At 52.2% G+C, this 57,671-nt stretch carries 44 protein-coding genes, 1 tRNA gene, 3 rRNA genes and 3 pseudogenes (2 of these 51 cut by a window edge); 19 read left to right on the top strand and 32 right to left on the bottom strand.

The window, feature by feature from the left end; genetic code table 11:
• The 3 genes in view from arnA to arnB are tightly spaced (each overlapping or abutting the next) and all read right to left on the bottom strand, a layout consistent with a single transcriptional unit that may run on beyond the window.
• Positions 1-1,286: the 5' portion of a bifunctional UDP-4-amino-4-deoxy-L-arabinose formyltransferase/UDP-glucuronic acid oxidase ArnA gene (gene arnA / locus O1Q98_RS11745; RefSeq protein WP_035338850.1), read on the bottom strand. The gene continues 706 nt to the left of window position 1, outside the view; 1,286 of the gene's 1,992 nt are visible here — the first part of the coding sequence; it begins with the start codon at positions 1,284-1,286; the stop codon falls past the left edge of the window.
• Entirely contained in the window at positions 1,283-2,266 is a 984-nt protein-coding gene (arnC, locus tag O1Q98_RS11740) for an undecaprenyl-phosphate 4-deoxy-4-formamido-L-arabinose transferase (protein WP_125261259.1), read from the bottom strand. The genes arnA and arnC overlap by 4 nt, the downstream gene beginning before the upstream one ends.
• The gene (gene arnB / locus O1Q98_RS11735) at positions 2,266-3,408 is read right to left on the bottom strand and encodes a UDP-4-amino-4-deoxy-L-arabinose aminotransferase (RefSeq protein ID WP_125261258.1); all 1,143 of its coding nucleotides are present in this window, start codon (positions 3,406-3,408) and stop codon (positions 2,266-2,268) included. The genes arnC and arnB overlap by 1 nt, the downstream gene beginning before the upstream one ends.
• Positions 3,409-5,021: 1,613 nt before the next feature.
• Between arnB and aegA the strand changes: the two genes are divergently transcribed.
• The 3 genes from aegA to O1Q98_RS11720 all read left to right on the top strand — a co-directional run bounded on the left by aegA (position 5,022) and on the right by O1Q98_RS11720 (position 8,664).
• A complete protein-coding gene (gene aegA, locus O1Q98_RS11730) occupies positions 5,022-7,085 on the top strand; it encodes a formate-dependent uric acid utilization protein AegA (RefSeq protein ID WP_125261257.1) in 2,064 nt (687 codons plus the stop codon).
• 3 nt (positions 7,086-7,088) lie between these two features.
• Positions 7,089-7,613 (top strand): 4Fe-4S dicluster domain-containing protein, encoded by a 525-nt coding sequence (locus tag O1Q98_RS11725; protein ID WP_125261256.1) that lies wholly within the window; start codon positions 7,089-7,091, stop codon positions 7,611-7,613.
• 310 nt (positions 7,614-7,923) lie between these two features.
• On the top strand, positions 7,924-8,664 hold the full coding sequence (locus O1Q98_RS11720) for a 4'-phosphopantetheinyl transferase family protein (protein ID WP_125261255.1): 741 nt from the start codon (positions 7,924-7,926) through the stop codon (positions 8,662-8,664).
• Between the two features lie 62 nt (positions 8,665-8,726).
• On the opposite strand, the gene O1Q98_RS11715 is transcribed toward O1Q98_RS11720, so the two are convergent.
• Positions 8,727-10,064 carry an NCS2 family permease gene (locus O1Q98_RS11715; RefSeq protein WP_125261254.1) on the bottom strand — a complete coding sequence of 446 codons (1,338 nt, stop codon included), beginning with the start codon at positions 10,062-10,064 and terminating at the stop codon, positions 8,727-8,729.
• A gap of 284 nt (positions 10,065-10,348) precedes the next feature.
• Here O1Q98_RS11715 and yieH point away from each other — a divergent pair, with 284 nt between their 5' ends.
• Positions 10,349-11,014: a 6-phosphogluconate phosphatase gene (gene yieH, locus O1Q98_RS11710; protein ID WP_125261253.1), complete on the top strand. Its 666-nt coding sequence runs from the start codon at positions 10,349-10,351 to the stop codon at positions 11,012-11,014.
• Positions 11,015-11,030: 16 nt separating this feature from the next.
• Here yieH and O1Q98_RS11705 read toward each other — a convergent pair whose 3' ends face one another.
• From O1Q98_RS11705 to glmU, 11 genes are all read right to left on the bottom strand, one after another.
• Positions 11,031-11,855, bottom strand: a complete 825-nt coding sequence (locus tag O1Q98_RS11705; protein WP_125261252.1) for an amino acid ABC transporter permease — start codon at positions 11,853-11,855, stop codon at positions 11,031-11,033.
• A 1-nt stretch (position 11,856) separates the two neighbouring features.
• Positions 11,857-12,603 carry an amino acid ABC transporter permease gene (locus tag O1Q98_RS11700; RefSeq protein WP_125261251.1) on the bottom strand — a complete coding sequence of 249 codons (747 nt, stop codon included), beginning with the start codon at positions 12,601-12,603 and terminating at the stop codon, positions 11,857-11,859.
• 160 nt (positions 12,604-12,763) lie between these two features.
• Positions 12,764-13,600 (bottom strand): ABC transporter substrate-binding protein, encoded by an 837-nt coding sequence (locus O1Q98_RS11695; RefSeq protein WP_125261250.1) that lies wholly within the window; start codon positions 13,598-13,600, stop codon positions 12,764-12,766.
• Positions 13,601-13,858: 258 nt separating this feature from the next.
• Positions 13,859-14,590 (bottom strand): phosphate signaling complex protein PhoU, encoded by a 732-nt coding sequence (gene phoU, locus O1Q98_RS11690; protein WP_125261249.1) that lies wholly within the window; start codon positions 14,588-14,590, stop codon positions 13,859-13,861.
• 13 nt (positions 14,591-14,603) lie between these two features.
• Positions 14,604-15,380, bottom strand: a complete 777-nt coding sequence (gene pstB, locus O1Q98_RS11685; RefSeq protein ID WP_125261248.1) for a phosphate ABC transporter ATP-binding protein PstB — start codon at positions 15,378-15,380, stop codon at positions 14,604-14,606.
• A 65-nt stretch (positions 15,381-15,445) separates the two neighbouring features.
• Positions 15,446-16,333 (bottom strand): phosphate ABC transporter permease PstA, encoded by an 888-nt coding sequence (gene pstA, locus O1Q98_RS11680; protein WP_125261247.1) that lies wholly within the window; start codon positions 16,331-16,333, stop codon positions 15,446-15,448.
• A complete protein-coding gene (pstC, locus tag O1Q98_RS11675) occupies positions 16,333-17,322 on the bottom strand; it encodes a phosphate ABC transporter permease PstC (protein WP_125261246.1) in 990 nt (329 codons plus the stop codon). Before pstC ends, pstA begins: the two co-directional genes overlap by 1 nt.
• A gap of 147 nt (positions 17,323-17,469) precedes the next feature.
• Complete coding sequence (gene pstS, locus O1Q98_RS11670) at positions 17,470-18,510, bottom strand: phosphate ABC transporter substrate-binding protein PstS (protein ID WP_125261245.1); 1,041 nt, start codon at positions 18,508-18,510, stop codon at positions 17,470-17,472.
• A gap of 279 nt (positions 18,511-18,789) precedes the next feature.
• Entirely contained in the window at positions 18,790-19,833 is a 1,044-nt protein-coding gene (locus O1Q98_RS11665; RefSeq protein WP_125261244.1) for an acyltransferase family protein, read from the bottom strand.
• Positions 19,834-19,983: 150 nt separating this feature from the next.
• Complete coding sequence (gene glmS / locus O1Q98_RS11660; protein WP_035345376.1) at positions 19,984-21,816, bottom strand: glutamine--fructose-6-phosphate transaminase (isomerizing); 1,833 nt, start codon at positions 21,814-21,816, stop codon at positions 19,984-19,986.
• Between the two features lie 218 nt (positions 21,817-22,034).
• Entirely contained in the window at positions 22,035-23,405 is a 1,371-nt protein-coding gene (gene glmU, locus O1Q98_RS11655) for a bifunctional UDP-N-acetylglucosamine diphosphorylase/glucosamine-1-phosphate N-acetyltransferase GlmU (protein WP_125261243.1), read from the bottom strand.
• 333 nt (positions 23,406-23,738) lie between these two features.
• Here glmU and pelX point away from each other — a divergent pair, with 333 nt between their 5' ends.
• Positions 23,739-25,943 carry a pectate disaccharide-lyase PelX gene (gene pelX, locus O1Q98_RS11650; RefSeq protein WP_125261242.1) on the top strand — a complete coding sequence of 735 codons (2,205 nt, stop codon included), beginning with the start codon at positions 23,739-23,741 and terminating at the stop codon, positions 25,941-25,943.
• Positions 25,944-26,095: 152 nt separating this feature from the next.
• Here the strand turns inward: pelX and O1Q98_RS11645 are convergent, their stop codons facing one another.
• The 15 genes and pseudogenes from O1Q98_RS11645 to ravA all read right to left on the bottom strand — a co-directional run bounded on the left by O1Q98_RS11645 (position 26,096) and on the right by ravA (position 40,693).
• Entirely contained in the window at positions 26,096-26,518 is a 423-nt protein-coding gene (locus O1Q98_RS11645; RefSeq protein WP_035345368.1) for a F0F1 ATP synthase subunit epsilon, read from the bottom strand.
• A gap of 20 nt (positions 26,519-26,538) precedes the next feature.
• The gene (gene atpD, locus O1Q98_RS11640) at positions 26,539-27,921 is read right to left on the bottom strand and encodes a F0F1 ATP synthase subunit beta (protein WP_125261241.1); all 1,383 of its coding nucleotides are present in this window, start codon (positions 27,919-27,921) and stop codon (positions 26,539-26,541) included.
• A 48-nt stretch (positions 27,922-27,969) separates the two neighbouring features.
• Entirely contained in the window at positions 27,970-28,833 is an 864-nt protein-coding gene (atpG, locus tag O1Q98_RS11635; protein ID WP_125261240.1) for a F0F1 ATP synthase subunit gamma, read from the bottom strand.
• Positions 28,834-28,885: 52 nt separating this feature from the next.
• The gene (gene atpA, locus O1Q98_RS11630) at positions 28,886-30,427 is read right to left on the bottom strand and encodes a F0F1 ATP synthase subunit alpha (protein WP_125261239.1); all 1,542 of its coding nucleotides are present in this window, start codon (positions 30,425-30,427) and stop codon (positions 28,886-28,888) included.
• 12 nt (positions 30,428-30,439) lie between these two features.
• A complete protein-coding gene (atpH, locus tag O1Q98_RS11625; protein ID WP_125261238.1) occupies positions 30,440-30,973 on the bottom strand; it encodes a F0F1 ATP synthase subunit delta in 534 nt (177 codons plus the stop codon).
• Positions 30,974-30,987: 14 nt separating this feature from the next.
• Positions 30,988-31,458, bottom strand: a complete 471-nt coding sequence (gene atpF, locus O1Q98_RS11620) for a F0F1 ATP synthase subunit B (RefSeq protein ID WP_125261237.1) — start codon at positions 31,456-31,458, stop codon at positions 30,988-30,990.
• A 64-nt stretch (positions 31,459-31,522) separates the two neighbouring features.
• A complete protein-coding gene (atpE, locus tag O1Q98_RS11615; protein ID WP_004093904.1) occupies positions 31,523-31,762 on the bottom strand; it encodes a F0F1 ATP synthase subunit C in 240 nt (79 codons plus the stop codon).
• Between the two features lie 48 nt (positions 31,763-31,810).
• Complete coding sequence (gene atpB, locus O1Q98_RS11610) at positions 31,811-32,602, bottom strand: F0F1 ATP synthase subunit A (RefSeq protein WP_125261236.1); 792 nt, start codon at positions 32,600-32,602, stop codon at positions 31,811-31,813.
• Positions 32,603-32,624: 22 nt separating this feature from the next.
• A complete protein-coding gene (gene atpI / locus O1Q98_RS11605) occupies positions 32,625-33,008 on the bottom strand; it encodes a F0F1 ATP synthase subunit I (protein WP_125261235.1) in 384 nt (127 codons plus the stop codon).
• A 624-nt stretch (positions 33,009-33,632) separates the two neighbouring features.
• Positions 33,633-34,214, bottom strand: coding sequence for a 16S rRNA (guanine(527)-N(7))-methyltransferase RsmG (gene rsmG / locus O1Q98_RS11600; RefSeq protein ID WP_416232436.1), 582 nt, complete (start codon positions 34,212-34,214; stop codon positions 33,633-33,635).
• 114 nt (positions 34,215-34,328) lie between these two features.
• A pseudogene (gene mnmG, locus O1Q98_RS11595) lies at positions 34,329-36,219 on the bottom strand (tRNA uridine-5-carboxymethylaminomethyl(34) synthesis enzyme MnmG).
• Positions 36,220-36,593: 374 nt separating this feature from the next.
• A complete protein-coding gene (gene mioC / locus O1Q98_RS11590; RefSeq protein ID WP_125261232.1) occupies positions 36,594-37,040 on the bottom strand; it encodes an FMN-binding protein MioC in 447 nt (148 codons plus the stop codon).
• A 91-nt stretch (positions 37,041-37,131) separates the two neighbouring features.
• Positions 37,132-37,593, bottom strand: coding sequence for a transcriptional regulator AsnC (gene asnC, locus O1Q98_RS11585; protein WP_125261231.1), 462 nt, complete (start codon positions 37,591-37,593; stop codon positions 37,132-37,134).
• A gap of 110 nt (positions 37,594-37,703) precedes the next feature.
• Positions 37,704-39,191, bottom strand: a complete 1,488-nt coding sequence (gene viaA, locus O1Q98_RS11580; protein ID WP_125261230.1) for an ATPase RavA stimulator ViaA — start codon at positions 39,189-39,191, stop codon at positions 37,704-37,706.
• Between the two features lie 5 nt (positions 39,192-39,196).
• The gene (gene ravA, locus O1Q98_RS11575; RefSeq protein ID WP_125261229.1) at positions 39,197-40,693 is read right to left on the bottom strand and encodes an ATPase RavA; all 1,497 of its coding nucleotides are present in this window, start codon (positions 40,691-40,693) and stop codon (positions 39,197-39,199) included.
• Between the two features lie 260 nt (positions 40,694-40,953).
• Between ravA and kup the strand changes: the two are divergent.
• From kup to rrf, 11 genes and pseudogenes are all read left to right on the top strand, one after another.
• A pseudogene (kup, locus tag O1Q98_RS11570) lies at positions 40,954-42,823 on the top strand (low affinity potassium transporter Kup).
• 227 nt (positions 42,824-43,050) lie between these two features.
• Positions 43,051-43,470: a D-ribose pyranase gene (gene rbsD / locus O1Q98_RS11565; protein WP_125261227.1), complete on the top strand. Its 420-nt coding sequence runs from the start codon at positions 43,051-43,053 to the stop codon at positions 43,468-43,470.
• Between the two features lie 7 nt (positions 43,471-43,477).
• A complete protein-coding gene (gene rbsA / locus O1Q98_RS11560) occupies positions 43,478-44,983 on the top strand; it encodes a ribose ABC transporter ATP-binding protein RbsA (protein ID WP_125261226.1) in 1,506 nt (501 codons plus the stop codon).
• A gap of 7 nt (positions 44,984-44,990) precedes the next feature.
• Positions 44,991-45,959 (top strand): ribose ABC transporter permease, encoded by a 969-nt coding sequence (gene rbsC / locus O1Q98_RS11555; RefSeq protein WP_125261225.1) that lies wholly within the window; start codon positions 44,991-44,993, stop codon positions 45,957-45,959.
• 26 nt (positions 45,960-45,985) lie between these two features.
• Entirely contained in the window at positions 45,986-46,876 is an 891-nt protein-coding gene (rbsB, locus tag O1Q98_RS11550; protein WP_125261224.1) for a ribose ABC transporter substrate-binding protein RbsB, read from the top strand.
• A gap of 77 nt (positions 46,877-46,953) precedes the next feature.
• Positions 46,954-47,880 (top strand): ribokinase, encoded by a 927-nt coding sequence (gene rbsK / locus O1Q98_RS11545; protein ID WP_125261223.1) that lies wholly within the window; start codon positions 46,954-46,956, stop codon positions 47,878-47,880.
• A gap of 3 nt (positions 47,881-47,883) precedes the next feature.
• Positions 47,884-48,888, top strand: coding sequence for a ribose operon transcriptional repressor RbsR (gene rbsR, locus O1Q98_RS11540; protein ID WP_205744295.1), 1,005 nt, complete (start codon positions 47,884-47,886; stop codon positions 48,886-48,888).
• Between the two features lie 431 nt (positions 48,889-49,319).
• Positions 49,320-50,859, top strand: a 16S ribosomal RNA gene (locus O1Q98_RS11535).
• A gap of 85 nt (positions 50,860-50,944) precedes the next feature.
• A tRNA-Glu gene (locus tag O1Q98_RS11530) sits at positions 50,945-51,020 on the top strand.
• A 203-nt stretch (positions 51,021-51,223) separates the two neighbouring features.
• Positions 51,224-54,129, top strand: a 23S ribosomal RNA gene (locus tag O1Q98_RS11525).
• 120 nt (positions 54,130-54,249) lie between these two features.
• A 5S ribosomal RNA gene (gene rrf, locus O1Q98_RS11520) occupies positions 54,250-54,365 on the top strand.
• The 16S, 23S and 5S rRNA genes sit together here with 1 tRNA gene alongside, the layout of an rRNA operon.
• A gap of 306 nt (positions 54,366-54,671) precedes the next feature.
• Here rrf and mobB read toward each other — a convergent pair.
• Positions 54,672-55,193, bottom strand: a complete 522-nt coding sequence (gene mobB / locus O1Q98_RS11515; RefSeq protein WP_125261211.1) for a molybdopterin-guanine dinucleotide biosynthesis protein MobB — start codon at positions 55,191-55,193, stop codon at positions 54,672-54,674.
• A complete protein-coding gene (gene mobA / locus O1Q98_RS11510; RefSeq protein ID WP_125261210.1) occupies positions 55,186-55,761 on the bottom strand; it encodes a molybdenum cofactor guanylyltransferase MobA in 576 nt (191 codons plus the stop codon). Before mobA ends, mobB begins: the two co-directional genes overlap by 8 nt.
• 109 nt (positions 55,762-55,870) lie before the next feature.
• Here mobA and O1Q98_RS11505 point away from each other — a divergent pair, with 109 nt between their 5' ends.
• The 3 genes and pseudogenes from O1Q98_RS11505 to dsbA form a co-directional block, all read left to right on the top strand.
• On the top strand, positions 55,871-56,140 hold the full coding sequence (locus O1Q98_RS11505; RefSeq protein WP_035345303.1) for a YihD family protein: 270 nt from the start codon (positions 55,871-55,873) through the stop codon (positions 56,138-56,140).
• A gap of 44 nt (positions 56,141-56,184) precedes the next feature.
• The gene (locus tag O1Q98_RS11500) at positions 56,185-57,171 is read left to right on the top strand and encodes a serine/threonine protein kinase (protein WP_205744291.1); all 987 of its coding nucleotides are present in this window, start codon (positions 56,185-56,187) and stop codon (positions 57,169-57,171) included.
• A gap of 22 nt (positions 57,172-57,193) precedes the next feature.
• Positions 57,194-57,671, top strand: a pseudogene (gene dsbA, locus O1Q98_RS11495) (thiol:disulfide interchange protein DsbA) (it continues 147 nt past the right edge of the window).

Genomic DNA, 57,671 nt, shown 5'->3' with positions numbered 1-57,671 from the left:
AAAATGATGCGTTTTTTGTACTTCACGCAATCACGGATGGTTTTCAGGTTCTCTTCGAAATCCAGCTCGAACACGCGCAGCGGGTTACGGGTGTACTCAATCGGCGTAGCGATGGCCACCAGCGGCAGCACCACATCACATTTTTTGATGTGGTATTCAATCCACTCAGAGTGAATGCTGATATCGCCTTCCACGAAGTGGAAACGCGGGTTGCCGAGGAAGCGCTCAATGGCATCGGAACTGATGTCCAGCCCGAACACTTCGTAGTTATCTTCCTGCAACAAACGCTCGGTCAGGTGGTTGCCGATAAAACCATTCACGCCAAGAATCAAGACGCGGGTGCGGCGCTTCACGCTCACCATCGGTGAATTATTGAGGATGGCACCCGTCACCAGGCCAAGGCTTTGAGCCAGTTGTGAACCTTGCAGATAAATACCGTTATCGCCCTGCCCGGTCACGATTTCCAGCGCATCGCTACCACAGGCGACCACCAGCGGCGAGGTACTGAGCACCGTACCCGGTTTCGCCGCCGGGAAATCGGTACGGATTTTGGTCTGCCAGATAATAAATTTGGTGGTACCGACGAAGCTGAACGCGCCCGGCCACGGTTCCGTCACCGCGCGCACCAGGTTAAACAGCGCACGCGCCGGTTTCTGCCACTCAATGCGGCCATCTTCCGGGGTACGGCGGCCAACATAGGTGGCCTGGCTTTCATCCTGCGCGGTTTCCTGTGCGTTACCGGCTTTAATGGCCGGCAGCGCGGTTTCCAGCACGTTGCGGGCGGCATCACGCAATTTATGGTGCAGACTGAGCGCGGTATCCGCATCGTCAATTGCCACGCTGTGCTGGGCAACAATGTTACCGGCGTCGGCACGCGCCACCATGCGGTGCAACGTCACGCCGGTTTCGGTTTCACCGTTAACCAATACCCAGTTCAGCGGCGCGCGGCCACGGTAGCGCGGCAGCAGCGAGCCATGCAGGTTGAATGCACCGCGCGGCGCGCTTTGCAAAATGGCATCGCTCAACAGGTTGCGATAATAGAACGAGAAAATCACGTCCGGCGACATCGCCGCAATACGCTCAACCCACAGCGGGTGGTTGACGTCTTCGGGCGCAAAAACCGGAATCCCCAGCTCCGCCGCAGTACGGGCAACCGATCCAAAGAACTGATTTTCCGCTGGATTATCTGCGTGGGTAAACACCGCTTCTACGGTATAACCCGCTGCCACTAACGCGCGGAGTCCCACGCAGCCGAGATCATGATAGGCAAAAACAACTGCTTTCATTCTTCATTGTCCTGTTCAGAAAATCGTGGATCGTTGCCAACAATACGTTGAATAAAATAGCGGGGACGGGCGCGGACATCGTTATAGATGCGTCCGATATATTCGCCCAACAGCCCCATACCGACGAACTGTGCGCCGATAAAGGTAAACAGCACGGCAAACAGCGTGAATACGCCATCCGCCGCCCACGCCGCGCCAAAAAACAGCCGCAGCAGGATAAGCAACAGCGCCAGCGTAAAACCGGAGATGGCGATGATGCTGCCCACCACGCTCAATAAACGCAGCGGCGTGGTGGTCAGGCACGTCACCAGGTCATACATCAGGTTAATCAGCTTCATGAAGCTGTATTTAGAGTCGCCAAATTCACGCTCTGAATGGCGCACCAGTATCTCGGTGGTGCGACGGGCAAAGGTATTGGCGAGAATAGGAATGAAAGTGCTGCGTTCATGGCAATGCAACATGGCATCGATAATGTGGCGGCGATAAGCGCGCAGCATACAGCCGTAATCGTTCATCGCCTTGCCGGTCGTGTGCTGAATCAGGCGATTGATCATGCGCGAGGCGGTTTTACGAAAGACACTGTCTTGCCGGTTCTCACGAATGGTGCCCACCACATCAAAGCCTTGGTCGGCGGTCTCCACCAGCCGGGGGATCTCTTCCGGCGGATTTTGCAAATCAGCATCCAGCGTGATGATAAGATCGCCCGAAACATGGCTAAAGCCAGCCATAATCGCCGAATGCTGCCCGTAATTACGATTGAGGATCACCGCAATCACGCGGCTACCCGGCACTTGCGCAGCTTCAGTCAGCAATTCGGCAGAATTGTCGCTGCTGCCGTCATCCACCAGCAGAATCTCATATTCACGGTTGAGCTTCTCGCACGCATCGGTGGTGCGCCGAATTAACTCCGGCAGGCTCTCCTGCTCGTTAAACACAGGAATAACCACAGAGACTTTTTTAATAGCGTCCATCTCAAGCATCAGCGTTTCCCCGCCAATTCGGTTAATGCCTCGACGACCCTGTCTACATCCTCATCGCGCATATCCGGGAACAGCGGCAAAGAGCAGATGCGCGCGGAGTTCCAGTCAGAATTCGGCAAATGCACATCAGGGAAACGCTCGCGGTAATACTTCTGGGTATGGGCGGCGCGGAAATGCAGGCCAGTGCCGATATTGCGCTCTTTTAACGCCTGCATCAGCCCATCGCGGTCAATGCCGCAGCGCGCTTCATCCACCCGGATAATGAACAGATGCCAGGCGTGCTGATGTGGCCAGTCAGGCAGTGACAATGGCTCAAACGGCAAATCAGCCAGTTTTTGTAAATAACGCTGTGCCAGCTCGGCGCGGCGCGCATTGTTAGCCGCCAGTTTATCGAGCTGCACCAGCGCAATCGCCGCACTGATATCCGGCAGGTTGTACTTAAAGCCCGGCGACACCACTTCAGCCTGCGGTGCGCGCCCTTGCACCATACGGTCAAATGCATCCACCGCCAGGCCGTGGAATTTCAGGCTGCGAATGCGGCTTGCTAAGGCATCGTCATCCGTCACCACCAGGCCGCCTTCGGCACAGGTCATGTTTTTGATGGCGTGGAAGGAGAAAATCGCCGTGCCTTCATGCCCAATATGGCGACCACGGTAATACGTCCCAGCGGCGTGAGCCGCATCTTCAATCACCGCAATACCATGACGACGACCAATCTCGCGGATGGCATCCATATCCGCCGGAGCCCCCGCATAATGCACCGGAATGATGGCTTTAGTGCGCGGCGTAATCGCAGCTTCAATCGCCTGCGGCGTGACCATCAGATTATCGCGGTCTACATCAATCATGACCGGCTCGGCACCCAACAGCACAATCATATTCAGGGTGGACACCCAGGTCAGCGAAGGCGTAATCACCTCATCGCCAGCGCCGATACCCAGCGCCATGAGCGTAACATGCATGCCTCCGGTGGCAGAGCTGAACGAAATGGCATGTTTTGCGCCGGTGAGGGCGGCAAACTGTTGTTCCAGTTCCTGATTCTTGGGACCTGTGGTAATCCATCCAGAACGAAGAACCTGCCCGACCGCAGCGAGTTCTTCCTCACCTAATGCAGGGCGTGAGAAAGGTAGAAAATCAGCCATGTAAAAATTCACTCTCAGGTTAATTCTATGATTACTGGCGCGACAGGGGGGAACGCCAAAGGCACGCCACCCGCTATCAGGATTCGAGTCAGGGGGTAAATGCGTTAAGAGGAAACCACGTCTTGAATCCTTATGAAGAATCAGTAGAAAAGCGATTAATGACAGCAAGATGACCGCCAAATGGCAAAAGGCCATCAACCCACCGCAGCATGACCATCGCTCAGGCGAATACCGCGCCAGACTGCGCCTGTCAGAACGCACTCCACCCTATTTTCATCCGGTCACGTAACGCTCACCATCAGATTTATGTCATCAACCATCGAGAAACCGGCGGCTTTCACCCGGCCCGCCTTCGTCCTGCGTGCAAGCACGCTGGCTACGCCAATAAACCCGTTGAAATAAGCGCTAAGTGGTGATCATAACGAACATTTCTTAGCTGAATATTAAGAGCCTGATCATCAAACACTGACTCGCCAGGCTATACCCAAATCCCTTGGACATCGCCCACTCACATCAATTCCCTCTTTTGTTCGCTCGTCGCCTGTGCAAAGAGGTCTCTGCAAGCCATGTCGCCGACAAAAGAGTAGCAAGCGATGTTTAAACCCATCGTCAATATAAATAGCGTTGACACACTACCACCAATGGCGCGCTCATTTCATATATATCCGTCATACTTCGTGTTACATCGGCATAATGTTTCCACGTCGCACCGGTGCGACATAATGTTTGCAACATTATTCGTAACACGCCGACACCGATTTTCAACAACCACTCACACGCTTGCGCCAACGGCGTATGGCGAAATAGGTCGATAAACGAAAAAAGAATTTCGTGACAAAAATCACATTAAAATCAACACACAAGCAGCCATTAGATTTCACGAAATATTATTTAATGCATTATTAATACCTTTTACTCTTTAATTCATAAAAATTACTTATCGTGCTATTAAAAAATCATTGCCGCTAAACTGATTACGTTTTCTTACCCTTTTCGCCGTCATTTTTTTGTATTTTCCTTTTACTATCATTAACAAAGAATAGTAAAAAATTGCCATCTGACAACATTGCCACGCTATTTCAGCCCGATGGAAATGAAACTAATCATCACTTGCAATATCGATGCTGCAATATCGACGCCAGACGATAATTAGCGCATTCCGGCAGCAGGTGTGAATAGGCAAAGCGCGGCTAACCGCTCATGCGCAGTTCATCACACCGCATTTTTGATAAACGCACGAAAAACTCTGGTTATTTTTACCCCACATTCTCTGTTCTATATCAAGATTTCACCGCTCCTGAGCCGTTAGGATGCATTTTAGGTCGTGTTGGGATGCCCTGTGAAACACGCCTTAAAAAACCGAGGGGATCGCTATTTTTTCTCCTGACGAGACAGGTAACAGCCCCTTTCAGCATCACTTTCCGAGTGACCCGCTAACGCTGGTTCCGCTAGCGCCGAGATTGCCTGTGAACAGGACATCGGTAGAGCCTGCCAGCCATCGCAACAGACACCCGCAGCCACGCTGGTAAACCACTTACCTGAGAAGGCCTCGGCATGCCTGACGGCGCTCGGCAACTCATCTATATACCCAGTTGTACGTGTCGGGAGAGGATATGAATCAGTTTGTTATCGCCAATGCGAAGGATTGTATCGGCTGTAAAGCCTGCGAAATTGCCTGCGTGATATCCCATAATGACGGATGTTACCCACAAAACAGGCAAGATTTTCGTCCACGAATCAAGGTATTTGACAAGGCAGAGCAGCATACTGCGGTAACATGCCGTCACTGCGAAGACGCCCCCTGTGCCAGCGTATGTCCGACACAGGCGCTGGTAAAACACCAAGGCGGCGTGCAGCTACAGGCTGAAAAGTGCATTGGTTGTAAAACCTGCGTACTGGCATGTCCATTTGGTGCCATTAGCGTTGAACCTCAGACGCAATACAATACGCCACGGCAACACACCCTGGCTGACAGCATGCTGGCGCACAAATGCGACCTGTGTATCGACCGGCCACAAGGCCAGGCCTGCGTTGAAGCCTGCCCGACCAACGCGCTGCGGTTTGTGAACGAGGCTGCGCTGGAAGAACAGCGACGCGCCAAGCAACTGCGCACGGCGCAAGCCGGTTTGCCCGGTACTATGCGGGGAACGCCGACACTGGCTGGCCTGTCATGCCACCCGCTGGACACCCATAAAAACTGGCCGCGCCGTGACGCCGTGAAAAAACCGCTCACTCAGCGAAAAACCACCTTTGACGAGATTTACCACGGCTTTAGCCCTGAGCAAACCCACGATCAGGCCAGTCGCTGCCTGCACTGCGGGCAACACGCCATCTGTGAATGGACATGCCCGCTACACAACAATATTCCCGCGTTATTAGATCTGGTGCAGCAAGGGCGCATTCTTGATGCCGTTGAATTGTCACACCGAACCAGCAGCCTGCCGGAGATTTGTGGCCGGGTTTGCCCGCAAGACCGGCTGTGCGAAGGTGCATGTACGCTAGGAAAAGGCTTTGGTGCCGTCACCATCGGCAATATTGAGCGCTACATCACCGATACAGCGATTGCGATGGGCTGGAAGCCTGATTTAAGCCATGTCGCGGCCACCGGCAAGCGGGCGGCGATTGTCGGCGCAGGCCCGGCAGGTTTGGCGTGCGCCGATGTGCTGGCGCGTCACGGTGTTCAGGCGGTGGTATTTGACCGTCACCCGGAAATTGGCGGGTTGCTGACGTTCGGCATCCCGGCGTTCAAACTGGATAAATCGGTACTGACCTACCGCCGCGACATGTTCAGCGCCATGGGTATCGAGTTTCGCCTCAATACCGAAGTGGGGCGTGATATCAGCATGACGCAGCTACTGGAGGAGTTCGATACCGTGTTTCTTGGCGTCGGCACCTACCGCTCAATGAAAGCCAACCTTGAGCATGAAGACGCCCCCGGCGTTTATGACGCGCTGCCGTTTCTGATTGCCAACACCAAACACGTTATGGGGCTCCCCGCCCTGCCAGATGAGCCCTATGTCTCAATGGAAGGAAAACGGGTCGTGGTGCTCGGCGGCGGCGATACGGCGATGGATTGCCTGCGTACCTCGATTCGTCAGGGAGCGACCTCTGTTACCTGCGCTTATCGCCGTGACGAAGCCAACATGCCAGGCTCCCGTAAAGAAGTGAAAAACTCACGCGAAGAAGGTGTGGAATTTTTATTCAATGTTCAGCCGGTTAATATTTGCCTGAACGACGATGGCGCGGTGTGCGGCGTCAGCCTGATTCGAACCGAAATGGGTGAGCCGGATGCCAGTGGTCGCCGCCGTCCCAAACCGATTGCCGGGTCAGAATTTATTCAACCGGCTGATGCTATCATCACGGCCTTTGGGTTTCAGAGCCACAGCATGCCGTGGTTACAAGAGGCTCACATCACGCTGAATCAATGGGGGCACATCACCGCAGCACCGCATGACGCAGCGAAAAAAACCGCTAAAAACCAGCCCTGCCAAACGAACCATCAACGGGTGTTTGCGGGCGGCGATGCGGTGCGCGGTGCCGATTTGGTCGTGACGGCTATCGCTGACGGGCGTTACGCCGCACAGGGTATGCTGCATGTCATGGGCATTGATGTACCAGACATGTCATTACCCGTCACACCGGTGCAGCCACAGACCGGTTCAACCGCAGGGGTGTAAGCCATGAATTCGTTTGTCATCGCCGATGCGGCCAAATGCATCGGCTGCCGTACCTGTGAAATAGCGTGTGCGGTCGCCCATGCTGGCGGCGACCAACAAAAATTGCATAAATCGCACTTTTTTCCGCGCCTAAAAGTAATAAAAAATGCTAACGTGAGTACGCCTGTATTATGTCATCAATGTGAAAATGCGCCGTGCGCCAGCGTTTGCCCGCATGATGCGCTGGTGCAGCACCAAAACAGCATTCAGGTTATTGCCTCACGGTGCATCGGTTGCAAAAGCTGTGTCATCGCTTGCCCATTTGGTGCCATTAATGTGGTTGCTCGCTTATCTGATGACGGGCAATGCGCCTCCGGCAGTGACATTCATAAATGCGATCTGTGCATCGGTGTTGCGCAAAGCCCATCCTGTGTGCGGGTTTGCCCCACCTCAGCACTCCAACTCGTCACGCCAGAAGCAATCGCCGAACTGGTTCATGAGAAGCAACAACGCTCTGCATGGCCCCGCACGGACATCCATCTGCGTTGATAAATCCCCGGTGAAGAGGGCACTCTTCACCGGGCATGCAATCATAAGTGACTCGACAGACTTCTCCGGCCCGCAGGGGTGTGGCAGGATGTGATACAGCCCCGATTTTTGTTTCAATTAAAATAAAATCAGTTTTAATAAAAAGTGCGTTTTGACGTATTCTGCACTGGCAGGAATAATTATCGCCGATTTATCCGCCAGTTTTTCTTTGTCACAGATTTTGTCTGGCGGTATGCGTCAGCAATGACTTCGCATCGCAGTATTCTACTAAAAACTATCGGTTTTTTTTCGTTGGCATCATGGAGTGAATATGACCTGTCATTTCGTCAGGTGGGCAAGCACGGAGGCGTTACCCGATCTGCAACGGTTATCGGATGACCTGATTTCATCCACGCACAGCTTTTCTGTTAAGCGCCGCGAGCGCTATCTGAAAGGCCGCGCGCTGTTGGCAGAAATGATGTTTTATTTTTTCGGTTATCCGGTTCTGCCACCGTTAATGGTTTCGCCAAACGGCAGACCCTGTTTTGTTGACCCTCATCTACCCGATTTCAGCCTTGGCTACGCAGGAAATACCATCGCCATCCTGCTCAGTGAAGAGGGGAAAGTCGGTATGGATGTCGAAATTATCCGCGTCTGGAGTCGTGAAACGCCCACTCACCTGCAAACCCAGACTCACGCGGAAAAAGCCTGGATTGACGCCCAGTTAGACCCTCTCGAAGCCGCTACTCAGCTATGCACCATTCGCCAGTCAGTGCTAAAGATCCCCGGTTTCCATACCGGCGGGCCGGAGTCGCTGAAACTGCATCCGGCCTCTGGTCGCCTGCGCTCGCGGCATATACCGGAAGTGGAAGTGGTCAGCGACATTGACGACTACCTGGCCTGGGCCTGCGCTCACACGCCAAGACTGGATCGTCTGGTGATGTGGAATTACACCTCGGCTTACGGTATGCGTAAAAGCGGCGAAATTGTCCATCAACAGCGCCAATCGCGGCGTTATATCAAATTAAGTAGCCACGCGACGGAGCATGCTTCTCCGCAGTATGTGATGTAACGAGGGGGCAGAAAAAAGAGCCGAAGAAAGGCGCGAGCCGGGGCAACCCGGCTCGCGGAGAATTAATGCGCGTCAATAAAGACGATTTTCAACAGGAATAGCACCGCAACCGCCACCACGCACGGGCTGATATCACGCCAGCGACCGGTTGCTGCTTTCATGATGGCATAGGCGATAAAACCAAATGCAATCCCTTCGGTAATCGAGAAAGTAAACGGCATCATTACCGCAGTAATGAACGCGGGCACCGCTTCGGTCAGGTCATCCCAGCTCACACGCGCCAGGCTTGAGGTCATCAATACCCCAACGTAAATCAGCGCGCCCGCAGCCGCATAAGCTGGCACCATGCCAGCGAGCGGAGACAGGAAAATCACCAGCAGGAACAACGCCCCGGCGACAACCGCCGTCAACCCGGTACGCCCGCCAACAGACACGCCGGATGAGCTTTCGATATACGCCGTGACCGATGACGTCCCGATAAACGCCCCGGCAACCGAACTGATACTGTCAACATACAGCGCCTGTTTCATACGTGGAAACTTGCCGCGCGCATCCACCAGACCAGCTTTATCCGTCACGCCAATCAGCGTACCGGAGGAGTCAAACAGGTTGACCAGCATAAAAGAGAAGATGACGCCAGAAAGCCCCAAATTCAGCGAACCGGCCAGATCAACCTGCCCGACCACGCTGGTGACGCTCGGCGGCATAGAGAAAATACCGGTGTATTTCACATCCCCCAGCATAACGCCAAGCAGAGTGGTAACGGCAATCGAGATAAGCACGGCGGCATGGATATTGCGATGAGCCAACACCACAATAATAAAGAAACCCAGTACCCCAAGCAGCACGCCGTGCGAGGTCATTTTGCCAACGGCCACCAGCGTTTCCGGGTTAGGCACAATAATGCCCGCATTTTTCAGGCCGATCATCGCAATCAACAGACCAATCCCGCTGGCAATGCCAAGACGCAGACTTTGCGGGATATTGGCCACCATCCAATAGCGCACCTGGAATACGGTCAGCAATAAAAATCCGATAGCGCCCCAGAAAATAGCGCCCATCGCCACCTGCCAGGGTAAGCCCATGGTACCGACCACCACAAAAGCAAAAAAGGCATTCAAGCCCATCGCCGGAGCCAGCGCTACCGGTAAATTGGCCAGTAATCCCATAAAAATGCTGCCAAAAGCGGCAATCAGGCAGGTCGTGACGAATACCGCTTTGGTATCCATACCCGCTGCGCCGAGGATCTGCGGGTTAACGAACACGATGTAGACCATCGTCAGAAACGTAGTGAACCCGGCAATCGTTTCAGTACGCGCCGTGGTGCCATGCTGTTTGAGCTTAAACACGCGCTCCAGCAGCCCCTGCGGTGCAACGGAACCAGACTGAGATTTATCCATGAGAAATAACCTAAAGAAGAAAAAGGAAACAGAATCGCCCGGTATCCTATACCAAAATGCGCGGCAGTTAACGCGCCGGGTGGCTTTTTTTTCCCGGCCATAATAATTTTCTATATCTTGCGCCTGATCGCTACGCTTTCGCTGCCGTTCTTGTTGCGAAAACGTTTGTTCATGTTTTTCTATCCGGGAAAATCATCCGCTATCGTAATCAATGATCGGTCAGGTAAAGTGGTTAATCATCGCCACCTTACCCCGAGGTTAAGCGGCGTTTATGAGGAGTGTGAATGTCGATAATTGAGTGTGTACTTTTCGACTGTGATGGCACGCTGGTCGATAGCGAGGTCATTTGTTGTCAGGCTTATGTGAATATCTTCAAGCCCTACGGCGTGCAGTTACCGCTGGCCGAGGTCATTCAAACGTTTAAAGGCATGAAGCTTTACGACATCATTGAACGCATCAGCACGCGTTTTGATTTAACGGTCTCGGTTGAACAACTGGAGCGACATTTTCGCTCGGAAGTGGCGCGACTTTTTGATCTCTCACTGCAACCGATCCCCGGTGTTAAAGCAGTTCTGGAGGCGCTACGGGTGCCCACCGCCGTAGTGTCTAACGGCCCGGTCAGCAAAATGCAGCACTCGCTGGGTTTAACCGGCTTATTGCCGTTCTTTGGTCAACACCTTTATAGCGGCTATGACATTGGCAAATGGAAACCCGATCCCGCATTACTGCACCATGCCGCCAATGAAATGGGGGTGGAGATCTCACGCTGTATTTTGGTGGAAGATTCGGTTTCCGGCACTCAGGCAGGGATAGCGGCAGGCATTGCGGTATTTTACTACTGCGCCGATGAGCACAACGCTCCCATCCATCACCCGCAAGTCACTATGTTCCATGACATGGCACAGCTACCCATGCTGTGGCGGCAGCAAGGGTTTTCGCTAACAGACTGAATACAGAGTGTTGTTGCTATCGCGCCTCTCGCTGCGGATTGTTGATTTGTAGATCATGGATTTGTAGATCGTTGATTTGTGGATCGTCGATTGGCGGATTGCTGACGTGTGCAATGTTAACGGCACGACGCCAGCCAAACAGCCTGCGGCGCGCAGGCACCGGCGTGGTGCTAAAACGCTGGCGCACAGCGTGCGCCACCGCTTCCAGGGCCAGACAAAATACAAAATAGACCAGTGCAATAAACAAAAACACTTCGGCAGGGTAGACCATGCTGCGGTTATTGACCTGCGTGGCAAGAAAGGTCAGTTCGCCCACGCCGACAATATAGGCCAGCGAGGTGTCTTTAATCAGCGAGATCCACTGATTGATGAACGAAGGCACCATCATGCGCAATGCCTGCGGCAGTACGATATACCACAGCGTCTGCCAGCGCCCCAACCCGAGCGACAGCCCCGCCTGCCACTGCCCCACAGCAATTGCCATAATGCCCGCTTTCACGCCATGAGCCAGATAGGCAGAGGCGATGAGCGTCAACGCGCACACCACGGTGGTGATAGCCGGAATATCCACGCCGAACACTATCGGTAATAAGAAATAAGTCCAAAAAATCAGCATGATGACAGGAATGGCACGGAAAAAGCCCAACACCAGCGCCAGTAGCGCGCCGCCTGTCCCACGGTTCATCGCCAGCGCAACCCCCAACACCGTGCCCAACAGCGCCGAAGCACATCCGGCCATCAGGCTTAATGCCAGCGTCAGCGCCGCGCCGCCAAGCGGCCCCTCAGGGAACGACCCCCACATCAGATAACCAAAATTATCGATGATTATCGAGAAATCCATCTTATTTCCCCTTTAGCGGTTGCCGATGGGCGCGCCACATACCAAAGCCTTCCAGCACGGCAATGGCAGCAACGTAGAGCAAGGTCGCCACCCCGAAAGCCTGAAATGTGCGCAAGGTTTCCGTTTCCACCTGACGTGAAGCATAAGACAGTTCGGCAACACCGATAGCCATCGTCAACGAGGTGTTTTTTATCACGTTCATGTACTGCCCAAGCAGCGTCGGCCAGGCTATTCGCCACGCCTGTGGCAGCACCACATAGCGCATCGCCTGCCAGCCGGTTAACCCGAGCGCACAAGCGGCATATTTCTGGCCGCGCGCGACACCGGCAATACCCGCGCGGATCTCTTCGGCAATAAACGCACTGGAGTAGAACGTCACCCCCATCAAACCGGCAATAAACTCAAACGACGGCAGGCTAATCTCCAACAGCGGCAGCGTGTGCGGCGTCGTGAGCCACTGCATGAAGGCCGCAGGCAAACACTGGGGCGCACCGAAATACCAGAAGAACAGCTGCACCAGCAAGGGCGTGTTGCGAAACAGCGAGCAATAGGCCACCACCGGCCAGCGCAGCAAAGGAGTGCGGCTATCGCGCGCGGCGGAAAGCGCCAGGCCAAGCAGCGTTGCCAGTAGCGAGGTGGCCAATGCCAACGCGAGCGTTACCAGAAAACCCTGCCACAACCAATGCAGGTACTGCGGGGCCAGCCATGTCTCGGCCAGCCAACGTTGAAAGTGGTTATCAGTCATCATCAATAAGAAGGCCCCCGGGATGGGGCCGGGGGCAAGGTTACTACACTGAGTGTCGTGACGTTCATCAATACGAGGAATGTCTGTCGTTTATTTCTGCTATTTCTGTGTCACCGGTATGACATCGTCAGCCAGCCACCAACAGGCAATGGCGGGTGAAGAATCAGGCTTTGGGCTGTTGAGCCAACGGGGCGATTTTAAAATCACCACGCGGCTGCGCTGACGGGGTTTGCGGCCCGAACCAGCGGTCATAAATTTTCACCGCCTCGCCCTGTTTTTCCAGGTTCAGCAGAATGTCATTCACTTTTTCCGTCAACCGGTCTTCACCTTTAGGAATGCCGATGCCCTGATACTCTTTGGTGATGCTAAAGGGCGAAATTTCAAAATCGGCTTTTTGTGCCGCCGACAGGTTGCCCAGCAGCCCGACCAGTTTGGCGTCATCCTGGGTGATGGCCTGCACGTTGCCATTACGCAGCGCCGCAAACGCCAGCGGCGTGTCGTCATAAGAGATCACTTTCGCCGTTGGGTAGTGTTCACGCAGGGTGATTTCCTGCACGGTGCCTTTATCTGCACCAATGCGCAGGTTTTTGATGTCTTCCGGGGTTTTCAGCACGCCTTTGCGGGCAATGAATTTCTGGCCGGTGGCGAAATAGGGCACACTGAAATTCACCTGTTTGGCACGCTCATCGGTAATGGTGAAATTAGCGGCAATCAGGTCAACTTTTTTCGAGGTCAACAGCGGAATACGGTTGGCCGGGTTCGTTGCGCGCAACTCCACTTTTACGCCCAGCGCCTTGCCGATAGCCTGCGCGACATCCACATCGTAGCCCACCAGCTTTTTACTTTGCGGATCGACATAACCAAACGGCGGATTGCTGTCGAACACCGCCACGTTCACCACCCCGGCTTTCTGGATGTCGTCGAGTTTATCCGCCTGCGCATGGCCAGAAAGCGCCGCCAGTCCTGCCAGAAGAGAGAATGCCAACAACGATTTTTTCATTTTTTATCCGCCTGTAATCTATTGTTCTCAAAAGAGAATGCACCTGAACGAGAATGAGTTCATAAGATGTTGTTAACTCAATGAATGCAGGCTAACAGCGGTACTGACGCGCCGGAAATAACATAAATACCCATAATATGAACTTATGTTCTATTCGGCACCTGGCAACCCTCAGTGACAATGCGGCCATCGCGCATAACCAATGACAACGCCCCGCAAAGGCGGGGCGTTGGGAAGCAACAAGCAATGGCGGGTTGGTTACTCCGGTTTGCTCGCGTCTTTTTGCGCCAGCATTTTTTCCAGTGCGTCGCCACCCAGATGACGAAAATCCTGGCCTTTAACGAAGTAGAAAATGAACTCGCAAATGTTCTGGCAACGGTCGCCAATGCGCTCAATGGAACGGGCGCAGAACAACGCGGTCAGCACGCTGGGAATGGTGCGCGAGTCTTCCATCATGTGCGTCATCAGTTGGCGCACAATGCCTTCGTACTCTTTGTCCACTTTCTTGTCTTCCATGTAGATGCGCTTGGCTTCATCCAGATCCATACGCGCAAACGCGTCCAGCACATCATGCAGCATCTGTACGGTGTGATTGCCCAACGACTCCAGGCTCACCAACAGCGGCTGATGCTGATGGGAGAATTTCTCCAGCGCGGTGCGGCAGATTTTGTCCGCCACATCGCCGATGCGTTCCAGCTCGGAAATGGTCTTGATGATCGCCATCACCAGACGCAGGTCGCTGGCGGTCGGCTGGCGTTTGGCAATAATGCGCACGCACGCCTCGTCAATACTCACTTCCATCATGTTGACTTTGGCATCGCCTTCAATCACGCGCTGTGCCAGCTCCGCATCCTGATTGTGCATGGCGGTAATGGCATCCGTCAGTTGCTGTTCCACCAGCCCGCCCATCGTCAACACCTGGGTGCGGATGCTTTCCAGTTCGGCATTAAACTGACCGGAAATATGTTTATTCAGATTAAGATTGTCCATGATACTCCCGTAATCAACCGTAACGACCGGTGATGTAGTCTTCAGTCTGCTTCTGCCGTGGCGCGGTAAACAGGGTGTCGGTATCGCTAAATTCAATCAGCTCGCCCAGATACATAAACGCCGTATGGTCGGAGCAACGCGCCGCCTGCTGCATGTTATGCGTGACGATCACCACGGTATAGTCTTTCTTCAGCTCGGAAATCAGCTCTTCGATACGGCCAGTGGAGATAGGGTCGAGCGCCGAGCATGGTTCATCGAGCAGTAATACGTCCGGTCGAATAGCGATGCCGCGCGCAATACACAAACGCTGCTGCTGGCCGCCGGACAAGCTGTAACCGCTCTGGTGCAGTTTGTCTTTGGTTTCCTGCCACAGCGCCGCTTTGGTCAGCGCCCACTGGACGCGCTCGTCCATTTCCGCCCGCGACAGTTTCTCAAACAGTTTCACGCCAAAGGCAATATTGTCGTAAATCGACATCGGAAACGGCGTCGGCTTCTGGAACACCATCCCCACCCTGGCGCGTAACAGTGCGATATCCTGGCTATCGGTCAGGATATTATTGCCATCCAGCAGGATATCGCCTTCGGCACGCTGCTCCGGGTAGAGCTGATACATTTTATTCAGGGTACGCAGCAAGGTTGATTTACCGCAGCCAGAGGGCCCGATAAACGCCGTCACCTGGTTTTTAGCGATATCCAGCGTGATGTTTTTCAGCGCATGAAATTTCCCATAATAGAAATTCAGATTGCGCACCTGGATTTTGCTGGCGGATGTCTCTGTCACCATACTCATTAAGACGTCTCTCTTCTGGCGAACGCCGCCTGCGCGACGCTCGAATATTCATAAATGTTGCTGGGTTAACGTGTTTTCCTGGCAAACAGTACGCGAGCCAGCACGTTCAGCAGCAGTACGCACAGCGTAATCAGCAGCACCCCGGCCCACGCCAACCCCTGCCACTCTTTGAACGGGCTCATGGCAAATTTAAAAATCGTGACCGGCAGGTTAGCAATCGGATGCATCAAATCGGTGCTCCAGAATTGGTTCGACAGCGAGGTAAACAGCAGCGGTGCCGTTTCCCCGGCGATACGCGCCACCGCCAGCAACACGCCGGTGATAATGCCGGATACCGATGCTTTCAGGGTAATCGCCGAGATCATCTTCCATTTCGGCGTCCCCAGTGCGTAAGCCGCTTCTCGCAGGCTATCCGGCACCAGTTTCAGCATGTTTTCGGTGGTACGAATCACGATAGGCACCTGCAACAATGCCAGCGCAATCACGCCAGCCCAGCCGGAGAAATGCTCCATTTTGGCGACCACCAGCGTGTAGACAAACAGCCCAACCACGATTGACGGCGCAGACAGCAAAATGTCGTTAATAAAGCGGATCACTTCGGCAATCAGCGATTTACGGCCATATTCAGCCAGATAGACACCGGCCAGAATTCCCAGCGGCGTGCCAAACAGCGTCGCCCACAGAATCAACAGGCCGCTACCGACAATCGCGTTAGCCAGGCCGCCCCCCGCCGAATTCGGCGGCGGCGTCATTTCGGTAAACAGCGACAGCGACATACCATCAATGCCTTTCGTCACCGTAGACATCAGTATCCACACCAGCCAGAACAGGCCGAATGCCATCGTCAGCATCGACAGAAATAGCGCAATACGGTTTTTTTGACGACGCCACGCCTGCATTTTGCGGCGGGTTTCCAGCGTGTCGGAATGGGTTTCCATGCTCATGCTCGCCATCAGCGTGCTCCTTCATTTTTCGCCAGACGCATGATCATCAGCTTCGAGCAGGCCAGCACAATAAAGGTGATAACAAACAGAATCAGCCCCAGCTCCATCAGCGCGGCGGTATGCAGCCCGGTATCCGCTTCGGCAAATTCATTGGCCAGCGCCGAGGTGATGCTATTGCCCGGCATATAGAGCGAAACGCTGTCTAACTGGTAGGTATTGCCGATGATAAATGTTACCGCCATGGTTTCACCGAGCGCCCGGCCAAGCCCCAGCATCACGCCGCCAATCACGCCGTTTTTGGTGAACGGCAGCACGATGTGCCAGATAACTTCCCACGTAGTACAACCGATGCCGTAGGCCGATTCTTTCATCATCACCGGCGTTTGCTCGAACACATCGCGCATCACGGCGGCAATATAGGGGATGATCATAATGGCCAGAATGACCCCGGCGGCCAGAATGCCGATGCCGAAAGCCGGGCCGGAAAACAGCGAACCGATGAATGGAATGCCAGAGAGCACATTGCCAACCGGCTGCTGGAAATATTTGGCGAACAGCGGGGCGAACACAAATAGCCCCCACATGCCGTAAACGATACTCGGGATCGCAGCCAGCAGCTCAATCGCCACCCCAAGCGGACGCTTCAGCCAGCCGGGTGCCAGTTCCGTCAGGAACAGCGCAATACCGAAACTGATGGGAATGGCGATAATCAAGGCAATAAGCGACGTCACCAGCGTGCCGTAAATCGGCACCAGTGCACCGAATTGCCCGGCAGGCGCATCCCACTCTTTGTTCCACAGGAAAGAAAAACCGAAGGTTTTGATGCTCGGCCAGGAGGCGAACATCAGTGAGACGATAATGCCGCCCAGCAGCAGTAACGTCAGCAGGGCCGCCAGTCTGACCAGCGCCCCAAAAAGGATATCGCCCTGTTTTCCCGGCGGGGTAATGGTTTTGCCTACAGGTATATCCGCTATAGTTGTTGGCTTATCGTCAGCCATACGTCTCTCTTCTTTCAGATAACGGCGTTTTTCAAATAACTGCGTCTTTCAGATAATCAGGCGGCGCTATCAACGTCGGAGGTGGATAGACCGATTGCGGTTTATCCACCTCAGGAGACTGACTCAACCGTTCCTGACCGACTACAATCAGTATAGTGCTTTACCGCTGCTGTCTTTGATCTGGGTTTTCCAGGCAGCGCGAACCTGAGCAACCACTTCTTTCGGTAAGGTGGCGTAATCCAGCGCTTTCGCCTGAGCATCACCTTTCGTGTAGGCCCAATCGAAGAACTTCAGCACTTCAGTGCCCTGCTCTGGTTTACTCTGCTCTTTATGCAGCAAAATGAAGGTGGTTGACGTGATAGGCCATGCGTCCGCGCCTTTCTGGTTAGTCAGGTCTTGTGCAAACGACTTGCTCCAGTCCACCCCTTTGGCCGCATTGCTAAAGGAGGCTTCCGTCGGGCTGACGGCTTTGCCATCGGCCGAGAGCAGCTTGGTGTACACCAGATTGTTCTGCTTGGCATAGGCGTATTCGACATAACCGATAGACCCCGGCAGACGCTGAACAAACGCAGCGATACCGTCGTTGCCTTTACCACCCAGACCGGTCGGCCAGTTAACGGTGTTACCCGCGCCAATCTTCTCTTTCCACTCGCTGTTCACTTTCGCCAGATAGCTGGTGAACACATAAGAGGTGCCTGAACCATCGGCGCGACGCACGACCGCGATATCCTGATCCGGCAGTTTTACCCCTGGGTTCAGTTTAGCGATGGCCGCATCGTTCCACTTTTTGATATTTCCCAGGTAGATATCACCCAGCGTTTTGCCATCCAGCGTCAGTTCACCGGCAGCCACACCCGGCAGGTTAACCGCCAGTACGATACCGCCAATCACGGTCGGGAACTGGAACAGGCCATCTTGCGCCAGCTTATCATCGGCCAGCGGAGCATCGGACGCGCCAAAATCGACGGTCTTGGCGGTAATTTGTTTCACGCCGCCGGAGGAGCCGATGCCCTGATAGTTCACTTTATTGCCGGTCTCTTTCTCATAAGAGTCTGCCCACTTGGCATAAACCGGAGCGGGGAATGTCGCACCTGCACCAGTGAGATTTGCTGCGGCGAAAGCAGAAACCGCCGTCAGAGAAAAACTTGCAGCAACGATACTGGCAACAGTGGTACGCATGAGTTTCATAATCCCTCCTGTGGGATACCTAGACGTGTAGACCCGGAGCTATTGTTTAATCGGTAGAGGTGTCATCCGCAGCGTGTGCGCGATCACAATGTCATTTGCTGGAAGAGAAAATAGGTCAATTCGGTGACAGTAAAATGTATGAAATATGACAGTTATGTGACAGGCACATTAGAAGCCGCTGGGGGTGTACTAACCTGTCAATAAGACAGAGGAAAAAGGCCGAGGGAACACCGTGATTTTCAAGATGCTATCAGAGCAATAAAAGCAGGCATTGAAATATTACCTTCCTTCTACCTTGAGGTTTTTTAAAAATCTATTTTTAATAAAACTCCTGGCTGGGCTTTCAAAAAAAACAAACGAAAGATGAGAAACAACCAGCGTCAGCAATATAAAAATCACACCATCAATTATTTTTTTTGAAAAACCCAACCCACTCATAGTCATTAGAATGGGATAATGTAATAGATAGGTTGAATAAGATACTCTTCCTAAAAAATCTCCAGCTTTATTTTCCAATAAAAAATTCCCATCAGGAACAAGAAAAACAAGCGAGAAAAAAACCAGAGAAATTGCAATTAAAATACCTGGCTCATTCCATATTGCATGTAAATAACCCGTGTAGCTGAAAAAAATCATCGGAAAAAGCAAAGGAATCACAGCAAGGGAGCATAAGAAATACTTGCTTTTGTACTTCTCAGGAACAGACCATTTCTTATACAAAACCCCGAACAAGAGACCAACCACAAAACAAGCATACACCTGTAATATTGATAGCCTAAAAAACAGGCCAAACACAGTGCCTTCATGAATTTTCGGATTAGGAAAAAAAACATAAAAACCTAAAAGGGCGATGGGGAATAGCATTATTCCCATCCCCAGTTTCTTGGTCAAAAACCAAAAAAAAGCAAAAGCAGCATAAAATTGTATTTCAGGTGGAATTGTCCACATGACTTTTACACCAGATAACAAGAGTAAATTTGAAATTAATGATGAGAGATCGGCTATCGGATAAAGGAAATGGACAAACTCAGAAGGAAAGATAATATTTCCAAAAAAAGAAACGAATACAACAAGAAAGAACAAAGGAATAACCCGGGCAATTCTTGCAACACAAAAACCCACCAAGTTTTGTGTATTCGGAACTTTATCCAGATAAAGAAAAGACATTAAAAATGAACTTAGCAAGAAGAATAGCATTACGCCAAGCTGGCCTGCACCATTACCTAGCACGCCCCCGAGAATCTTAGACTCGTTGCTATAATGACTAACAATAACAATCAAAACAGCTACACCACGTATAGTATTTAAGCGTCGAATTTCCATTTTCTTAACTCGTACTAAGGTTTCTAACGCGGGCTAAGTGTAACACCCCTGCGTATGTTAACTTAAAAAAAGAAAAGCCCTGATAGATTAAATCAGGGCTTTTTTATGCCAGGCGAAGAATCACGCTCTTCGCTCAGTCACCGGCAAACCTTACTCCACCGTTACCGATTTCGCCAGGTTACGCGGCTGGTCAACATCGGTGCCTTTAATCAGCGCCACATAGTAAGAGAGCAGTTGTAGCGGCACCGTGTAGAAAATAGGCGCGATGAACTCTTCAACATGCGGCAACTGGATGATTTTCATCATCTCGCTGTCAGACGTGAACCCGGCCTGCTCGTCAGCGAACACATAGATTTCACCGCCGCGCGCACGCACTTCTTCGATGTTGGATTTCAGTTTTTCCAGCAAATCGTTATTAGGCGCGACCACAACGACTGGCATATCGGCATCAATCAGCGCCAGCGGGCCGTGTTTCAGTTCACCTGCGGCATACGCTTCTGCGTGGATGTAGGAAATCTCTTTGAGCTTAAGCGCGCCTTCCATCGCAATCGGGTACTGATCGCCACGGCCGAGGAACAACGCGTGGTGTTTATCAGAGAAGCCTTCCGCCAGCGATTCGATAAGCTTGTCTTGCGACAGCATCTGTTCGATACGGGCGGGCAACGCCTGCAGCGCCTGCACGATTTCACGCTCAACCTCTGCCGCCATCCCGCGCAAACGGCCAATACGCGCCACCAACATCAACAGCACCGTCAGTTGGGTCGTAAAAGCCTTGGTGGAAGCAACACCGATTTCAGCCCCGGCGCGGGTCATCAGCGCCCAGTCTGATTCACGCACCAGCGAGGAGCCCGCCACATTGCAAATCGCCAGCGAACCGAGATACCCCAGCTCTTTTGACAAACGCAACGCTGCCAGCGTGTCAGCCGTTTCACCGGATTGCGATAAGGTGATCATCAGGCTGTTTTCACGCACCGCCGGTTTGCGATAACGGAATTCGGAGGCGATTTCCACATCGCAAGGAATACCCGCCAGCGACTCAAACCAGTAGCGCGACACCATGCCTGCATTGTATGACGTACCGCAGGCAATAATCTGTATATGTCGCACCGTTGCCAGCAGCGCCTCGGCCTTAGGCCCCAGTTCTGAGAGATGAATTTCACCGTGGCTAAAGCGCCCTTCGAGCGTGTTTTTGATGGCCAGCGGCTGCTCGAAAATCTCTTTTTGCATGTAGTGACGGTAGGCCCCTTTATCGCCAGCGTCATACTGCACGTTTGATTCTATCTCTTCGCGCTGCACCTCTTTACCGTGACGATCGACGATGCGTACCGTGCGGCGGGTAACTTCTGCGATATCGCCTTCTTCAAGGAAGATAAAACGGCGCGTTACCGGCAACAGCGCCAGCTGGTCAGAGGCGATAAAGTTCTCCCCGACGCCCCGGCCAATCACCAGTGGGCTGCCGGAACGGGCGGCAACCAATACGCTGGGGTCGCGGCTATCAAGCAGCACCATACCGTAAGCACCGCGCAATTGCGCAATAACACGCTGCACCACGTCATGCAGTGAGCCGCCCTGCTGTTGCTCCCAATGCACCAAATGGGCAACGACTTCGGTGTCGGTTGCAGAGGTAAACTGATACCCACGCGACACCATCAATTCACGTAATGGTTCGTGATTCTCGATAATGCCGTTATGCACCACGGTAATATGGCCAGACACATGCGGGTGCGCATTATGCTCGGACGGTTCACCGTGCGTTGCCCAGCGGGTATGCGCAATCCCGGTGCCGCCGGTCAGCGGGTGTTCTTCCATCGCCTGCGCCAGCACCTGCACTTTGCCCAGACGACGCAGGCGTGAAACCTGACCATCGTGACCGACAACCGCCAGACCGGCAGAGTCGTAACCCCGGTATTCAAGGCGGCGCAGCCCTTCCAGCAGGATTTCAGCTATATCTCGTTGCGCGACAGCGCCAACAATTCCACACATCGGTTGTATTCCTGTAAACGTGACATATTGTGTCACCGCGATGTCTTTAGACCTGATTATTCCGGTTGATTCCGGGTTCCCCGAGCCGTTGTAGAAAGCGGGGTTTTATTATGTTTTGGTCTGGCCTCAACGGTAATAAGCCCAGACCAAACGTTATCATCATCAGCCCGAGAAGCGCGCTAACCGTGACGGGCCTGCGCGCCTCGGGCATAAGACGGTTACTTTTTCTTCACCGGACGTTTCCAGCCCGCAATGTGCGTCTGTTTCACGCGGCTTATCACCAGTTCATTTTCACCAACATGACGGGTGACGGTAGTCCCCGCGCCGATGGTCGCGCCACGGCCAATCGTCACCGGTGCAACCAGTTGGCTATCCGACCCGACAAACACATCATCGCCAATCACGGTTTGGTGTTTGTTGGCACCGTCATAGTTACAGGTGATCGTGCCCGCGCCGATATTCACGCCGGAGCCAATGTGCGCATCACCAAGATAGGTCAGATGCCCCGCTTTCGAACCTTTACCCAAGCGCGCCTTTTTCATTTCGACGAAGTTGCCCACATGCGCCTCTTCTTCCAGCACAGCGCCTGGGCGCAGACGGGCAAACGGGCCGATGGTGCAGCGCGCTTCCAGCACCGCATCTTCAACAACCGAGTAGGGGCTCAATTCACAGCCATCGCCAATGTCGCTGTTTTTGATGATGCACCCTGCGCCAATCTTAACCCGGTTGCCGAGCGTGACCCGGCCTTCCAGAATCACATTGGCATCAATGGTCACATCAAGGCCGTGTACCAGTTCACCGCGCAGGTCAAAGCGGGCCGGATCCATCAGCATGACGCCTGCCAGCAGCAGCCGTTCAGCCTGTTCGCGCTGAAAAGTGCGCTCCAGCGTCGCCAGTTGCAGGCGGTTATTCACCCCTTCGACTTCACTCAGCGCCGATGGCTGCACCGCCACCACGCGGTTTCCTTCCTGAGCGGCCATGGCAATAATGTCCGTCAGATAGTATTCACGCTGTGCATTATGGTTATTGAGCTGGCCTAACCAGCGTTTCAGGTCACGGCCACCGGCGACTAAAATTCCAGTGTTGATTTCTGTAATGGTGCGCTGCTGCTCGCTGGCATCTTTATGCTCAACAATCCCGACCACCTCGCCATTATCCCGCACAATGCGGCCATAGCCGGTTGGATCGGGCAAATTGACAGTCAACAGGCCAATGCCACCCTGCGGTTTCGCGGCAACCAGGCGCTGTAACGTCTCTGATGAAATCAGCGGAACATCGCCGTAAAGAATCAGGATGTCTTCGTTGTCGTCAAAATCATCCGCCGCCTGCTGCACCGCATGGCCGGTGCCCAATTGTTCAGCCTGCAACACCCAGTGCAACGAGGCATCGGTCAGCGTCTGGCGAATCAGCTCCGCGCCATGTCCATAAACCAGATGAATGCGCTCGGCACCCACGTTTAGCGCAGCATCAATCACGTGTTGGACAATCGGTTTTCCTGCCAGAGGGTGAAGCACTTTAGGAAGGCTGGAATACATGCGGGTTCCCTTGCCAGCGGCAAGAATAACCACACTCATTGAACTGTTAGACATAGGCATCCTGACTAAAAACGGAATGGAGCCCCGCACGCGAGGGCGAACGAAAGTAAACCTGTTATCGCACCGGATTACTACATATTTTTCAGCGAAAAATGGCCGCTAAACGCCATTCCTGGGTGAAAAAACCTAGGGTGAGAGTGTATCCAATACAGCAAGGTTTGGGTAATCAGAAACCGTCTGGAAGCCCGCTTTTCAGCAACATTTCTACGGTGAATTTAAATCACATCTTATGCGCGTGGCTGTTCGGTTTGTGAAGCATGCAAAAGAAACAGTGTTTCATTTTTTGACATAATGCCGTGTTCAATAACAAAGAATAATGGAGAAAACATGAAATATGCTGTTTCGGGGCTACTCACTGTCGCCCTTAATTCAATGTTACTTCTGGGGCCCAATACGGCGTTTTCTGCCACACAAGATGCCGCACCTGTCTGGCGTAGCATCGCTTTTGGTCAATCCACCGACGTCAATTTTGCTACCAACGTTCTGCCTGAAAAAGTCGGCGTCAACACCGTCACCATTAACGGTAAAAAACTCACCACAACCGATAAGGCTGACCTGTCACAACCCGTCACGATTGAAAGCCGGGGCGGTAAAATTGCCAATACCCATGATGGCTTGACCTTTTTCTATACCGAACTCCCGGCAAAAGCGAATTTCGTGCTACAGGCAGACGTAACGGTAGACCACTTCGGCCCGGAAACCGATGCCAAACCAAATGCACAGGAAGGTGCCGGTTTGCTGGTGCGCGATATTCTCGGTGTGCCGCGTCAGGAGCCGTTAAAAGAGGGCTATGAAGAATTTCCAGCGGCATCCAACATGGTGATGAACGCCATCATGACGCAGGATAAAAAATCGGGCACCGATGTTAAGATGCAGTTGATTAGCCGTGATGGCGTCACCCAACCCTGGGGCAACACCAACGCCAAAATCACTCGCACCAGCTATCAGGAAAAGATCAATCTGCAACAAACACCCACCTTTCGCCTGAAGCTTGAGCGTACTGATGAAGGGTTTATTACCTCGTATGCGCCTAAAGGCAGCGATCAGTGGGTGAGTAAAAGCGTCGAGGGTGCCGATGTCGTTACTCGTCAGGATAAAGAGAACTATTATGTGGGGTTCTTCGCTTCGCGTAATGCCAAAATCACCATCAGTAATGCCAGCCTGACCACCAGCCCGGCGAATACCAAGGTTTCTGCACCGTTCAAAGCCGAAAGTTACGCGCCGCTATTACAGATAGCGTCCTCAGCGGTGTCTGCCAGCGATAGCTATCAGATTCAGGCGCGAGCGAACTACAACGGCACTATCGAAGTATTTCAGGATGGCAAATCATTAGGTAAACCCCAGCAGTTACGGGCAGGGAATGATTTATCACTCACGACCAAATTGCTCAAACCTAAGTCAGACATCAAATTGGTGTACACCCCGACAGAGGGTGACGACAAAACCGCCAAAGAAACGTCATTCAGCGTAGAAAAAATCACGCTGGCGGATGCGAAAAATCTGTATGTTTCACCCGAAGGGAAAGCCAGTAATAACGGCAGTAAAACCGCGCCGCTGGATATCAAAACAGCAATCAGTGCGCTGCAACCTGGCGGCACGTTATGGCTGATGGACGGTGATTACAGCGCTACAACCATTCCCGTTTCTGCCAGTGGTAACGCCAAGGGTATTAAAACCCTGACGCTGGCAGGCAAAAAAGCCGTGTTTCATGGCCTGCAACTTAACGCCAACTACTGGAAAGTGAAAGGCGTTGAAGTTACAGAAAAAAGCTTCCGCATTGAAGGCAGCCACAACGTGATTGAGCGAGTGCTGGCGCATCACTGTGATAACACCGGCATTCAGGTGTCGTCTAATGAGAATGTTGGCCGACCGCTATGGGCCAGCCACAACCTGATCCTCAATTCCGAATCGCACAGCAATCAGGATGCCAGTAAAAAGGATGCCGATGGTTTTGCCGTGAAAATGCGGGTAGGGGAAGGCAACGTGATCCGTGGTGCCTATTCACATGACAACATCGATGATGGTTTCGACCTGTTCAATAAAATCGAAGATGGCCCGAATGGCGTTGTGGTGATCGAGAATTCGATTTCGGTCAACAACACCAGTAACGGTTTCAAATTAGGTGGCGAAGGCCAACCGGTCGCTCATCAGGTGAAAAACAGCATCGCTATCGGCAACCACATGGATGGCTTCACCGATAACTTCAACCCTGGTGCGATACAGGTGTACAACAATATCGCGCTGGATAACGTACGCTTTAACTTCATTTTCCGCCCAAGCCCTTACTATGGCCCGGAAAAACAGGGCGTGTTCAAAAATAACGTCTCGCTGCGTACCAAACCCGGCCAATACGACGATGCGATAGTCGGCCGGGCTGATGACAGTAACTACTTCATCAAAGGCAACCGCTCAGTCAACAGCCAGGGTAAAACCATGACCCTCGCAAACTATAAATCGGTCGTGGTGCCTGCGGTATTTAGCCGTGATGACAAAGGCAACCTGCAACTGGGTGACTTTTTGAAGAAGAAATAACACACCGATATCAGGGAAGACAGCCCGCCTTGTTGCCATCAACGGCAATCAGGCGGGCCGATAAAAAAAGCCAGCTGAAATCAGCTGGCTTTTTTCTTGCGGTATTGCGCTATCGGCACCCTATGGGGCGAGCGCGCTCACCGTTGCATCTGTTACATCGCTTTTTTGGTCAGCTCAATGACGCGCAATTTAGCAATCGCCTTCGCCAAATCAGCAGAGGCTTGAGCGTAATCCACATCGCCATGCGAGTTGTGAATATTCGACTCAGCTTTACGCTTGGCTTCCAACGCTCGCGCTTCATCAAGATCCTGCCCACGAATGGCGGTATCGGACAACACTGTTACCATGTTCGGCTGCACCTCAAGGATGCCGCCGGACAGATAGATGTACTCTTCATCACCGTGCTGTTTAACAATGCGCACCATACCAGGCTTAATGGCCGTGAGCAGGGGGGCGTGACCGGGATAAATCCCCAGCTCGCCTTCGCTACCGGTTACCTGGATTTTCTGTACCAGACCGGAAAACATCGCCTGTTCCGCACTAACGACATCCAGATGGTAAGTCATAGCAGCCATATCACCCTCCTATCAAGGCGTTACAGTTTCTTGGCTTTTTCCACGACTTCGTCAATGGAACCTACCATGTAGAACGCCTGTTCTGGAATATGGTCGAACTCGCCTTCCATAATGCCTTTGAAACCACGGATGGTTTCTTTCAGCGGCACATATTTACCCGGAGAACCGGTGAAGACTTCGGCCACAAAGAACGGCTGAGACAGGAAGCGCTGGATTTTACGCGCACGGGATACGACCAGTTTGTCTTCTTCAGACAGCTCATCCATACCCAGAATCGCGATGATGTCCTTCAGTTCCTGGTAGCGTTGCAGAATCGACTGCACGCCACGCGCCACATCATAGTGTTCCTGACCGACGATCAGCGGATCGAGCTGACGGCTGGTGGAATCCAGCGGGTCAACCGCCGGGTAGATACCCAGTGATGCAATCTGACGGCTCAGTGTTACCGTTGAGTCCAAGTGGGCGAAGGTGGTCGCCGGTGACGGGTCAGTCAAGTCATCCGCTGGCACGTAAACGGCCTGGATAGAGGTGATTGAACCGGTCTTGGTGGAGGTAATACGCTCCTGCAACACACCCATCTCTTCAGCCAGCGTCGGCTGATAACCTACCGCAGACGGCATACGGCCCAGCAGCGCGGATACTTCGGTGCCCGCCAGAGTGTAACGGTAGATGTTATCGACGAACAGCAGTACGTCACGGCCTTCATCACGGAATTTTTCCGCCATGGTCAGACCGGTCAGCGCCACGCGCAGGCGGCTGCCCGGCGGCTCGTTCATCTGGCCATACACCAGTGATACTTTGTCGATAACGTTGGAGTCGGTCATTTCGTGGTAGAAGTCGTTACCTTCACGGGTACGCTCACCCACGCCTGCAAACACGGAGTAACCGGAGTGCTCGATCGCGATATTACGGATAAGCTCCATCATGTTTACGGTTTTACCTACGCCCGCACCACCGAACAGACCGACTTTACCGCCTTTGGCGAACGGACAAATCAGGTCGATAACCTTGATACCGGTTTCCAGCAGTTCCTGGGAGTTAGACAGTTCTTCGTACGTCGGAGCCGCACGGTGAATCGCCCAGCGCTCTTCTTCGCCAATCGGCCCTTTCATGTCGACCGGCTCACCCAGTACGTTCATGATACGACCCAGCGTAGCCTTACCAACCGGAACTTCGATCGGATGAGCCAGGTTGGTAACTTTTAAACCACGACGCAGACCGTCGGAAGAACCCATTGCAATACAACGAACCAAGCCGCCGCCTAACTGCTGCTGTACTTCCAGCACCAGTTTCTCAGCCCCGTTCTCTACCTCAAGCGCATCGTACACATTCGGTACGGCATCCTGAGGGAACTCGACGTCCACCACGGCGCCGATTACCTGGATAATCTTTCCAGTAGCCATCTTGAATCCTCTACGTAATTCGACAATACGTAATTCGTAAAACCTGATTTAAACCGCGGAGGCTCCCGATACGATTTCGGTGAGTTCCTGAGTGATGCTTGCCTGACGAGCCTTGTTGTAAACCAACTGCAACTCTTTAATCAGGTTGCCGCCGTTATCTGTCGCGGCCTTCATCGCTACCATTCGCGCGGCCTGTTCACTGGCCAGGTTTTCTACGACGCCCTGATAAACCTGAGACTCCACATAGCGGCGCAACAGGGTATCCAGTAGCGACTTAGGATCGGGTTCATACAGGTAATCCCAGGATTTCTTCGTCAGTTCGCCTTCTTCTGCCGGAGGCAGCGGCAGCAACTGAACAACTTGCGGCACCTGAGACATGGTATTGATGAACTTGTTGCTCACCACGTACAGTTTGTCCAGACGACCTTCGTCGTAGGCCTGTAACATGACTTTTACCGGCCCGATCAACTCGGACAATGAAGGGTTATCCCCCATACCAGTAACCTGAGCAACAATGTTTGCGCCTACAGAACCGAAGAAAGAAACGCCTTTGGAACCAATCATCGCCAAATCGATTTCGGCGCCTTTTTCGTTCCAGGCTTTCATATCAGCCAGCAGCTTCTTGAACAGGTTGATGTTCAGGCCGCCGCACAGGCCACGGTCGGTAGACACCACCAGATACCCGACGCGCTTAACGTCACGCTCTTCCAGGTACGGGTGTTTATATTCCAGATTCCCTAACGCAAGGTGACCAATCACTTTGCGTATGGTTTCCGCATAAGGACGGCTGGCCGCCATACGATCCTGCGATTTACGCATTTTGGAAGCGGCGACCATTTCCATCGCTTTGGTGATCTTCTGCGTGTTCTGGACGCTTCCGATCTTACTACGTATCTCTTTTGCGCCGGCCATCTTAGCTTCTCCTCAATGCCTAGCGGCCTGCCTTACGGCAGGCCACAGGGCGTTACCAGGACTGGGTTGCCTTAAAGGTATCGAGGATAGCTTTGAATTTACCCTCGATCTCATCGTTATAAGCACCCGTCTGGTCGATCTGCTGCAGAAGCTCGCCGTGCTCACGGCTGGCGTAAGCCAGCAGCGCGGCTTCGAAGCTGCCAACTTTCGCCAGTTCGACGTTTTCCAGATAGCCACGTTCCGCCGCGAACAGCACCAGAGACTGTTGCGCAACAGACATCGGCGCATACTGTTTCTGCTTCAGCAATTCGGTCACTTTCTGACCGTGACTGAGCTGTTTACGGGTTGCATCATCCAGATCGGAAGCAAACTGGGAGAACGCAGCCAGTTCGCGGTACTGCGCCAGCGCGGTACGAATACCACCGGACAGTTTCTTCATGATCTTGGTCTGCGCGGCACCACCCACACGGGATACGGAAATCCCTGGGTTAACCGCCGGACGAATACCGGAGTTGAACAGGTTGGATTCCAGGAAGATCTGACCGTCGGTAATCGAGATAACGTTGGTCGGAACGAACGCGGAAACGTCACCTGCCTGCGTTTCAATAATTGGCAACGCAGTCAGTGAACCGGTTTTTCCTTTCACCGCACCGTTAGTAAACTTCTCGACGTAATCGGCGTTAACACGCGCCGCACGCTCCAGCAAACGGGAGTGCAGGTAGAACACGTCACCTGGATACGCTTCACGACCCGGCGGACGACGCAGCAACAGGGAAATCTGACGGTAAGCTACCGCCTGCTTAGACAGGTCATCATAAATGATTAACGCATCTTCGCCGCGATCGCGGAAGTATTCGCCCATCGCACAACCGGCATAAGGAGCCAGATACTGCAATGCCGCAGATTCAGACGCCGTTGCTACCACCACAATGGTGTTGGCCAATGCGCCATGCTCTTCCAGTTTACGCACCACGTTAGCAATGGTGGACGCTTTCTGGCCGATAGCGACATAAATACATTTAATGCCGGAATCACGCTGGTTGATGATGGCATCGATAGCCAGCGCGGTTTTACCGGTCTGACGGTCGCCGATAACCAATTCACGCTGACCACGACCGATTGGAATCATGGCATCAACGGATTTGTAACCGGTCTGAACCGGCTGATCAACCGACTGACGATCGATAACACCCGGTGCAATCGCTTCTACCGGCGAGAAACCGTCGTTATCAACCGGGCCTTTACCGTCGATCGGCGCACCCAGCGTGTTGACCACACGACCCAACAGGCCACGGCCAACCGGTACTTCCAGAATACGGCCGGTGCATTTGACTTTCATGCCTTCGGCCAGGTCTGCATACGGCCCCATGACGACCGCACCAACGGAGTCGCGCTCCAGGTTCAGTGCAATGGCGTAACGGTTGCCCGGCAGAGAAATCATTTCACCCTGCATCACATCGGCCAGGCCGTGTACGCGGATGATCCCGTCACTGACGGAAACAATGGTACCTTCGTTGTGAGCTTCACTCACAACGTTGAACTGAGCAATCCGCTGCTTGATCAGTTCACTGATTTCGGTGGAATTCAGTTGCATGCTCCAGTCCCCTTAAGACTGCAAGACGTCTGCCAGACGTTCCAGACGACCACGAATACTGCCGTCTATCACCATATCGCCTGCGCGAATGACTACGCCGGCCATAACAGACTTATCAATTTTGCAATTCAGCTTCACTTTACGTGACAGACGTTGTTCCATCGCAACAGTTATCTTGGATAACTGCGGCTCGCTCAACGTGGTGGCGGAAATGACCTCGACATCCACGGTCGATTCCAGCTCCGCACGCAATTGAACAAACTGTTCCAGCACTTCAGGCAGCACCGGCAAACGTCCGTTTTCAGCCATGACCCTAATCAGGTTCTGGCCCGCTTCATCCAGTTGTTCACCGCACACGGTGATGAACGTTTGCGCCATCGTCTGGGGGGCAATAACCCCAGCCAGCATACTGGCGATGTGTTCATTACGTGCGACTTCGGCAGCAAATGCCAGCATCTGCTGCCAGCGCTCAAGCGCCTGGTTCTCAACGGCAAAGTCAAAAGCTGCTTTGGCGTAGGGGCGAGCTACCGTGACAAATTCAGACATCAGCCCCTCCCTCCTTACAGTTCAGCGACCAGTTTATCAACGATGTCGCTGTTAGCAGCTTCATCCACGGAACGTTCAATAATTTTCTCGGCACCAGCAATCGCCAAAATGGCAACCTGCTTACGCAACTCTTCACGGGCACGTTTGCGTTCGGCTTCAATTTCAGCCTGCGCCTGCGCCACGATTTTGTTGCGTTCCACTTCTGCTTCTGCTTTCGCTTCGTCCAGAATCACAGCACGCTGTTTGTTCGCCTGCTCGATGATTACCTGAGCTTCCGCTTTGGCTTTCTTCAGTTGGTCGGTCGCATTGGCCTGCGCTAAGTTCAGATCTTTTTTGGCACGTTCAGCAGAAGCAAGGCCGTCAGCAATTTCTTTCTGACGCTTTTCAATGGCAGCCATAATCGGCGGCCATACATACTTCATGCAGAACCAGACAAACAGGACGAACGCAATGGCCTGGCCGAGGATTGTTGCGTTAAGATTCACAGCACAATGCCTCTTTCATGAGTTAATTGAGTCGATGTCTTTAACCTGGCAAGCTGACGCTCGCTTAGGCCACCGCAAACATCACGTACAGACCCAGACCTACCGCGATCATCGGGATAGCATCCACCAGACCCATTACGATAAAGAACTGTGTACGCAGCAGAGGGATCAGGTCAGGCTGGCGGGCAGCACCTTCCAGAAATTTACCACCCAGGATGCCGATACCGATTGCCGCACCGATTGCCGCCAGGCCCATCATTACAGCGGCAGCCATGTACAGCAGATCCATACTCAGGTTTTCCATGACAGTCTCCAGTTTGTTTCAGTTAAAACGTTGTAGTGTTGTAAAAAATTAATGCTCTTCAGATGCCATCGAAAGATAAACAACTGTCAGAACCATAAAGATAAACGCCTGCAATGTGATGATCAGGATGTGGAAAATAGCCCACGGCACATTCAGCACCCACTGAGACCACCACGGCAACAGGCCGGCAATCAGAATAAAGATCAACTCACCCGCATACATGTTGCCGAACAGTCGTAAACCCAAAGATATCGGTTTAGACAGCAGGCTCACCCCTTCAAGAATCAGGTTGACGGGAATAAAAACGGGATGATTGAACGGCTGCATGGTCAGTTCTTTAACGAAACCGCCCACACCTTTCATTTTGATGCTGTAGAACAGAATCAGAATGAATACACCCAGCGCCATAGACAACGTGACGTTCACGTCGGCAGACGGTACTACACGCAAATAAGCGTGAGCGGGATCATGGCCGAGTGCGCTGTAGATATGCGCCCACAGTTGCGGCAGCAGATCGATAGGCAACAAGTCCATCAGGTTCATCAGGAAAACCCAAACGAACACGGTCAGCGCCAATGGGGCGATAAGTTTACTTTTACCGTGAAACATGTCGCGCACACTACCATCGACAAATCCCACGACCAGTTCAACTGCGGTTTGCAGTTTTCCCGGTACGCCACTGGTCGCCGTTTTGGCTACCTTACGGAAGATAACCAGAAAGAGCACGCCAAGAGCCACGGAGAAAAACATCGAGTCGACGTTAATCGACCAGAATCCCGAGCCCACCTGCAAATGGGTCAGGTGGTGACCGATATACTCTTGTGGAGTAGATGCAGACATGATGTCTCTTACCCTTTTGTTGTTAACTACGGTAACGGTTAATTACAGCCGGTGCCAGAATCTGCATAACCAGCACCACTAAGTACGTCAGGCCCAGCGGAAAAAAAACTGCATGAAACACGCCTAACGCCACCACCAACAGCACGATGGTGAGGAGCATTTTCAGCCCTTCCCCAACGGCAAACACCCAGGCAACCCGACCTTCCGGTGGTTTGTCCGCCTGATGTCGTACAGCGAACAGCATAAACATCATGGCAGGCAGACTGGCCGCCAGCCCCCCAGACAGCGCAGAAGTCCCAGCTTTAATGCCATCGATGCAAAACAGTGCACTAATGACAAAAATCACCGTCAATTGGCACAGCAATGACAGGCGGGCAATTTTCCCACTGTAGAGGGATACAGACATAATGTTTGCTCTCCCCGTACCTTTTCAGAGGTATGCTGAATGACCGTATAAAACTGCCTTTGAAGTACCGAGTCAAGCAGCGAAAAACGAGCAAATTATACGGGTCATCCATGCGAATTCAATCGATAAGTAGCAAAAAGGTGAACGATTATTTAAATTTATTTCCGAAGCCTTATTTTCACTAACTATCTTTCCAGACCGTTTGGATGCTTTCGGCCTTTCATCACCGCCAATATGTGATATCACTCACATAAAGAGCAACAGGTACTTTTATAGCTGAATCGTTTTTTTTTTGTCTTTAGCAAAAAAAGTCATTTATCTTTTTTAAATTCAATTAGTTAAAAAAGAACATCTACAAAACAGCATGAATACAGCCTAAAAACCATCTGTTGACAAGCCGGATATTTTTTTCTCATGTTTTTAACATGGTTTTACCACGCTAACAGGCAAGAATGGTAAAAAATGGCGGCCAGCAAATCGTCTCAGACAGGGGATAACATCGAAGCATGCGACTGAGTTGTAAAATCCAGGTAAATAACAAGGTTACTCACGTCATTATTTCACTTTTAGCTATCAGCCTGAGAAGCTTACAAATATTCATGATTTTTTTGATAAATGACAAAATTAGTTGGGTTTAAGCACCACTAAATGACGCTCCCCTTCCAGTTCAGGAACCGATAATGGCGCAACGCGCTCGACGGTCACGCCTTGCGGCAACTGCGCTATCTCGTCATGGGGAAGCACGCCTTTCAGTGCATAAAAACGCCCATGCTGGCGAGAAGGCAGATGCTGGCACCAGTTCACCATGTCCTGTAACGAGGCAAACGCGCGGCTGATAACGCCGTCAAACGGCGGTTCGGCCGGAAAATCCTCCACCCGACTTTGCACAGGTTCAATATTGTCCAGATGTAATTCATGCTGAACCTGACGCAGGAAACGAATCCGTTTACCAAGGCTATCGAGCAAGACGAAGTGCGCATCAGGGCGAATGATAGCCAGCGGCACGCCGGGTAAACCCGGGCCGGTGCCAACATCAATAAAACGGCTGCCGACCAGATGCGGCTCAACCACCAGGCTGTCCATGATGTGCCGAACCAGCATCTGCTCCGGCTCTCGCACTGATGTGAGGTTGTAGGCTTTGTTCCATTTGTGGAGTAACGCAACGTACTGCAATAACTGATTTTTTTGCTGATCGGTCAGCGCCATTCCAGCACGTTGCAGCAGGCTGTTAAGTATCTCGAGCACGAAGAAATCCTGTTGTCGGTTAAGGCAACATGGCCGCGTATTGCGGCCATGAATCAACATTGGTCGGCGGTGTTATTAAGCGCTGCGGCGCAGCATACCTTGTTTTTTCAGCCAGACCAGCAGAATTGAAATAGCCGCAGGGGTGATGCCGGAAATACGCGATGCCTGGCCAATCGACCCTGGTTTGTGATCATTGAGTTTGGCGATCACTTCATTGGATAACCCTGTTACCTGACGGTAATCGAGATCCGCTGGCAGTAAGGTATGTTCGTTACGTAGCTGCTTTTCAATCTCGTCTTGTTGACGGGCGATATAACCTTCGTATTTGACCTGGATCTCGACCTGTTCAGCAGCCTGGACATCATCCAGCGCAGGCGCAAACATCGGCAACGTAGTCAGTTGCGCGTAATCCATTTCCGGGCGTCTTAGCAGCTCTTCACCGCTGGCTTCGCGTGACAACGGTGACTTGAGCAGAAGGTTGACCTGCTCGATACCTTCCGTGTGAGGGTGAACCAGAATATCTCGCAAGCGCTGACGCTCTTTTTCGATGTTCTCCAGCTTCTGGTTAAAATGCGCCCAGCGCTCATCATTCACCATGCCAAGTTCCCGGCCAATCGCCGTTAAGCGCCAGTCAGCGTTATCTTCGCGTAACATCAGACGGTACTCGGCACGCGAGGTAAACATGCGGTAAGGCTCTTTCGTGCCAAGAGTACACAGATCGTCAACCAGCACACCGAGATAAGCCTGGTCGCGGCGTGGTGTCCACCCCTCCTGGTCGAAGGCCAAACGTGCTGCATTCAAGCCAGCCAGCATACCTTGTGCCGCCGCTTCTTCGTAGCCGGTGGTGCCATTGATCTGGCCGGCAAAAAACAGGCCATGAATAAACTTGCTTTCCAGCGTCGGCTTGAGATCGCGAGGGTCGAAAAAATCATACTCAATGGCATAACCAGGGCGAACAATGCGCGCGTTTTCCATACCTTGCATAGAACGCACTATCTGCCACTGCACATCAAACGGCAGGCTGGTCGAGATGCCGTTAGGGTAGATCTCATTACTGGTCAACCCTTCCGGCTCAAGGAAGATCTGGTGCGCATTACGATCGGCAAAACGCATGACCTTATCTTCGATAGACGGGCAATAGCGCGGACCGATCCCCTCGATCACGCCGGCATACATTGGGCTGCGATCGAGATTATTGCGGATCACATCATGGGTACGTTCATTGGTATGGGTGATATAGCACGGCATTTGTTCCGGGTGCTCACTGGCATGACCAAGGAACGAAAAGACGGGCATTGGATTGTCGCCGTGCTGTGGCGTCAACACACTGAAATCAAATGGTACGGGCATCAATGCGCGGCGGTGTGCCGGTTTTCAAACGGCCAACTCGCAGCGGTAATTCACGTAAACGACGCGAGAGCGCGATAGCGGGCTGATCGCCTGCACGACCACCGCTGTAATTATCCAAACCGATATGAATTTTGCCGTCAAGGAAAGTACCGACGGTGAGCACCACGGCTTTAGCACGGAACTTCAGCCCCATTTGCGTGATAGCACCGACCACCCGATCGTTCTCGACGATGAGATCGTCAACCGCTTGCTGAAAAATCATCAGGTTTGGCTGATTCTCCAGTGCGGTACGTACGGCCTGGCGATACAGAACGCGGTCAGCCTGGGCGCGCGTTGCACGAACGGCCGGGCCTTTGCTGGAGTTTAGTATCCTAAACTGAATGCCGGCGCGATCGATCGCCTGAGCCATCAAGCCCCCCATCGCGTCGATCTCTTTTACCAGATGCCCTTTCCCTATGCCGCCGATCGCCGGATTGCAGGACATTTGCCCCAGCGTATCAATATTGTGCGTCAGCAAAAGGGTTTGACGTCCCATGCGAGCAGAGGCCATGGCGGCTTCTGTGCCTGCATGACCGCCGCCGATCACGATGACGTCAAAAGGATCTGGATAAAACATGGTGCTGCACCTCGCGTGGTTGCGCATGATCGTTACTGGCCCGGGGTGGGGGATTCTACTTAAGTTTGTTCCGTCAACCAAGTCTGTTGGATCGTCGGATAATTAAAGAAAGATCTTTTTTATTTAAAGATCTCTTTATTAGATCTCTTATTAGGATCCGCAACTTCTGTGGATAAGGCGAGATCCAATTTGAAGATCAATGCGTTATGGCCGATCATTAGCTGTGAATGATCGGTGATCCAGCACGGTATTAGCTGGGATCTGAATGGGCAGTTATACACAGCTCAAAAAATCGACACGGGTTATTATTGGGATAACTACGGCTTTTACCCGTGTTCTTAATACATTTATCCACAGATGATCGCGAAAAAAAATTATACCTTGAATAATTCAATCCAGGATTCCAGCCAGGCTTGAGCCGGATCTTCAGGAATATCATGTTGGGTGATGTCGATCTTCAGCACATCGCCGATCCGCCGCGCCCCAAGGGACTGCATGAGTTGATCCAGCTTCTCGATTGCGCCGCAGAACGTATCATATTCACTGCTGCCGATGCCGATTGCGCCATAGCTCAGGTTGGATAAATCGGGTCGTGAAGCTGCAAGGTCGTCATAAAACGGCTGCAAGTTATCGGGGAGATCGCCTGCGCCGTGTGTTGATGTCACTATCAACCATAACCCAGTGGCTGAAACCTCAGCCAATTCCGGCCCATGTTGCAGCGTCGTGCTGAATCCTGCCGGTTGCAGCAGAGACTCAAGATGCTCGCAAACGTACTCGGCACTGCCAAGAGTGCTGCCGCTAATAAGCGTAATGTCTGTCATGTTTGCTCCCACCTGATTAAACGACGGCACATTGTACGCTGTGATCAGGGTGGGATCTACCTGTGGATAATAGGGGGATAGTAAAAAAGTCTTAGGGCGCGATGGTACGCATGATCGGGTTTTGCAGTGAGATCAGCGTTTCAGTGGACTGAATTTCATCAATTGTTTGGATCTTGTTGATAAGTACATGTTGCAACGCGTCGATTGAGCGGCACATGACCTTGATAAAAATACTGTAGTGACCGGTGGTGTAATACGCTTCGACCACCTCTTCCAGGTTGTTGAGCTTTTCCAGCGCAGAGGGGTAATCCTTGGCGCTCTTGAGAATGATGCCGATAAAACAGCACACATCGTACCCGAGTTGCTTCGGGTTCACCGCCAGCCGGGTTCCCAGAATAATGCCCGCCTGCTTCATTTTCTCTACCCTGACATGAATGGTTCCGGGGCTAACGCTAAACAGTTTGGCCAGCTCGGCATAAGGCGTGCGGGCATTCTCCATCAACGCATTGAGAATGCTGCGGTCAAGTTCATCCAGAGTGTAGATGTCGGACATGGTGTGTATCCCCAGACATTGGGCTGTAAAGGCTTCTCTGAGCGTTTTACTGGTTCTTGTGGCATCAATCAATCATCAGCGTAGGTGGTGATGGTTTGATACCGTCAGGGTCAGCTGGCGAGCAAGGCATTATGGTGTTGAAAACGACGTAATAAACGGCTTTTCAGGCCGGTATCGAAACGCCAGATATGGTCAAAAATACGCAAAATTCCGGGCTTGCCATGTGCAGACATGGCGACGGCATGGAAACGGTGTTGTAAGTGATGCTGACGATGTTTCACCTTGTTGACCAGCTCGTCAGGCAGACGTTGGGCAATAAAATCGGAAATAATCACGGCATCGGCATCTTGCCACTGCGTGGTGTCCATTTTATCTAGCAGGTGTGACAAACAACCGGCCAGATCGGTGCCGCCGCGAAACGTTTGGCTTAAAAAGCGAATCGCGTCTTCCAGTCCATGTTCCGAGGTCAGGTCATAGCTGACGATGCCGGTAGAGAACAGCATGATGTAGCAACGGCGGTTATCGGCCAGCGCAATACGCATCAGTGCCAGACAAAATGCCTTGGCACAACGTTCGTTAAAGCCGCCCATTGAACCCGAGGTATCAACGCAGACGATAAAAGGGCCGCGAGGCTGCTGCTCGTTATGCTGATGGATGACCGGCCGCTCCAGCGTTTTCTCGCGCCAGCTCTCGCCCTGAAGCTGGTAAGTCAGTAAGCGGTGCTCAGACAGCCGACGGTAAAACTCGAATTCCAGTTCACTGATACCCAGCGTGGACAGCTCTGTTGGTAAGAGCCTTAAAATGTCGTCGCTTTGATGGACGCCGCTCACTTGTTCCGGTGCCAGCGCCGGTTCCCGTACCATGATTTGAAACGGCTCTTTGGGGGCATCATGGCTGAGTACGGATTGTGTTTCCCGGCTACGCCCAAGCCGTTCTGCCAGGCGTTGCAGCTCCGGCTGCTGTTGTAAAAAAGCGCCGGTTTCCAGCAAGCCATTGAGTGGCTGCTTCATGCGCTTGCTGGCAGAAAGATCCCATAACCGCCCTGCCGCAGTCTCGTTTTCCGCCAAAACCGGCTCCAGCGCGCCGCTGATGGTCAGGCGTTTTTGGATTTCGTCGAGCAGCAGGTCGCGTTCCTGTTCCATTATCTGTTGGTGGAGATTGAGTGTCTGCAACGTCAGACTCAGACGCCAGCGTTGCATAAATAGGCTGTGCTGACTGCTGCTGATAGTTGATGTCGCCGTGCGTGATGCCGACTGTATTAACTGCTCCGCCTGATTGAGAAATGGCGAATCCACATGATGCAGCGTGGAGAGGATATCCGGTAAGTGCGCCTGGAAGGTGTGCTCGTTAATCAACTGGGTTTGCTGATAGCAGCTAAACTCTTTTTCCAGCTCTGGCGGTGCCTGAGTACCACGCAGCCGCTGCCGCAGGTTCTCTTTCCATTGTGGCAAGTCACGCATAACGGCCGTTTTCAGTCGCGGATATTTGTCAAAAAACATCACCAACTGGGGCGTTGCCATTAAACCTACGATAACGTCATCCAGCAGATCGTTTTCGTCGATGGATAACAGCATTTCCAAAGATTCCAGCGTCAGCATGGCTGCTACTCCCGTTGTGACTGCTCTATTTGTTCATCGACCTGCTGTAGGCTCTCTTCAATTTTGGCGAGCCATTCGCGCGGAATAAACAAACAAGGCTGGTGGCGTTCAAACTGCCTGCGTTGCTCTCGCAACTGGATTTTCAGGGTTTCATACTCCTGCACTATCTCCTGAGGCAGTTCTGTTTTTATGACACCGGGTAGTGATAACACGGCACTTTGTAAACTGATATCACGTACAACCAGATGCTGGCGATCATCAATATCGATATCCAGCCGTTGGGAAAAGCCGACGCCATTGAGCTTACCTCTTATTTCTCCGCCCTTTTGTAACCAGTTCGCCAGCGCTTCGCGTTCAAATACCAGGTGCGTTACGGTGTGCTCGTTTAAAAGCAATGGTTTTTGTAACACCAGCGTTAGCTCTGGCGATGAGAGGTGCTCGGGTAAGGCATAATGGGGTTTTCGGCCAAAAAAATTGACCTGACGTTCCACTTTGAACGCTTGCTGATCGCTTTGTTGTTGCTGATATTGCTGGCGTTTGACGTCAAGCTGCTGCAAGCGGAATAGCAAGGTGCGCTGTTGATAGGCTTGCTCGCACATAATCTGCTGTAGCTGCTGTTCAACCAAATGATAAGAGCTAAGATCGTGCCACAGGCAATCTTTCAATAGGATCAGGTCAATCGGGGTGATGCTTTCGCGCCCGCTGAAAAAAGCGCACGCCTGGAGTAAACGAATGGCTTTCTTCCAGCGCCGGTCGGAAACGTAGGGAGAGCCTTCTTGAGTATCCAGACGTTGACGCAACTGATAAATCAATTCAAAACAACTTTCTGGCAATGGAATGGTCTCAATATGAGCTTGCCACTGCTGATATTCCTCATCGTTGATACTCAGCGCCGGGCTGACAAGGTTCTCATGCTCGCTGGATGAAGAATTCAACATTGCGCGAAAATTGTGCTTATCCTGTACTCTGTCTAGCCAGACGCGAATCAGCATGCGGTCATACAATGCTTCAAGGCTGCTGTCTGCTTCCGGCAACTCGTTGGAGGCCGTCACCAGCAGCCGCATGGGAATCGGCTCTTCGCTATTGCCGTTACGAAAACGGCGCTCGTTGATGGCGGTAAGCAGTGTATTGAGGATAGCCGGGCCCGCTTTCCAGATTTCATCAAGGAAGACGATTTCCGCTTCCGGCAAGTAGCCCGTGGTCAGACGTTGATACCGCCCTTCATCCTTGAGCGCCTGGATGGACAGTGGGCCGAAGACTTCCTCAGGGGTTGAGAAACGGGTCATCAGGTATTCGAAGGCGCGCGCATGGCGAAAGGCATATTTCAAACGCCGGGCAATCAGGCTTTTGGCTATACCCGGCGGGCCGAGCAGGAATACGCTTTCACCGCTCAGTGCGGCCAGCAGGCAGAGACGAACGGCATGCTGCCGTTCATAAAGACCGTGTTCGAGGGCATGGCTCAAACGAGAGATGCGCTCGGCCAGAGCTGTTGGTTGTATCATGATGAGTCCGTCGTTGCTGGGTATCGCAGTCGGAAAGCGTAAGAAAACTCTGGAAAGCGTACGTTTTCTGCCTTAGCCATACATTAATTATTGTCACCATTGGATGCGTTAATCAACAAACGTGGCCTGCTCGTCAACAGTACGCTGGCTATATTAAAAATGGGCTTTTAACGCGATTTGTGCATACTGTGCGTTTTCGGGCTAGTCACAGCAAAATAGGGCTCGGATTGTTAATAAATTGATAACAGAAGAAAAGGTTTATGAGTTCAGAACATAAACGTTCACTTCCGGCGATCACGCTGGCTGCAATAGGAGTGGTATATGGTGACATTGGCACCAGCCCTCTTTATACACTCAGAGAGTGTCTTTCCGGCCAGTTTGGTTTTGGGGTTGAACCCGATTCCGTTTTTGGTTTTCTCTCCCTGATTTTCTGGCTGTTGGTACTGGTTGTGTCATTAAAGTATCTCAGCTATGTCATGCGCGCCGATAACGCAGGTGAAGGCGGCATACTGACGCTGATGTCGCTTGCCGGGCGTAACACTTCAGATAAGGTGACAGCCGCTGTGGTTATCATGGGGCTTATCGGGGGTAGCTTTTTTTATGGCGAAGTGGTTATTACTCCGGCTATCTCGGTGATGTCGGCCATTGAGGGGTTAGATATTGTCGCCCCTGCGCTTGATACTTATATCGTGCCGATTTCCATCGTCGTGCTGACGCTACTGTTTATGATTCAAAAGCACGGTACTGGCCGTGTCGGTAGTCTGTTTGCGCCCATTATGACCGTATGGTTTTTAACGCTGGGAATATTGGGGGCGCGAAGCATCATTGCCAATCCCGACGTGCTTCAAGCGTTGAATCCCAAGTGGGCTATCAATTTCTTTATCCAATATAAATCGGGTGTCTTTCTTTGCTCTCGGCGCGGTGGTGCTGTCCATTACCGGGGTTGAAGCGCTATACGCGGATATGGGCCACTTTGGTAAGCTGCCTATTCGTATTGCCTGGTTTTCTGCTGTGTTGCCGTCGTTGGTACTCAACTATTTCGGTCAGGGCGCGTTACTGCTGAAAAACCCGGAAGCTATCAAAAACCCGTTTTTCCTGCTTGCGCCGGATTGGGCTCTGATTCCGCTATTGGTGCTAGCGACGCTTGCGACCATTATCGCCTCTCAGGCGGTGATTTCCGGCGTATTCTCCCTGACGCGCCAGGCGGTTCGGCTGGGATATCTGCCGCCGATGCGCATTGTGCATACCTCGGATATGGAGTCCGGTCAGATTTATATTCCGTTCATTAACTGGCTACTGTATGTGGCGGTCGTGATAGTGATTGTCAGCTTTGAACACTCCAGTAATCTGGCTGCGGCCTATGGTATTGCTGTTACCGGTACGATGGTGCTGACCAGCATCCTGTCTTGTACCGTGGCGGCGAAAAACTGGAACTGGTATCGCTACTTGGTTTGGTTGCTGCTGGCAGCACTACTGACTATCGATTTACCGATGTTCCTGGCGAACGTGGTGAAAATTATTTCCGGTGGTTGGCTGCCGCTGGCGCTGGGGCTGGTGATGTTTGTGATTATGACGACCTGGAAGAGTGAGCGTTTTCGCTTGCTGCGTCGTATCCATGAGCACGGTAACTCTCTTGACGCCATGATTGTCTCGCTGGAGAAAAACCCGCCGGTACGCGTTTCCGGCACGGCGGTGTATTTATCGCGCGCAACGCATGTTATCCCCTTTGCTTTGCTACATAATCTCAAGCATAACAAAGTATTGCATGAGCGAGTGGTGTTGCTGACCATGAGAACGGAAGATGCGCCTTACGTACATAACGCGCGCCGGGTGTCGGTTGAGCAGCTCTCCCCTACCTTCTGGCGTGTGGTTGCAAGCTACGGCTGGCGTGAAACGCCGAACGTTGAAGAGGTGTTCCACCGCTGCTGGCAGGATGGTTTAGCCTGCCAGATGATGGAAACCACCTTCTTCTTGTCAAATGAATCGCTGATGATGGGTAAACGCGCCTGGTATCTGCGGATTCGCGGCAAACTCTTCATGATGCTTAGTCGTAACGCGCTGCGTGCGGCGGATCAGTTTGAAATTCCACCCAATAGGCTGATTGAGCTTGGTATTCAGGTTGAAATTTAAGCTGAATCACTGAGGCGATGCCCGATAAGACGCTCCCGTTTACGGGAGCTTTTTTTTCGCTCTCTCTCCGGGTTTTTGCTACTCGTCTATCCGCGCCGTGCCCTTGCATAACACTAACGAAACGTTTCGATAACGATCACATTTTTATAAGATTGTGATTGCCTTCTGGCGGCCTTTTTCTACACTTATTGTACAAGCGAAACGTTTCGCTAGCAGGGTAAATAAAAATGAAAAAAGGTGCGTTACTGAATTCTGATGTTTCATCCGTGATTTCCCGGTTAGGGCATACCGACCAACTGGTGATTGCCGATGCCGGCTTACCCATTCCAGACACGACGGCGCGTATTGATCTGGCGTTGACCCACAATGTGCCCGGTTTTTTGCAGGTACTGAGCGTGGTAACGGCAGAAATGCAGGTGGAGGCCGCGATTCTGGCGCAGGAGATCATCGAGAAAAATCCGCAACTCCATGACGCATTGTTGAAGCAATTAGCACAACTTGAACAACACCAGGGAAACACCATTTCACTGCATTACGTCAGCCATGAAGAATTTAAACAACAAAGCGGTAAGAGCCGCGCCATTATTCGTACCGGGGAGTGCTCTCCCTATGCGAATGTGATTCTTTGTGCTGGCGTAACCTTCTGAGGTAGCGATGCAACCTTTACTGCAATTGCAAGGCATCACCAAAACCTTTCCCGGCGTGAAAGCGTTATCTGGCGCAGCGCTGAATGTCTATCCGGGTAAAGTGATGGCATTGGTGGGGGAAAATGGCGCCGGTAAATCCACCATGATGAAAGTGCTGACCGGTATCTATCGAAAAGATGCCGGCAGTATTCAGTTCCTCGGCAAAGAGGTCGATTTCAATGGCCCGAAAGCCTCTCAGGAGGCGGGTATTGGCATCATCCATCAGGAACTGAATCTGATTCCTCAATTGACGATTGCGGAAAATATTTTCCTTGGCCGTGAGTTCACCAACCGTTTTGGGCGCATCGACTGGAAACGGATGTACGCGCAAGCCGATACGTTGCTCAAACGACTGAACCTGCGTTATGACAGCCGTCGGTTGGTGGGCGAGCTATCGATAGGCGATCAGCAAATGGTTGAAATAGCCAAGGTGCTGAGTTTTGAGTCGAAAGTCATCATTATGGATGAACCGACAGATGCGCTGACCGATACTGAAACAGCCTCGCTATTTAGCGTTATCAAAGAGTTGCAATCACAAGGGTGCGGGATTGTGTACATCTCTCACCGTCTGAAAGAGATTTTTGAAATCTGTGATGATGTGACGGTGTTCCGTGACGGCCAGTTTATTGGCGAACGCCCGGTCAGCGGGTTACAGGAAGACTCGCTGATTGAAATGATGGTGGGGCGTAAACTCGAAGATCAATACCCTCGATTACATCAAGCGCCCGGCGATGAGCGTTTACGTGTTGATGGGCTCTCAGGCCCTGGGGTGAATAACGTTAGCTTTACGCTACGCAAGGGTGAAATTCTCGGCGTTGCCGGTCTAATGGGCGCAGGCCGTACGGAACTGATGAAAGTGCTATATGGCGCACTTCCTCGCACCCAGGGCAGTGTCTGGCTGGATGGGAAAGAGGTCATACCCCGCACGCCGCAGGATGGGCTTGCCAACGGCATCGTCTATATCTCCGAAGACCGCAAGCGGGATGGCCTGGTGCTTGGCATGTCGGTGAAAGAAAACATGTCGCTGACGGCACTGCGCTATTTCAGTAATGGGATGGGGTCATTGCGCCATGCTGATGAACAGCAAGCTGTGGGCGATTTTATCCGCATGTTCAATATCCGTACCCCCTCTATGCTGCAACCAATAGGGCTGCTGTCCGGTGGGAATCAGCAAAAAGTCGCGATAGCACGTGGCTTAATGACGCGCCCAAAAGTGCTGATTCTTGATGAGCCGACCCGTGGTGTAGATGTCGGGGCGAAAAAAGAGATCTATCAGTTAATTAACCAGTTCAAACAGGAAGGATTGAGCATCATTCTGGTGTCATCGGAAATGCCTGAAGTGTTGGGTATGAGCGATCGTGTGATTGTGATGCACGAAGGGCGCCTGAGCGGTGATTTCGCCATTGAACAGGCAACACAGGAAACGCTGATGGCAGCGGCCGTTGGTAAGCAATACCGCGTAAAGCAGGAGTAAGTCAGACATGAGTTCTCAAACAATCACGGCCCGGCGCTGGTTCAGCAAAGAGTGGCTGATGGAGCAAAAATCATTGATAGCCCTGCTGATATTGATCGCGGTGGTGTCTTCAATGAGCCCCAATTTCTTCACGCTGAATAACCTGTTCAATATTCTGCAACAGACATCAGTGAACGCGATCATGGCGGTAGGGATGACATTAGTCATTCTCACCTCTGGGATTGATTTATCGGTCGGCTCGCTGTTGGCATTGACCGGGGCTATCGCTGCATCCTTGGTCGGCCTTGAGATTAATGCATTGGTCGCGGTTGTCGCTGCGCTGGCGCTAGGGGCGGTAATTGGCGCGGGTACGGGCGTTATTATCGCCAAGGGCCGGGTGCAGGCGTTTATCGCTACCTTGGTAATGATGCTGCTGTTACGCGGCGTCACGATGGTCTACACCAACGGTAGCCCGGTTAACACCGGCTTTTCTGCCGCAGCCGATACCTTAGGGTGGTTTGGTATTGGCCGACCTCTTGGTGTGCCGACGCCGATTTGGATTATGGCGGTGGTCTTTCTGGCTACCTGGTACATGCTGCACCATACCCGCATCGGTCGCTATATCTATGCGCTGGGTGGAAATGAGGCCGCGACCCGTTTGTCAGGGATTAATGTTGATAGGGTCAAGGTTGTCGTCTATTCGTTATGTGGTTTGCTGTCGGCGCTGGCGGGCATTATTGAAGTCGCTCGCCTGTCTTCGGCGCAACCCACAGCAGGGACAGGCTATGAACTGGATGCCATCGCAGCGGTGGTGTTAGGGGGAACGAGCCTGTCAGGTGGTAAAGGACGCGTAGTAGGAACGTTGATCGGTGCGCTGATTTTAGGCTTTCTGAACAACGGGCTTAATTTGTTAGGTGTATCTTCTTACTACCAAATGATCGTCAAAGCGGTCGTTATTTTGCTGGCGGTTTTGGTTGATAACAAAAGCAGTAAATAACTTTCTATCCACACAGGAATTGAAATATGAATCTGAAGAAGATTGCTACTCTGGTTTCCGCTGTTGCCCTGAGTGCGACGGTTAGTGCTAATGCGCTGGCTAAGGACACCATTGCTCTTGTTGTTTCCACGCTAAATAACCCGTTCTTCGTTACGCTAAAAGATGGCGCGCAAAAAGAAGCGGATAAACTGGGCTATGACCTGGTAGTTCTGGATTCACAGAATAACCCGGCCAAAGAACTCTCTAACGTGCAGGATTTAACCGTTCGCGGCACCAAGCTGCTGCTAATTAACCCGACAGACTCCAACGCTGTCGGTAATGCGGTGAAACTGGCGAATCAGGCCAAAATTCCGGTTATTACGTTAGACCGCGTTGCTGCCAGCGGTGATGTCGTCAGCCATATCGCCTCTGACAACGCTTTTGGCGGCAAGGTGGCAGGTGACTTTATCGCCAAAAAACTGGGCGAAGGTGCCAAAGTGATCCAGTTGGAAGGCCTGGCGGGGACGTCTGCCGCTCGCGAGCGTGGCGCTGGCTTTATGAAATCAGCAGAGAAGAATAAATTTGCCATGCTGGCCAGCCAGCCTGCGGATTTTGATCGCACCAAAGGCTTGAACGTGATGCAAAACCTGCTGACGGCCCATCCTGATGTGAAAGCGGTGTTTGCCCAGAATGATGAAATGGCGCTGGGTGCTCTGCGTGCGTTGCAAACGGCAGGCCGTGACGATGTGATGGTTGTTGGCTTCGACGGTACGGCTGACGGCGTGAAAGCGGTAGAAGGCGGCAAATTAGCGGCTACCGTAGCACAGCGTCCAGAGCAGATCGGCATCATTGGCGTTGATACTGCTGATAAGGTACTGAAAGGCGAAAAAGTACAGCCTATCATTCCGGTTGACCTGAAACTGGTTGCCAAACAGTAAGTGCTCTTAAGCGATTAAGACAATGCAGTACCGCGCCACTTTCGGGTGGCGCGTCATCAACATTGGGGTTCATGGTAATGAAAGCAGGCAAGCTGGTAGTCTTGGGCAGTATTAATGCTGACCATATTCTTAATCTGTCGCAATTTCCCCGTCCCGGAGAAACGGTGATCGGTAAACAATATGGCGTGGCTTTTGGCGGAAAAGGGGCTAACCAGGCGGTCGCAGCAGGGCGAAGCGGAGCTGATACAGCGTTTATTGCCTGTGTGGGTGCCGATGACATTGGTGAGCGTATTCGCCAGCAGTTGATGAAAGACCAGGTTGATGTGTCTGCGGTTGAAGCTGTACCGGGCCTGACCACCGGCGTTGCGCTGATTTTCGTGAATGGCGATGCTGAAAATATGATAGGCATCCATGCGGGGGCTAATGCCGCCGTGACACCCGATTACCTCAAGCGCTATCAGCAAAAAATCATCGATGCTTCAGCGTTGTTGATGCAACTTGAATCCCCTTTGGAAACCGTTATCGCAGCTGCGCGTTTGGCACACGATAATGATACCCAAGTCATTCTTAATCCTGCGCCTGCCTGCCCGTTACCCGATGAACTGTTGGCGCTGGTCGATATGATAACCCCTAATGAAACCGAAGCGCAGATTCTCACTGGCATCACGGTAAAAACAGAAACGGATGCGCAACAGGCCGCTCAGATATTGCATGAAAAAGGGATTCCTACGGTATTAATCACACTGGGGAGTCGCGGCGTCTGGTTAAGCGAGCAGGGTAAGGGGCAGCGTATCCCCGGTTTTCGTGTCAATGCAGTCGATACCATTGCCGCTGGCGATACCTTTAACGGTGCGCTGGTGACGGCATTACTCGAATCGCAGCCAATGGATGCAGCCGTTAAATTTGCCCATGCGGCAGCGGCGATAGCCGTTACGCGCCACGGCGCACAACCTTCCGTTCCCTGGCGTGAAGAAATCGATGCTTTCCTGAATGCACAGGAGTAATCCTTGGCGACAATGAAAGACGTGGCCCGTCTTGCCGGGGTATCCACGTCCACGGTTTCCCACGTTATCAACAACAACCGCTTTGTCAGCGATGTTATTCGCGCAAGAGTCATGAAAGCGGTTGATCAATTGAACTACGCGCCGTCAGCGCTGGCGCGTAGTCTTAAAATCAATCAAACCCGCACTATTGGTATGTTACTGACAGCCAGTAGTAACCCCTTTTACGCTGAAGTGGTGCGTGGCGTTGAGCGTTGCTGCTATGAGCGTGGCTATAGCCTTATTCTGTGTAATACAGAAGGCGATCACCACCGTTTAAGCCGCAGTCTGGAAACGCTATTGCAAAAACGGGTGGATGGGCTACTGGTGATGTGTACGGAAAGTCGTATGCCATCGCCCGAGATTACCCGCCGCTATCCTTCTATACCGATGGTCATGATGGACTGGGCTCCCTTTGAAGGCAGCAGTGACGTCATCAAGGATAATTCCTTGCAGGGCGGCGAAATGGCAACGCAATACTTGATTGCCCAAGGGTATCGCAAAATCGCCTGTATCGCTGGGCCACAAGATAAAACCACCGCCCATAACCGCCTTGAAGGGTATCGACGAGCGATGCAAGCGGCCGGGCTGCCTATCCCGGCTAATTATGAAGTGATCGGGGATTTTGAATTTGAGGCCGGTTTTCGTGCCATGCAGACCTTATTGGCATTACCTGAACCTCCTGAGGCTGTTTTTACCGGTAATGATGCTATGGCGGTTGGTGTCTACCGTGCGCTATACGATGCTGGATTAGCCATTCCCGATGATGTGGCTGTTGTGGGTTATGACGATATTGAACTGGCGCGATATATGACGCCGCCGCTAACGACTATTCATCAACCTAAAGATGAGTTGGGTGAGTTGGCGATAGATACATTACTTTATCGCCTTGAACATCCCGATATTGAACACAGCGTTTTGGTTTTAACGCCCGAATTGATTGTTCGTGGTTCTGTTGGTCAACGTTATTAATAGCAGCGATATCTCGTTTTTGCCTTTTTTGCTGAAAAATACAGCGTTTTTACCGGTAAATGTCTGCTTTTGCCCGAAAAGTGTGCGGTCGGTAATTTTTTTGCAATTAGGGCTTGTCAGGCCGCAGGAAGTCCCTATAATGCGCCTCCACTGACACGGCAACAGCGGCAACGCAACGCGGTGTCAGCGAAGAAGAAACGAAAATAAACGTTGACTCTTCATGAGGAAAGCGTAGTATACGCCACCTCGCGACAGCAGGCTCAGGCCGGTCGCACTGCTCTTTAACAATTAATCAGACAATCTGTGTGGGCACTCGCAGGACACTTCGCAAAAACTTTTGTGAAAGTCTTGAAGAGTGACAACAGTTAATTCATTACGAATAAACAGTAAATTCTTTGAGCACGTTTTCTTCGGAAAACACAATCAAACTTAAATTGAAGAGTTTGATCATGGCTCAGATTGAACGCTGGCGGCAGGCCTAACACATGCAAGTCGAGCGGTAGCACAAAGGAGCTTGCTCCTTGGGTGACGAGCGGCGGACGGGTGAGTAATGTCTGGGAAACTGCCTGATGGAGGGGGATAACTACTGGAAACGGTAGCTAATACCGCATAACGTCTTCGGACCAAAGAGGGGGACCTTCGGGCCTCTTGCCATCAGATGTGCCCAGATGGGATTAGCTAGTAGGTGAGGTAATGGCTCACCTAGGCGACAATCCCTAGCTGGTCTGAGAGGATGACCAGCCACACTGGAACTGAGACACGGTCCAGACTCCTACGGGAGGCAGCAGTGGGGAATATTGCACAATGGGCGCAAGCCTGATGCAGCCATGCCGCGTGTGTGAAGAAGGCCTTCGGGTTGTAAAGCACTTTCAGCGGGGAGGAAGGCGATAAGGCTAATAACCTTGTCGATTGACGTTACCCGCAGAAGAAGCACCGGCTAACTCCGTGCCAGCAGCCGCGGTAATACGGAGGGTGCAAGCGTTAATCGGAATGACTGGGCGTAAAGCGCACGCAGGCGGTCTGTTAAGTTGGATGTGAAATCCCCGGGCTTAACCTGGGAACTGCATTCAAAACTGACAGGCTAGAGTCTCGTAGAGGGGGGTAGAATTCCAGGTGTAGCGGTGAAATGCGTAGAGATTGGAGGAATACCGGTGGCGAAGGCGGCCCCCTGGACGAAGACTGACGCTCAGGTGCGAAAGCGTGGGGAGCAAACAGGATTAGATACCCTGGTAGTCCACGCTGTAAACGATGTCGATTTGGAGGTTGTGCCCTTGAGGCGTGGCTTCCGGAGCTAACGCGTTAAATCGACCGCCTGGGGAGTACGGCCGCAAGGTTAAAACTCAAATGAATTGACGGGGGCCGCACAAGCGGTGGAGCATGTGGTTTAATTCGATGCAACGCGAAGAACCTTACCTACTCTTGACATCCAGAGAAGCCTGCAGAGATGCGGGTGTGCCTTCGGGAGCTCTGAGACAGGTGCTGCATGGCTGTCGTCAGCTCGTGTTGTGAAATGTTGGGTTAAGTCCCGCAACGAGCGCAACCCTTATCCTCTGTTGCCAGCACTTCGGGTGGGAACTCAGGGGAGACTGCCGGTGATAAACCGGAGGAAGGTGGGGATGACGTCAAGTCATCATGGCCCTTACGAGTAGGGCTACACACGTGCTACAATGGCGTATACAAAGAGAAGCAACCTCGCGAGAGCAAGCGGACCTCATAAAGTACGTCGTAGTCCGGATTGGAGTCTGCAACTCGACTCCATGAAGTCGGAATCGCTAGTAATCGTAGATCAGAATGCTACGGTGAATACGTTCCCGGGCCTTGTACACACCGCCCGTCACACCATGGGAGTGGGTTGCAAAAGAAGTAGGTAGCTTAACCTTCGGGAGGGCGCTTACCACTTTGTGATTCATGACTGGGGTGAAGTCGTAACAAGGTAACCGTAGGGGAACCTGCGGTTGGATCACCTCCTTACCGAGTGAAGAGCCTGCGTGGTGTCCACACAGATTGTCTGATGAAGTAAAAGAGTCAAAAGCGTCTTGCGAAGCTGACAAGAGATGTCCCCTTCGTCTAGAGGCCCAGGACACCGCCCTTTCACGGCGGTAACAGGGGTTCGAATCCCCTAGGGGACGCCAATGACAAGACAGGTGAGTGAAAGTCACGGTCAGGGATATCCCGAAGATAACCTAAAGCTGATTAGAGATAGTCAGGTTTACGTTATCTTGCTCTTTAACAATCTGGAACAAGCTGAAAATTGAAACGACAGCATGTGTATGCGAATGCATGTGTTGTTCGAGTCTCTCAAAAACTTGCACCCCGAAACACTTTCGGGTTGTGAGGTTAAGCGACTAAGCGTACACGGTGGATGCCTAGGCAGTCAGAGGCGATGAAGGGCGTGCTAATCTGCGATAAGCGTCGGCAAGGTGATATGAACCGTTATACCCGACGATACCCGAATGGGGAAACCCAGTGTGTTTCGACACACTATCACACACTGAATTCATAGGTGTGTGAGGCGAACGCAGTGAACTGAAACATCTCAGTACCCCGAGGAAAAGAAATCAACCGAGATTCCCCCAGTAGCGGCGAGCGAACGGGGAAGAGCCCAGAACCTGAATCGGCTTGTGTGTCAGTGGAAGCGTCTGGAAAGGCGCACGATACAGGGTGACAGTCCCGTACACGAAGATGCACAGGTCGTGAGTTCGATGAGTAGGGCGGGACACGTGGTATCCTGTCTGAATATGGGGGGACCATCCTCCAAGGCTAAATACTCCTGACTGACCGATAGTGAACCAGTACCGTGAGGGAAAGGCGAAAAAGAACCCCGGCGAGGGGAGTGAAATAGAACCTGAAACCGTGTACGTACAAGCAGTGGGAGCCTTGATTTATCAGGGTGACTGCGTACCTTTTGTATAATGGGTCAGCGACTTATATTCTGTAGCAAGGTTAACCGAATAGGGGAGCCGCAGGGAAACCGAGTCTTAACTGGGCGTTAAGTTGCAGGGTATAGACCCGAAACCCGGTGATTAGCCATGGGCAGGTTGAAGGTTGGGTAACACTAACTGGAGGACCGAACCGACTAATGTTGAAAAATTAGCGGATGACTTGTGGCTGGGGGTGAAAGGCCAATCAAACCGGGAGATAGCTGGTTCTCCCGAAAGCTATTTAGGTAGCGCCTCGTGAATTCATCTTCGGGGGTAGAGCACTGTTTCGGCTAGGGGGCCATCCCGGCTTACCAACCCGATGCAAACTGCGAATACCGAAGAATGTTATCACGGGAGACACACGGCGGGTGCTAACGTCCGTCGTGAAGAGGGAAACAACCCAGACCGCCAGCTAAGGTCCCAAAGTCATGGTTAAGTGGGAAACGATGTGGGAAGGCCCAGACAGCCAGGATGTTGGCTTAGAAGCAGCCATCATTTAAAGAAAGCGTAATAGCTCACTGGTCGAGTCGGCCTGCGCGGAAGATGTAACGGGGCTAAAACCATGCACCGAAGCTGCGGCAGCGACACTATGTGTTGTTGGGTAGGGGAGCGTTCTGTAAGCCTGTGAAGGTGGCCTGTAAGGGCTGCTGGAGGTATCAGAAGTGCGAATGCTGACATAAGTAACGATAATGCGGGTGAAAAACCCGCACGCCGGAAGACCAAGGGTTCCTGTCCAACGTTAATCGGGGCAGGGTGAGTCGACCCCTAAGGCGAGGCTGAAAAGCGTAGTCGATGGGAAACAGGTTAATATTCCTGTACTTGGTGTTACTGCGAAGGGGGACGGAGAAGGCTATGTCATCCGGGCGACGGTTGTCCCGGTTTAAGCGTGCAGGTGGGTGGACCAGGCAAATCCGGTCTGCTGTTAACACTGAGGCGTAATGACGAGGTACTACGGTACTGAAGTGACAGATGCCCTGCTTCCAGGAAAAGCCTCTAAGCATCAGGTAACATTGAATCGTACCCCAAACCGACACAGGTGGTCAGGTAGAGAATACTCAGGCGCTTGAGAGAACTCGGGTGAAGGAACTAGGCAAAATGGTGCCGTAACTTCGGAGAAGGCACGCTCCTGTTGGTGAAGTCCCTTGCGGACGAAGCTGACGGGAGTCGCAGATACCAGCTGGCTGCAACTGTTTAATAAAAACACAGCACTGTGCAAACACGAAAGTGGACGTATACGGTGTGACGCCTGCCCGGTGCCGGAAGGTTAATTGATGGGGTCAGCCGCAAGGCGAAGCTCTTGATCGAAGCCCCGGTAAACGGCGGCCGTAACTATAACGGTCCTAAGGTAGCGAAATTCCTTGTCGGGTAAGTTCCGACCTGCACGAATGGCGTAATGATGGCCAGGCTGTCTCCACCCGAGACTCAGTGAAATTGAACTCGCTGTGAAGATGCAGTGTACCCGCGGCAAGACGGAAAGACCCCGTGAACCTTTACTATAGCTTGACACTGAACCTTGAGCCTTGATGTGTAGGATAGGTGGGAGGCTTTGAAGTGTGGACGCCAGTCTGCATGGAGCCAACCTTGAAATACCACCCTTTAATGTTTGATGTTCTAACGTGGGCCCCTAATCGGGGTTGCGGACAGTGTCTGGTGGGTAGTTTGACTGGGGCGGTCTCCTCCCAAAGAGTAACGGAGGAGCACGAAGGTTAGCTAATCCTGGTCGGACATCAGGAGGTTAGTGCAAAGGCATAAGCTAGCTTGACTGCGAGAGTGACGGCTCGAGCAGGTGCGAAAGCAGGTCTTAGTGATCCGGTGGTTCTGAATGGAAGGGCCATCGCTCAACGGATAAAAGGTACTCCGGGGATAACAGGCTGATACCGCCCAAGAGTTCATATCGACGGCGGTGTTTGGCACCTCGATGTCGGCTCATCACATCCTGGGGCTGAAGTAGGTCCCAAGGGTATGGCTGTTCGCCATTTAAAGTGGTACGCGAGCTGGGTTTAGAACGTCGTGAGACAGTTCGGTCCCTATCTGCCGTGGGCGTTGGAAGATTGAGGGGGGTTGCTCCTAGTACGAGAGGACCGGAGTGAACGCACCACTGGTGTTCGGGTTGTCATGCCAATGGCATTGCCCGGTAGCTACGTGCGGAAGAGATAACCGCTGAAAGCATCTAAGCGGGAAACTTGCCCCGAGATGAGTCTTCCCTGGGCCCTTGAGGCCCCTGAAGGGACGTTTAAGACGAAGACGTTGATAGGCTGGGTGTGTAAGCGCAGCGATGCGTTGAGCTAACCAGTACTAATGACCCGAGAGGCTTAACCTTACAACACCGAAGGTGTTTTGGTGAGAGACGCAGAGAATAGATTCAGCTTGTTCAGAGATTGGTTCGGGTGGTTATGTGGAAGTGAGAGCGGAGCATAACGGCCGGAATAAAAAGAATTTGCCTGGCGGCGACAGCGCGGTGGTCCCACCTGACCCCATGCCGAACTCAGAAGTGAAACGCCGTAGCGCCGATGGTAGTGTGGGGTCTCCCCATGCGAGAGTAGGGAACTGCCAGGCATTAAATAAGGCGAAGGGCCCGGTCGAAAGACCGGGCCTTTTGTTTTGGGTGCGGTTTATGCGGGGGTGCCCAACGGGGGCCCGGCACGTCGCATGCTGTGCCGTAACACACGGTCAGGCATGAAACCACGCGCCCTGTGCTGACACCCCGCCCGCTTGTCTCACCCGGTGCTATCGAAACACCAACCCATCATTGCTCAGAAGCAGATTGTTGGGGGACGCGAGGCTTGCCAGCGTATCCCTGACCCGTCCGTACTCAGAAGATATGGCTACCGCCTGATACTCCTCCGCACACTGTTTAGCAGGTTACGCCTCCCTGGATAATGTCATCAGCCAGTTTTGTATGAAGGTGGCTATCTGTGATGGTTGATTGAGATCCAGGCAGGGAATATCGAGCGCTATTTCAATGTCTGATGCGACCGCCAGTGTGTGCTTATCTGTTAGCGTGCTGATATCGTTGCTGAATGTGTGACGATAAAGCGCGATTTTGGCCACATTCTCCTGCTTGAAGCCCTCAACCAGAATAATATCTAATGCAGATGGGTCCATACGGCTTGCCAGAAAGTTCAGGTCAGGTTCTTGCTGTTCAGGCGTTTCCGTCATCAGTGCCCATCGGGTATTACTTGCCACCAGCGTCTGGTTCGCCCCCGCTTTGCGTAGTTCATAACTGTCTTTACCCGGTTTATCGACATCCATATCGTGATGGGTATGCTTGATGATTCCGACCCGAATGCCGTATTTGTGCAACTCAGGTATGAGCTGTTTGAGCAGTGTGGTCTTTCCTGTACCGCTATGTGCAGTTATCGCCAGAAGGGGGATTTCAGCCATGATTATCGTCCTGCCAATTAACGAGGTCTTCAGGGGTATTTAAGTTGCGAAAAGCCATTGGTTGATCGGCAAATGAAACCGATTTCGCCCCCACGCTTGCCAGAAATAACATGAGCTTTCTGTCGCCTGCTGTTAAGAAGATATTTAACTGGTGAAACAATGACGTGTGGATGAGCAGCAGTGTTGGGTGTGCTCTTATACCATCTGTGGCATAGACGGCTAATTTATCTCCCCGCTGTTGCCAAAGCCGTGATACCAAGTCATGAGGTAGCGCCGGGACATCACAGGGTACAAAGATGACCCACTCGGTTTGCGCTACCTTCAGGCCAGTTAGTATGCCGGAGAGAGGCCCTGAGAAGGCTTGATTGATATCGCCGCACACCGGATAGCCACTTTGTTGATAACGTTCATGGTGCCGGTTGGCATTAATGATCAATGTATCTATTTGTGGCATCAGACGCTCAATGACATGCTGATATAGCGGTTTTCCTTCAAGCTCAATCAACCCCTTATCATTTCCCCCCATTCTTGAGGATTGCCCGCCTGCTAGAATCACACCAGTTATCATCGTCTGCTCTCTTTCGTAATTTGATGTGATATTGTCGGAAAAGTATGGCGTAAGGCCAAGATTTTTCCCCATACTAAATGGGTGGTTACTTATCGTTGAGGATGTATTAATGAAGTGTCATCGTGTAAATGAGTTGATTGAACTGCTGCATCCGGCGTGGCAGAAAGAGCCGGATCTGAATTTGGTGCAATTTTTACAAAAACTTGCACAGGAAGCCGGGTTTGAGGGGGCGCTTAGTGATTTGACTGATGATATCCTTATTTATCATTTAAAGTTGCGTGATGCGGATAACACGCAGCCTATACCGGGCTTGCAAAAAGATTATGAAGAAGACTTCAAAACAGCATTACTGCGCGCCCGTGGCGTTATTAAAGATTGAGATAGCCTCCCATTGTATTACGGTATCACGGGATGGTGCTTACCATGGCTGATGCCGTATTCAATTTCCACTCGCTCTCGCCGGATGTCATTATGGACGCGCTTTGGTCTGTGGGCATCCGTGTCGATTCTGGTTTGACAGCACTGAACAGCTATGAAAACCGGGTTTATCAGTTCATTGATGAAGACCGGCATCGTTATGTCGTGAAGTTTTACCGCCCACAGCGTTGGAGCGAATCCCAGTTACTTGAAGAGCATGTCTTTGCTGCTGAACTGGTAAAGGATGAAGTCCCTGTTGTGGCTGCATGCTCTTTGCAGGGGAAAACGCTTCATCAATATGATGGATTCTGGTTCGCTGTATTTCCAAGCGTTGGCGGACGTCAGTACGAAATCGACAATGACGAACAACTGGAACAGGTTGGTCGTTATCTGGGACGAATTCATCAGACCGGTGAGCGCAACCTGTTTACGGCCCGCCCGACGCTCGGGATTAGCGAGTATCTTGATGCGCCGTTGATAACGTTTACCGAGACGCTCCTCATTCCTGACGCTCAGAAAACAGCCTTCCTAAATGCGGCGACCTGTTTAGCGGCTGAAGTGAAAACGCACTGGCATACGAAATGGCAAGCCAGACGTCTGCATGGTGACTGCCATCCAGGTAATATTCTCTGGCGTGATGGGCCGCTGTTTGTCGATTTAGATGATGCGCGTAATGGCCCGGCTATTCAGGATCTCTGGATGCTGCTGCATGGCGAGCGTCATGAGCAACGCATTCAACTGGATATTTTACTGGATGCGTATAGTGAATTTGCCTCTTTTGATGACGCGGAACTGGCGTTGATTGAACCACTGCGTGCTATGCGTATGGTTCATTATCTCGCCTGGGTCGCTCATCGCTGGCAAGACCCCGCTTTTCCTCGCAGTTTTCCATGGATGAAGGAAGCGGATTTCTGGGAAAAGCAGGTAATTATTTTTACTGAACAGGTCAGGCTGTTGCAGGAACCACCGCTACAGCTAGCGCCAATGTACTGATACTTATGGAGATCGATTGGATATGAAGAAGATATGGCTTGCGCTGGTTGGCGTAGTGTTGGCGTTTAGTGCATCAGCAGCTGATTTTTCTGATGGTAAACAATTCGCTACATTGGATAAACCGGCGGCACAATCCCCTCAGGTACTGGAGTTCTTCTCATTTTATTGCCCGCACTGCTACCAATTTGCACAGGTTTACCATATTCCTGATGCGATTCAGAAATCATTACCAGCTGAGACTAAGCTGACAAAATACCACGTTGATTTTTTAGGCGAGTTAGGTAAAGAACTGACCCAGGCCTGGGCGGTCGCGATTGCGCTCGGCGTAGAAGACAAAGTCAGCCCTTTGATGTTTGATGCCGTTCAGAAAACTCAGACGGTTAAAACCACGCAAGATATCCGTCAGGTATTTGTTGATGGCGGGCGTCAAAGCTGAAGATTACGACAGCGCGTTAAATAGCTTTGTCGTTAAATCGTTGGTTGCCCAGCAAGAAAAAGCG

Source organism: Dickeya lacustris (assembly GCF_029635795.1).
In the GTDB taxonomy this organism is placed as follows: domain Bacteria; phylum Pseudomonadota; class Gammaproteobacteria; order Enterobacterales; family Enterobacteriaceae; genus Dickeya; species Dickeya lacustris.
This window is presented reverse-complemented; position numbering and strand designations above follow the sequence as displayed.

Coding starts and splice junctions, on each gene's coding strand:
- arnC (WP_125261259.1), bottom strand. CDS start 2,266: ATGCTTGAGATGGACGCTATTAAAAAAGTCTCTGTGGTTATTCCTGTG.
- arnB (WP_125261258.1), bottom strand. CDS start 3,408: ATGGCTGATTTTCTACCTTTCTCACGCCCTGCATTAGGTGAGGAAGAA.
- aegA (WP_125261257.1), top strand. CDS start 5,022: ATGAATCAGTTTGTTATCGCCAATGCGAAGGATTGTATCGGCTGTAAA.
- O1Q98_RS11725 (WP_125261256.1), top strand. CDS start 7,089: ATGAATTCGTTTGTCATCGCCGATGCGGCCAAATGCATCGGCTGCCGT.
- O1Q98_RS11720 (WP_125261255.1), top strand. CDS start 7,924: ATGACCTGTCATTTCGTCAGGTGGGCAAGCACGGAGGCGTTACCCGAT.
- O1Q98_RS11715 (WP_125261254.1), bottom strand. CDS start 10,064: ATGGATAAATCTCAGTCTGGTTCCGTTGCACCGCAGGGGCTGCTGGAG.
- yieH (WP_125261253.1), top strand. CDS start 10,349: ATGTCGATAATTGAGTGTGTACTTTTCGACTGTGATGGCACGCTGGTC.
- O1Q98_RS11705 (WP_125261252.1), bottom strand. CDS start 11,855: ATGGATTTCTCGATAATCATCGATAATTTTGGTTATCTGATGTGGGGG.
- O1Q98_RS11700 (WP_125261251.1), bottom strand. CDS start 12,603: ATGATGACTGATAACCACTTTCAACGTTGGCTGGCCGAGACATGGCTG.
- O1Q98_RS11695 (WP_125261250.1), bottom strand. CDS start 13,600: ATGAAAAAATCGTTGTTGGCATTCTCTCTTCTGGCAGGACTGGCGGCG.
- phoU (WP_125261249.1), bottom strand. CDS start 14,590: ATGGACAATCTTAATCTGAATAAACATATTTCCGGTCAGTTTAATGCC.
- pstB (WP_125261248.1), bottom strand. CDS start 15,380: ATGAGTATGGTGACAGAGACATCCGCCAGCAAAATCCAGGTGCGCAAT.
- pstA (WP_125261247.1), bottom strand. CDS start 16,333: ATGGCGAGCATGAGCATGGAAACCCATTCCGACACGCTGGAAACCCGC.
- pstC (WP_125261246.1), bottom strand. CDS start 17,322: ATGGCTGACGATAAGCCAACAACTATAGCGGATATACCTGTAGGCAAA.
- pstS (WP_125261245.1), bottom strand. CDS start 18,510: ATGAAACTCATGCGTACCACTGTTGCCAGTATCGTTGCTGCAAGTTTT.
- O1Q98_RS11665 (WP_125261244.1), bottom strand. CDS start 19,833: ATGGAAATTCGACGCTTAAATACTATACGTGGTGTAGCTGTTTTGATT.
- glmS (WP_035345376.1), bottom strand. CDS start 21,816: ATGTGTGGAATTGTTGGCGCTGTCGCGCAACGAGATATAGCTGAAATC.
- glmU (WP_125261243.1), bottom strand. CDS start 23,405: ATGTCTAACAGTTCAATGAGTGTGGTTATTCTTGCCGCTGGCAAGGGA.
- pelX (WP_125261242.1), top strand. CDS start 23,739: ATGAAATATGCTGTTTCGGGGCTACTCACTGTCGCCCTTAATTCAATG.
- O1Q98_RS11645 (WP_035345368.1), bottom strand. CDS start 26,518: ATGGCTGCTATGACTTACCATCTGGATGTCGTTAGTGCGGAACAGGCG.
- atpD (WP_125261241.1), bottom strand. CDS start 27,921: ATGGCTACTGGAAAGATTATCCAGGTAATCGGCGCCGTGGTGGACGTC.
- atpG (WP_125261240.1), bottom strand. CDS start 28,833: ATGGCCGGCGCAAAAGAGATACGTAGTAAGATCGGAAGCGTCCAGAAC.
- atpA (WP_125261239.1), bottom strand. CDS start 30,427: ATGCAACTGAATTCCACCGAAATCAGTGAACTGATCAAGCAGCGGATT.
- atpH (WP_125261238.1), bottom strand. CDS start 30,973: ATGTCTGAATTTGTCACGGTAGCTCGCCCCTACGCCAAAGCAGCTTTT.
- atpE (WP_004093904.1), bottom strand. CDS start 31,762: ATGGAAAACCTGAGTATGGATCTGCTGTACATGGCTGCCGCTGTAATG.
- atpB (WP_125261236.1), bottom strand. CDS start 32,602: ATGTCTGCATCTACTCCACAAGAGTATATCGGTCACCACCTGACCCAT.
- atpI (WP_125261235.1), bottom strand. CDS start 33,008: ATGTCTGTATCCCTCTACAGTGGGAAAATTGCCCGCCTGTCATTGCTG.
- rsmG (WP_416232436.1), bottom strand. CDS start 34,214: ATGGCGCTGACCGATCAGCAAAAAAATCAGTTATTGCAGTACGTTGCG.
- mioC (WP_125261232.1), bottom strand. CDS start 37,040: ATGACAGACATTACGCTTATTAGCGGCAGCACTCTTGGCAGTGCCGAG.
- asnC (WP_125261231.1), bottom strand. CDS start 37,593: ATGTCCGACATCTACACTCTGGATGAACTTGACCGCAGCATTCTCAAT.
- viaA (WP_125261230.1), bottom strand. CDS start 39,191: ATGCTGACGCTGGAATCTTTGGAAATGCTGTTATCCATCGACGAAAAC.
- ravA (WP_125261229.1), bottom strand. CDS start 40,693: ATGATACAACCAACAGCTCTGGCCGAGCGCATCTCTCGTTTGAGCCAT.
- rbsD (WP_125261227.1), top strand. CDS start 43,051: ATGAAAAAAGGTGCGTTACTGAATTCTGATGTTTCATCCGTGATTTCC.
- rbsA (WP_125261226.1), top strand. CDS start 43,478: ATGCAACCTTTACTGCAATTGCAAGGCATCACCAAAACCTTTCCCGGC.
- rbsC (WP_125261225.1), top strand. CDS start 44,991: ATGAGTTCTCAAACAATCACGGCCCGGCGCTGGTTCAGCAAAGAGTGG.
- rbsB (WP_125261224.1), top strand. CDS start 45,986: ATGAATCTGAAGAAGATTGCTACTCTGGTTTCCGCTGTTGCCCTGAGT.
- rbsK (WP_125261223.1), top strand. CDS start 46,954: ATGAAAGCAGGCAAGCTGGTAGTCTTGGGCAGTATTAATGCTGACCAT.
- mobB (WP_125261211.1), bottom strand. CDS start 55,193: ATGGCTGAAATCCCCCTTCTGGCGATAACTGCACATAGCGGTACAGGA.
- mobA (WP_125261210.1), bottom strand. CDS start 55,761: ATGATAACTGGTGTGATTCTAGCAGGCGGGCAATCCTCAAGAATGGGG.
- O1Q98_RS11505 (WP_035345303.1), top strand. CDS start 55,871: ATGAAGTGTCATCGTGTAAATGAGTTGATTGAACTGCTGCATCCGGCG.
- O1Q98_RS11500 (WP_205744291.1), top strand. CDS start 56,185: ATGGCTGATGCCGTATTCAATTTCCACTCGCTCTCGCCGGATGTCATT.